This is a genomic window from Mesorhizobium sp. B3-1-7, from assembly GCF_006439385.1.
GTDB lineage: Bacteria > Pseudomonadota > Alphaproteobacteria > Rhizobiales > Rhizobiaceae > Mesorhizobium.
In genome coordinates, this window is record NZ_VFTL01000002.1 from 111,002 (window position 1) to 165,948 (window position 54,947).

The following is a 54,947-nucleotide window of genomic DNA, read 5'->3' on the forward strand; positions in this document are numbered from 1 at the left end:
CTCGACAAGACCCCATTGCCCGGCATCACCGACGGTACTCCGCCGGCACAACTCGCCGCGAAGGTCCGGCAAGCCATACCGGATTATCAGTCGCCCGCGCCGTCGACCCGGCTGGCTTACCTGAAATGGGCGACCGTCCATGCCGCGCACGACTACGCCACCTTTGTCGAAAAGGATCAGCCGAGCGGCTTTCCCTATTGGGCCTATGTCGGCCATTACTGGCAGGACTATGCAACGATTATCCGTGTGACGTCCGCTCGCGGCATCGACATCCTCGATTACGTCGCGCCAACGCTCATCGGCACCGGCCTGACGATCGACTACGCCATCCAGTGGGCCTACGAGAACACGGTCGGCCGCATCACCGAGGCAACCGCCGGCAAGCACGTCGCGGCCGACATCTACCAGGCCAGGGTCGCCGCCGATTACGCCGGCTTTCTCGACAGGGCGCCCTGGTACGCGTTTCCCTATGCCGAAGAGCGCGCCGGCCTGTTTGCGGTCGAGCCCGCCGCCGGCGACGACTCCATCCGCACCAGCGAACGCAAGCTCGCCTTCGGCCTGGCCGACACGGTCAAGCAATGGTGCGCCGATCTCAGCAAATCGGCGTTGGCCGCCGCCGGCGATCCGAGCCCGCCCGACATCCATGTCTGGGCCAAGGGCCCGGTCGGCGAGGCGGCGCGCAACGAGCCGGATACGCTTCTCGAGCGCGATCTCGGCGGCGACGGCACCATCTTCGTCACCAGCCGCTCGCAAGCCTTTACCGGGATGGTCCCGCGCCTGATCGACAAGGGAATCTCCTTCGTCGAGATCGGCGGCAAGGACGAGATCATGATCACGGCGACCTCGGGCGCGGAAATCACCGCCCCCGACGGCTCGCGAATCCTGTTCAGCCAGCCGATCCCTGTATCGCCCGACACGCGCCGCACGGCGCTGACCGTCGCCGTGCGCAAGCTGCATTTGGTCCTGGCCGCTCTGGCCAAGGCCGGTGCCGAATTGGAACATGTCTACGCCGACGACTGAGGCATTTCGGCCACAGTCGCCGACTGAGCAACCTTCGGAAACGCCCCGTCATCCACATTTCACAATGGCGGCCAAATCCCGCCTTGTTCGGCGCGGATTGATGCAAGCGGTTGGGGAGGCAATTTCGAAGGGACAAGACCGTGATCAAGACCGCCCTTGTCGCCATGACCATCGTCGGCTGCGACTGCGATGCCAAGCTGTGCGAATATATCGGCGAGACGCCGGCCAAATGGGCGACGATCGCCGACTGCGAGGCGGCGATGAAGAGCCAGATGCTGCACCAGCGCAATTTCAACTATCCGCTGGTTTCAGGCATCTGCCGCGTCAAGGGCTCGGCCTCTTCCTCCGAGCTTGCCGCGAAAGCCTCCAGGCCGGATCTGAAGCCCAGGAACCGCGTCGTCGAAACCATCGCCCCGCTGCCGCCCGAGCTCGACCATCGCCCGAGCGCCCCGGTCGGCGCAACGGTGACCGCCAGCGAAACGGAATCGGCAAAGCCCGTCGCCTTCGATAGGTCGGTCGATGGCGGCCGCGCCGTGCTTTACCGCACCAAGGCCGGCTATGCCGTGGTCAAGACCGATCTCAGCCGCGCCGCTGGCGCAACGGTGGACGCGGCGAAGCGCTCGGCGAACTGGCTGGCCGGCCTGACGGGTCTGTAAGCCAGTCCAAGGCGTGTGGAGATTCAGGGCGGGCCGGCCTCACCTGAATATCGGACACCTTACAGCTTGATCTTCAAGGTCTCCCAGAACTTGTCGATCAGCGGCTGCTCGGTCGCATTGTCCTGATCGCCGATGCGCGTGATGAAGAGCAGTCCCCGATCGGCGGTGCCGAAGCCGACGATCTCGAAATCCGCACTGTCTGTGCGCGTCTTGACGGTGGCCTTGAGGCCCGTCAACTCCTTGCCGTCGGCAAGCTTGCGGCTCGTCGGCTGCTGCGTCAGCTGCCCACCCGCCTGGACCGTTTCCTTGGTCATCTCCTGCAGCATCAGCTGGTTGAGGGAAACCGGGTTCATCCTGTCGTATTTCTGTACCACGACGAGGGTGCCGAGCGCCGAAGCCATGAGATACTGGGCGATGCCGTCGCCGAGATCGGTCTTGGTGACCGAATTGCTGCTCGAATGGACGAAGGAGAATGCGCCGCCGGAGAAGGTCGCGAAATCATTGTGATCGATCCGCACCTTGCTGGTCCTGCCGCCGGGCAAGGTCACGTCGACATCCTCGCCCGGATCGATGTCGATCGTCACGCCGTCGATGGTCAGCTTGAACGCCTTCGGGTCGTCGGCACGGGCAGGCCCGGCGCAAAGCACGATCGCCGCGAACGCCGCTGCCGCAAATCTCGGTCGCATATCCTGCCCTCTCCGCGCAGTTCCATTCAACGTATTCGATTTCTTCGGCAGCCGGGTCTTCCTGCTTATCATACCCAGCTGACGATCAGCGTGGGCCACTTAGCAAAACCACGGATGATTGTCGCAATGGCAGGCGTCCGCCGATGGCTTCAATAGCTTGGCGGCGAACCGCAGTTCGATTGATAATGCCGACATATTACAGGAAGATAGTGGCCTTGACTGGGGTTGGGGGGTGTCATGACAATTGCCAATCGTATCGCGCTATGCCTGCTGCTGGCGCTCGCTCCTTTGCATGCCTGGGCGGAAGGCGACGACAAGGCCATGATGATCGCCTCCGACGACGCCGAGATGGCGGCGGCGATCGCAAAGGCGCGATCCAGCCTGGATGAATTCCTGGCTTTGGCCGACGCTCCGCCGCCGGGAACCGACAGGTTCAAGCTGAAGGTGATGATCGTCGACGGAAATGCGACGGAGCATTTCTGGGTCATCCCCTTCAAGCGGACCGACGCCGGCTTCGTCGGCATATTGGCGAACGAGCCGGAAATCGTCCGCAACGTCGTCCTCGGCCAGAACATCGAATTCGCCAGGGACGACATCTCCGACTGGGGCTACACCAGGAACGGCCGCCAGGTCGGCAGCTTCACCGTCTGCGTGATGCTCAAGAAGATGTCGAAGGAAGAGGCGGATTACATGCGTTCTGCATACGGCTTCGATTGCTGAACCCTATCCGGCCGCTTCGTCCTTCGCGCCGATCTTGCGCACCAGCGACGCCGTCGCCAGCATTGCGCCGAGATCGGTGATCATCGGCGCGACATGAATGTTGTAGTCGATCGGCTGCGAGATATCCGGAAGCTCGAGGAAGTTCTTCGACCGCGGCATCAACAGAAAGCCGTCGCTGCCGCCGAGCGCCACCCGCGCCTGGTCGTAGGGCCATGTCTCGCGCAGCCAGGTCAGCGCCCGCGCCATCCGGCCGGTGACCAGCGGCCGCGCCGCCTCGACATTGTCGGTGCGGAATTCATAGGCGGCGTCGAGGTCTTCGACGCCGGAGGACAGCTCCTGCATCTTGGTGGCGAACATGCCGCGGAAGAAATGCGCCACCTTGCCGGCCTTGCGCGCGGCAACCAGTGTGCCCGGGAACGGCTCGATGGTCTCGAAGGCGACGATGACGCCCTTGAAGGCGATCGTCTCGCTTTTGCCGGAGCCTTCCCAGAGCTTGGCCTCGTAGAGCTCGAAGGGAAAATCCTCGTAGCGCCCGGAAATGACGTCGTCGAAGCTCTGGCGGTTGAAAGCGCCGACGGTTTCGCGCGGCATCCTGTCGAAGGAGTTCGGCCGCGTTCCGTGCTGGTAGCGCACGTCGCGCACGAAGCCGAAGATCATCGGCAGCAGCGTGTCGCGGAAGGATTGCTGCAGCCGGGTCGCCGGCCTCAGCGCCTGGAAATAGAGCACCACCGCCGCGGCCATGCCGCCAAGATAGAGAAAGACATGCGGCGTGGAGAGCCACTGTTCGTGAGGATCGGCGGCGGCGTTGAACAGCCAGGCAATGAGCGCGACGAAGACGACGGCCAGGCCGACGAACACGGGGATCCGCCAGCGGACCTGTTTCTGGGCTGACGCCCGTTTCGCCTCATAGTCCTCGATGCCGCGCCTGATGCCTGCGATCGCCGCTTCGCTCGGCATGAAATCCACTGCTTCCATGGTCACCCCCGGCCGCCGCTGAGATGCGGCCATGATAGCGGCTTTTGCGTGAAAGTCGCCAGCACCCGGCGGCAATCGACGGCCAGTTTTCCTAACTCGGAAAAATCGCGTTCAAACGCGCCGCGACCCATTCCCTCATCGCGCAGTCGAGCGCCTCCACCGGCACCAGCCGCTCATGGCTGCCTGCCCGCAGTCGCATGAAGAAGTGCATCTTGTAGGCAACGATGGCGCCGCGCGTGGCCGGATCGGCGCTAACATCGACAACGAATACCGAGCCGATGCGTGCCGGCCACGGCAGTCTGGTAAAGGCGGTTCCGAGAAAATCGCCGAGCCCATAGGCGACGAAGCTATCGCCGATGCGCTCGATGGGCTGCAAAACATGCGTGTGATGCCCGGCGATCAGCCGGACACCGTGATCCGCCAGCCGCCTCGCCAGCGCCCGGGTCGCAGGTCGTGGAAGATGCCGGAACTCCCAGTCCCAGTGCGGCACCGCGCAAAGCAAGTCGATGCCGGACGCGTCGCGCGGCCATTCGGCGGGATCGCTGCGCATCGAGATGCGTTCCTCGAACGGCGCGGCGTCCGTGTTGCGCCACAGCGTGAAGGCCGCAAAGCCGATCGTCAGCGATCCGGCCGCATGATGCTGGACCGGTCCGCCCGCAACCGTGCCGATGGTTCGGATCCCGAGCCGGCTCAGCGTCGCGCGTGTTTCCTCGAAGCCGGCAATCCCCTGGTCGAGCACATGATTGTTGGCGAAGGACAGCACGAGCCTGTCACGCGCGATGCCGGCAGTTGCAAGCGCATCGGCCAGGAAGCGCTCGCCCATCGCGTGATGCGTGCCGAGCCACGTGCCTATGATCGCGCGTGGGCGTTCGACGATCGGGCTTTCGCAATTGCCGACCACGAGGTCGGCGGATGAAAGCAGCGCGGCGATCGCCGGATCGCATTCCGGCGCATCGCGATTGGCGACGGCCGAAATGTCGCCGACGAACGCCAGCCGCACCTTCCGCGTTGGCTGCGGATCGATCAACGTCGCCGCCGGCGCCGCGAAACCGTCCCGGTCGCCGGCAAGCGACGGTCGCAGCAGGCGCGGCAGCCACGACAGTTTGTAGGAAAGCGGATAATTCGACACGGGCAGGTCCAGTTTCGCCCTGTGTAGACTGTCTGACGGGCCGGTTGAAGCCGGGCGCCATCGCGAAAACGGACCCGCTGATCTGCAGGACCGGAGAACGCCTCGAGCCAAATACGTGTATGCTCGCGGCATGAGTGGAGGGCAATGACGATGCGTAGAGCGATCCTTGCAGCAGCCTTGTCTGCATTCCTGCCGGCATCCTTCGCGTGGGCGGAGATGCCGGACGCGGCCAAGTCCATGTTTGAGGCGAAGAGCGTTGCCGACCGCAACGCGGCGCTGTCGACGCTGGAGGCGGCAGCGGCCAGGGACCCGGCAGCGGCCTATGCCGCGGGCGCCGGCGAATTCTTCACCGCCCTGGAACTCCTCGCCACCGGCCTGCATCGGCATGGGTTCGAGAGCCCGAAATCCTTCATGCTGCCGCTGATGCAATTGCCCGTGCCGGACAATCCCAACCCGCAACCGCTGACCTATGAAGAATTCCGCGCCATCCTTGTCGCCTTCCGTGACCGGCTGGAAAAATCCGCTGCAACGCTGGGCTCGGTGCCGGCCGATGCCGATATCGGCATGGTCGTCGACCTCACCCGCGTCGGCATCGACCTCAACGAGGATGGCAAGCTCGCGCCCGACGAAAGCATCGCCGCCATCATGGCCTCGCTCGCCCGTGGCAGCATCGACACCAGCGATGCAGCACCCTCGTTGACCTTCCGCTTCGACCGCGCCGACGGCTTTTGGCTGCAAGGCTACGCCGAATTCCTGATGGCGCAGGCCGATTTCTGGCTGGCGCATGACTTCAAGGGCATGTTCGACGGCTCCTTCCACATGCTGTTCCCGCGCGCGAAACTGCCCTTGCAGGATGCGCTGGTACCGCCGGATGGCGGCATGAGCGGCAACATCTTTGCCTCGGAATGGCGCTTCGCCGACTTCGTCTCGCTGGTGCACCTCGTCAACTGGCCGGTGGTCGAGCCGGAGCGCCGGCAGACCGCGCGCCGCCATTTGCTGGAGATGATCCGGCTGTCGCGCGAGGACTGGAAAGCGATCCTGGCCGAGACCGACAATGACCGCGAATGGCTGCCTGGACCGCAGCAGAAAGGCGTCAATCCGCTGACCGGCCTCGAGGTCGGCGAGCAGCAGGTGACCGCCTGGCTCGCCGCGCTGACCATGGCCGAGGACCTTCTCGAAGGCCGCGTGCTGCTGCCACATTTCCGCGTCACCGGCAGGGGCATCAACATGAAGCGCTTCTTCGACGAGCCGAAACCTTTCGACCTCGTGTTGTCGATCACCGGCCCCGGCATCGCGCCTTATCTCGAAAGCGGCAGGATCCTCGCCAGTGACGATTTCGACCAGATCCAGCGCGAGTTCGGCGGCGCCGGTTTCCTGACTTTCGCGCTGTGGTTCAATTGAGGACCTATTCCACAGGCTAAAGAATAGCCCCCTGGTAAAGCACCGCCTGTGCCTCTTGCGGCGCGAAGCGACGGGCCAGCGTGCGGAACGCGCTGTGGACGCCGTCACGGTCGAGGTTGCAGCTTCTGAGATGGCGGACCGCCAATGTCGGATCGAATTCGGTGCGCCCGTGCAGGACCCGCTGATTGTCGAAGACCAGCACCTCGCCTGGCTGCAGCTGGTGCCGGAACTGGTTCGCCGGATCGCAGATCAGCCGCGTCAGCTCGGCAAGCGCCTCGATCAGCCCATCGATCTCGTCGACGGCGCCGGCCTGCGGCGCCAGGCAGCGATCGTTGAAGCGCATGCCGGTGACGGCGCCGGTCGCGTCTAGGCTGATGACATGCGCCTCGGCGCTGAAGAACACGTCGCCGGCGTGCTCGCGATGGAATGTCACGCCATGCCGGGTCAGCAGGTCGAACAAATGAGGCGTGTTCGTGCGCATCTGTTCGGCGACCTGAAAACCGTCGACCATCAGCGATGTGCCGCCGCTGCCGGCGCCGGTCCTGATGGCATGGAAGAAGATGAAGCCCGGCGGCGAATAGCGGAACGGCTCGTCCGTGTGCGGGATCTGCGCCCGCGCCGTCTCTCCGGCCACCCGCGCGTCAGGTCGTGAGACAAGGTCGAAAACCTTGCCGTAGCTGGTCTCGCGCACGGGCCCGTAGCGGCCGGCGACACGCAGCGTCGCCTCGGGCTCGGCCGGAACGCCGGTCAGCATGGCGATGCCGTGGTCGCGTAAGGCGCGCAGCGAGCGGAAAAGCGCCTCGTCGTCCTCGACCACCGCATCGAAGGCAAAGCGACCGAGCCGCCTCGAGAGATCGCTGTTCCACAGTTCCGGATGGAAGCGTGGCGCACCGAAATCGCCGACCCGTCCGGCGTAGACGGCCAGAAAGCCCGCCGCGAAGCGGGAGGCATGGCCGTCCTGCCAGACCACATCCATTGTCCCGTCGGACGAGATTTCGACCGACGTCGCCCGGATATCGGCGGGAACGTCGGCGGGCGTCAGCCAGCGCTTTCCGGAAGCGGTGTCGCCGCATATCTCGCATTCGCAGGCAAGCCTCAGCCAGCGCATCGACAGCCGGCCGGCGCTACCGTCGTCGAATTCGACCGCGATGCGTGCTCCCTCGTTGCACGTCGATCGGAACGAGCAGGGCGGCGCAAAAGCCTGATTAATGGGAATGGACTGCGTTTGCATATCGAGCATGACCTGGCATCCTAAGTTGAGCTGGCTTCAACGCTAGGCCTGCGGTAGCCCACATAGCAAACGAGTTTGTTTTCGCAGGTTTTGAGGTAAGCTCAATCCATGACGTTTCTTCGCCACCTCCCTTTGTCGGCTTTGCGGGCGCTCGCCGCCGCCGCGCGCACCGGCAGTCTCACGCGCGCCGCCGACGAGCTCGGTGTCACGCCGGGCGCCGTCGGCCATCAGTTGCGGCAGTTGGAGGATCGGCTTGGCGTCAAGCTGGTCAGGCGCGAGGGCAACGGCATCGCGCTCACGCGCATCGCCGAAGCGGCGCTGCCCGACATCGACCGCGGCTTCGACGCACTGGCGTCCGGGCTGCGGCGGCTGCGTTTCGAGCGCCGCGCCGATATGTTCACCGTCGCGGCCGATCCGTCCTTCGCCTCGCTTTGGCTGGCGCCGCGCCTTGGCAATGTCCGCGCGGCTCTCGGCAGGCTGGATGTGCGCGTCGTCGTGTCGATCGCGTTGGATTCGATGCTGGAGGAAGGCATCGACCTCGCCATCAGCTACCGCAACAGCTCGGCGAAATATCTCGCTTCGGCCGAGCTCTTCACCGAAAGGGTAGTCCCGGCCTGCGCCCCGGCGTTGATCGGGAACCGCTCCGACCGGGACGGCGCCGGGATGCTCGACCGCCTGCCTCTGCTGCATATCGATCAGACCATGGGCGACGACGTCTATCCCACATGGGAGAACTGGTTCACCGCCGCCGGCCGACAGCGCAAGAACATCGACCACGGACCGCGGTTCCCCTTGACCGTACTGGCCGCGCAGGCCGCGATCTCCGGGATGGGCGCGCTGCTCGCCAGCGAACTGGTACTGAGACAGCATTTCCGCTCCGGGCAGCTCGTCGAGATTGCCAGCGAGATTCCGGCATTGACCATCAGGCGTCGTCTGGTCTGGCCGGTGGACGGACCGAAGGCCCGCCGCGCCGCCGCCGTCGCCGCGGCGCTTGCCTCGACCGCGACATCGGACGCCAGCGATCTCCGGCTCACTACGTCATGACGCCTCTCCTGACAGCCTTCTGTCAGCAGCGTCCGCGCGCGGCCGGCGCCGTTTCACTCGGCTCTTTCCATTTGAACCGAGTCCACCCATATTCCGGTCATGGCCAGACATCCTGACAAGAAGACGCCTTCGCCGGCGCAAGATGACGCGCCGAAGCGGCGCAGTCCGCTGACGGAATTCCTCGATGCCGCCGAGCCGCTGAAGCCCGGTGGTTTTGGCGAGGCGCCACAGGCCGACTTTTCCGGCGCGCCGCTGACCGGCTCGATCTCCGATTGGGCCGGGCAGATCGAGCGCGAGGCGGAAAAGCAGCCGAAGGCGAAGGCCCCGAAGAAGATCCCCGAGCGCTCGTCGGCGCCCGGGCGCACGGCGCGCGGCACCTCGATGGGGGGTGCTGCGTCGGCGCGCGAGCGCACCGCGGCCGGCCTCAATCCGATCGCCGGCCTCGACGTCTCGCTGGAAGAAGCCGAGACGATGACGTCCAGTGGCGTCACCGCCACGGTGGCAGCACTGTCGGCACTGATCGAATCCGGCAATCCCCTGCACAAGGACGGCGTGCTTTGGACGCCGCACCGCCCCGAGCGCCCGGAAAAGTCCGAAGGCGGCATCGCCATCAAGATGGTTTCGGATTTCGAGCCGGCCGGCGACCAGCCGACGGCGATCAAGGATCTCGTCGAAGGCGTCGGCAGCAACGACCGCACCCAGGTGCTTCTCGGGGTGACCGGCTCGGGCAAGACCTTCACCATGGCCAAGGTGATCGAGGAAACGCAGCGTCCTGCCCTGATCCTGGCGCCCAACAAGACGCTGGCCGCGCAGCTCTATGCCGAGTTCAAGAAATTCTTCCCCGAAAACGCGGTCGAGTATTTCGTCTCCTACTACGACTATTACCAGCCGGAGGCCTATGTGCCCCGGACCGACACCTTCATCGAAAAGGAATCCTCGATCAACGAGCAGATCGACCGCATGCGCCATTCGGCGACGCGTTCGCTGCTCGAGCGCGACGACGTCATCATCGTCGCCTCGGTGTCCTGCATCTACGGTATCGGCTCGGTCGAGACCTATACGGCGATGACCTTCCAGATGCAGGTCGGCGACCGGCTCGACCAGCGCGCCCTGCTCGCCGATCTCGTCGCCCAGCAGTACAAGCGCCAGGACATCAATTTCGTCCGTGGCTCCTTCCGCGTGCGCGGCGACACCATCGAGATCTTCCCGGCCCACCTGGAAGACCGCGCCTGGCGCATCTCGATGTTCGGCGACGAGATCGAGGCCATCACCGAGTTCGACCCGCTGACCGGCCAAAAGACCGGCGAGCTGAAAAGCGTCAAGATCTACGCCAATTCGCACTATGTGACGCCGCGCCCGACCTTGAATCAAGCCATCAAGTCTATCAAGGAAGAGCTCAAGCTTCGCTTGCAAGAGCTTGAAAAGGCTGGCCGCCTGCTGGAGGCGCAGCGGCTGGAGCAGCGCACCCGCTTCGACCTGGAGATGCTTGAGGCGACCGGTTCCTGCGCCGGCATCGAGAATTATTCGCGCTATCTCACCGGACGCCAGCCGGGCGATCCGCCGCCAACCTTGTTCGAATATATTCCCGACAACGCGCTGGTCTTCATTGACGAGAGCCATGTCACCGTGCCGCAGATCGGCGGCATGTATCGCGGCGACTTCCGCCGCAAGGCGACGCTGGCCGAGTACGGTTTCCGCCTGCCCTCCTGCATGGACAACCGGCCGCTTCGCTTCGAAGAATGGGACGCCATGCGCCCGCTGTCGGTGGCGGTTTCGGCGACGCCGGGCGGTTGGGAGCTCGACCAGTCCGGCGGCGTCTTCGCCGAGCAGGTCATCCGCCCGACCGGCCTGATCGACCCGCCGGTCGAGGTGCGTCCGGCCAAGAGCCAGGTCGACGACGTCGTCGGCGAGATCCGCGACACGACCCGGGCCGGCTACCGCACGCTGGTCACCGTGCTGACCAAGCGCATGGCCGAGGATCTCACCGAATACCTGCATGAGAACGGCATCCGCGTCCGCTACATGCATTCCGATATCGACACGCTGGAGCGTATCGAGATCCTGCGCGATCTGCGCCTCGGCGCCTTCGACGTGCTGGTCGGCATCAACCTGTTGCGCGAAGGCCTCGACATTCCCGAATGCGGCTTCGTCGCCATTCTCGATGCCGACAAGGAAGGTTTCCTGCGTTCGGAAACCTCGCTGATCCAGACCATCGGCCGCGCCGCCCGTAACGTCGATGGCAAGGTCATCCTCTACGCCGACCAGATCACCGGCTCGATGGAGCGGGCGATGGCGGAGACCAATCGCCGCCGCGAGAAGCAGATGGAGTGGAACCTCGCCAACGGCATCACGCCGGAATCGGTCAAGTCGCGCATCGCCGACATCCTCGACTCGGTCTACGAGAAGGACCATGTCCGCGCCGACATCTCGCAGTTCACCGACGATGCCGGGGCGATGATCGGCAACAACCTCAAGACCCATCTCGAGGCGTTGGACAAGCAGATGCGCGATGCCGCCGCCAATCTCGACTTCGAGAAGGCGGCGCGCGTCCGCGACGAGATCAAGCGGCTGCGCGAGATGGAGCTCGCCATCTCCGACGATCCGCTGGCGCGCGAGGTGGAAAGCCAAAGTCCTGCATCGGGCCGCGAAAAGGGCAAGCACAACAAGGGCGTGGCCAAACATCGTACGGTCGAGGAACAGGAGCGGTTCCGCAAGCTCGATGAAGCGCGTGCCGCCGAGGAAGCGGCCAAAGCCGCCCGGCCCAACCTGTTCCGCAAGCCGCATCTCGACGAGATGGGCGCCGACGGTGCCGTGCCGGTGAAGAAGCCGCTTTTCGCCAAGCCGTCGATCGACGACATGGGCCCCGGCACCGACATGACGACCCCGGCCGGCGCCGTCTCGCGTTCGCTGTTCAAGAAGCAGAGCGCGCAGGAAGCGCATGGTTCCGATTTCGGTATTCCCGGCGACCGCAGCAAACCGCTGTTCCGCAAGAACTCGCTTGACGAGATGACGGTGCGCCGCACCGAGAAGCCCGTCGAGGGCAAGAAGCCGGCTAAGCCGCAGCCGATCTCCCCCCCTGGGGGCGAGATGTCCGGCAGGACAGAGGGGGGCGCGAAGGAACGCGACGACAAACCCATCGTCCGCCAGCGCGCCGGCATCGGCTCCTACGAGGATCCAGCCGACGAGCGCCGCCAGAAACGCCGGCCGGGCAAGACTGGTCGGCCGGGGCAGTAGCGCCTTTTCCTTCTCCGCTTGTGGGAGACGGCCCACTTGCCCTCACCCTCGCCTTTGATGTAGTCGCTCAGCATACTCGAACATCTGGAAAGGAGGGCTGCGTGAATTACTATCACCATCGTCAGCGTGGCCCGATTTGTGCCCTGCGAGCTTGCTTGCAGGGCTGACCAGGACGGTCCGGGTTTTCCCGCTTCGATTTTTGGTCTGCCCTTCGTGATGCCGCTGAGCGTGGCCTGATGGCCCGCCGGCGCACCGTCAAAGTGCATTGAGCCGCTAGAGCATGATCCCGAAAATGGGAACCGTTTTTCGGGATCATGCTCCAACAAAGTGTCGGCAAGACCAGAGATATCGACATGGCCCTGATCAGCCTCAAATCCCTCGGCGTCACCATGAGTGCGCCGCTTTTTTCCAATCTCGACCTCATCATCGGCGCCGGCGACCGGCTCGGCATCGTCGCGGCCAATGGCCGTGGCAAATCCACCTTGCTCAAATGCCTGGCCGGCAAATTCGAAGCCACCACCGGCGACATCACCCGCTCGCGCGGCTTGCGCGTCGGCCATGTCGAGCAATCCGTCCCCGACGCGCTGCTCGACCGCAGCTTCCATGACGCCGTCGCCGATGCCTTGCCGCCCGAACAGCGCGACAGCGAGCTCTGGCGCGTTGACGTGGTGCTGGATTCGCTCGACGTGCCGGAGGACATGCGCGAGCGGAGAATGCGCGCCTTGAGCGGCGGCTGGCAGCGGCTGGCGCTGATCGCGCGCGTCTGGGTCACCGATCCGGACGTGCTCCTGCTCGACGAGCCAACCAATCATCTCGACCTTGCCAGGATCAGCCAACTCGAGACATGGCTCAACGCGTTGCCCCGCGAGGTGCCGGTGATCATCGCCAGCCACGACCGCGCCTTCCTCGACGCCACCACCAACCGCACACTGTTCCTGCGTCCGGAGGACTCACCGGTGTTCGCCTTGCCGTATTCGCGCGCCAGGCAGGCCCTCGACGACGTCGATGCGGCGACGGCGCGGAAGTTCGAGCGCGACATGAAAACTGCCCAGCAGCTGCGCAAGCAGGCCGCCAAGCTGAACAATATCGGCATCAATTCCGGCAGCGACCTTTTGACGGTGAAGACCAGGCAGCTCAAGGAGCGGGCGGAGAAGCTGGAAGATGCGGCGGTGGCGGCTCACCGCGAACGCTCGGCCGGCGCAATCCGGCTCGCCAACCGCGGCACCCACGCCAAGGTGCTGATCACGCTCGAGGACGCGGCGGTCGAAACCCCTGACGGCACGCTGCTGTTCAGGACCGGCAAGCGCCATATCTGCCAAGACGATCGCATCGTGCTGCTCGGCCGAAACGGCGTCGGTAAGACGCGCTTCATCGCGATGATCCGCGACGCCGTCGCCGAGCCAGGTTCGGTCGCGAACGTCAAGGTGACGCCCTCGACCGCGCTCGGCTACAGCGATCAGGCGTTGTCGGGCATCGATGGCGACGACACGCCGCTGGCGATGCTCTCGCGCCGCTTCGATGTCGGCGAGCAGCGCGCCCGTTCTCTGCTCGCCGGCGCCGGCATCGCCATCGAAATGCAGGAGCGGAAGATCGGCCTTCTGTCCGGCGGACAGAAGTCGAGACTGATGATGCTGGTACTGCGGCTCATCCATCCCAATTTCTATCTGCTCGACGAGCCGACCAACCACCTCGATATCGACGGTCAGGAAGCGTTGGAGGACGAATTGCTGAAGCATCAGGCGAGCTGCCTGCTTGCCTCGCATGACCGCTCCTTCATCCGCGCCGTCGGCAACCGCTTCTGGCTGATCGACAGGCGGCGGCTGACCGAAGTCGACGACCCGGAAGCGTTCTTCCGCTCCGTCGCCGAAACGCCGAACTGAGAGACGATACATCTGCCGGGCCGGCATTCGAAGCAACGCCGGCCCGGCAGGCTTTGCTGCCGGCCCGGCAATACTTTTCCATCTGCTAAAAAAGGAGCATCTTGAATTGCTCAGCCATGGAGGGAACGGGCCATGCGTGCAGTGGAAATCGTCAGCAATCTCTACAAAGCCTATGCGGACCGCGACATCGAGGGCGCCCTCGCCCATTGCGCCGAGGATGTCGTATTCCGCTGGATTGCCGATCCCCGGCAATCGCGTCATGCCGGCACCGCGCATGGCAAGCAGGAATTCCTCGCCAGGCTCCTGGCGCTCGACGATGACTTCGAATACCGGCACTTCGTCCCGGTCGAGATCATCGACGGCGGCGACAAGGTCGCCGCGCAGGTCGAGATCTACATGACACGCCGCGCCACCGGCGAGGAGTTCATCATGCGCACCGCCAATTTCTGGACGGTGCGCGACGGCGAGATCATCGAGATGGTGGAATATTACGACACCGCGCTGGCGGCGTCGGTGTTCTGAAAAGATTGAGGCGATCTGTCGGATCGCCTGTTGCCGCCTCGTCCTTGGGATGCCGACACGGTGATGCCGGCATCAACCAGGGAGACCCAACATGTCGGTACTGTCATCCATCGGCCGCCTCGCCAACCGGTATGCCGCGGCGCGTGCCCGTCATCGCAGCGAGCGCATCCTGCTTTCGCTGCCCGCCGAGTTGCGCAAGGACATCGGCTTTCCGGAGATTTTCGAAACGCGGGAAAGCCGCCGTGCCGCCACCTTCTCGGCGAAGGTCATATAAAGTGGCATATCCAATGCGATTGTTCTCCGGTCGCCCCGGCTGCCGGGAACCGGCCCTTTAAGAAATTTTCGAGAGGCATGTAGGATCGCCGCCGGTTCGTCCGTCCTTGGGTGGCCAGATCAACCCCGTGAAGAGGAACACGAGAATGAACGACCAGACCCCGCCCCGCGCCAAGGTCCTTGGCGGATTGACCCCCTACCTGCAGGTCGACGGCGCCATCAAGGCCGCCGAATTCTACAAGAAGGCTTTCGGCGCGGAGGAAGTGTTCGCCTATCCGCCGGACGACAAGGGCCGCACCATGCACATCCATCTCTACGTCAACGGCTCGACGCTGATGCTGGGCGATGCCTATCCCGAGCACGGCCATCCGCACCAGGCGGCGCAGGGCTACACGCTGCAGCTCCATCTCGGCGGCGACGATATCGATGCCTGGTGGAAGCGCGCGGTCGATGCCGGCTGCGAAGTCGTCACCCCGCTGCAGGTGATGTTCTGGGGCGACCGCTGGGGCCAGGTGAAAGACCCCTTCGGCGTCGCCTGGGCGATGAACGCGCCGGTGAAGTGATTTCCTGGCGAGCAGCGGCGCCCGCCAATGGCGGGCATGTCGCGCTCACTCGCGCCGGGTCGCACCCCCGCCGGCCCGGCGCCTGATTTCAGCAAAGAGGAGTCCACCATGTCCTATGTCGATGGCTTCGTGCTCGCCGTGCCGAAGGCAAATCTCGATGCGTACAAGAAAATGGCTGCGAACGCCGGCGCCGTCTGGAAGGAGCATGGCGCGCTCGCCTACGTCGAATGCGTCGGCGACGACGTGCCCTATGGCGAGCTGACCTCGTTCCCGCGCGCCGTGCAGGCGAAGGACGAGGAGATCGTCATCTTCGCCTGGGTCGTCTACGAGTCCAGACAGAGCCGCGACGCGGTCATGGCCAAGGTGATGGCCGACGAGCGCCTCAAGATGGACTGGTCTGCCATGCCGTTCGACGGCAAGCGCATGATCTTCGGCGGCTTCCAGCCGTTCGTGGAGCTTTGAGGAACTCGGCCCTTCGCTTCGTCATCCTATGACGAAGCCGAGAGGCTTCGCCCTGCTACGCTAGCTTATCCAGCAGCGGCTTCAGCCGGTCCCCATAACGCTTCCACAGATCGACCGAGCCCTGATACATCGGCTGGCGCACCTGCGCCGCCGATGCTGTACGCACCGGCCGGTCCGTCTCGTGGAACGACAGGACCTTGTCGTCCCAAGGCAGGCCGAGATACGCCATCAGCGCCCGCGTCTGCCCTTCCTGGTCGGCGACGAAATCCTCGTAGCGCACATCGTGCACGACGCCCGGCAGCACCTTGTGCCAGTGCGCCATGATGTCGGTGTAGAGGTTGTGGAAATCGGCGAGCTCGCCGAGATCATAGCCGTAGCGATGGCTGTCGCCGCGGAAATGCACCTTGAAGATCGACAGGCACGTGGCCGCGGCGTCGCGCGCGCAATGGACGATCTTGGCCTTCGGCAGCATCATGTGCAGGAAGCCGACCAGAAGGAAGTTGCCCGGCATCTTGTCGGTGACATGGCGGTACCCCGGATAGCGGGTATGCAGCATGTCGAGATAGGCCTGGCCGGCTTCGGCGAACGCCTTGCCGGGCATGTCGGCGATACCGGCCGGGAAGCCGCCCGGCATGTTCATCGGAAACTGCTTGCCGACGGCCGTCTTCAGGATGTTCAACTCGCCGGCGCCAAGGACCTGCGGGTGGCTGGCGATGATCTGCTCGACCAGCGTGGTGCCGGAACGCGGCATGCCGACGACGAAGATCGGCGTGTCGTCGGAAATGCCGCTTGGCTTGTGCTTCTCGAAGAAGACCGTGTCGAAGGCCGCCTTCATCGCCTCGAATTCGCCGCGCGTGCGCGCGGGGTCGTAGTCGATCGCCTTGCGGCGGATGGCATTGCCCTCGGCGAAATAGTCGAAAGCGCGGCCATAGTCCTTGAGGTCGTCGTTGACCTTGCCCAGGCCGAAGGAGAGCTGCATGCGCGCGAGGCTGCCCTGCGGCGCCTTGGCGTGCTCGGCCTCCATTCCGGAAAGCTCCTTGTCGCGCTCGGTCTGGCGCTTGACCTGCGTGAGCAGCAGCCAGGCCCTGGCCATGTTCGGGGCGATCGCCAGCGCCTGGCGGGCGAGATCGGTTGCCTCGTCGAGCTTGCCCTTCTCCATCATCGCGACGCCCAGCCCGTAGAGCAGCTCGGCGTCCTTGGGCCGGATCGACAGCGCCTCGCGGAACAGCTTGATCGCCTCGTCCAACCGCCCGGCTTCCTGCAGCGTTTCGGCGAGACCGACACGCGCGCGGACATGGAACGGATTGCGGCCGATTGTGCCGCGATAGATCTCCTCGGCGGCGTCGAACTGCCCGAGCTGCGTCAACGACGAACCGAGATTGTCGCGCGCGGCCAGTTGGTCGGGCCGGATATCGACCGCGCCGCGGAAGAAATCGATCGCGGCGGCGACGCGCCCGAGGTCACGCATGACCGTGCCCATATTGTTGAGGAAGTCGGCATTCTCGGGTTGCAGCGTCACCGACTGCTCGATGAGATCAAGCCCTTCCTCGCTCCTGCCGGTCTGGTGCAGCAGCAATCCGAGGAAATGCAGCGCGGCGGCATGGTTCGGCTGCTGCCCCAGGACCTGCCGGTAGAGCGCCTCGGCCTCCTGGCGGCGCCCCGCCTGATGCAGTTGCAGCGCCTTTTGCACATACGGGTCGAGCGGGCTGGCCGAGCCACTTGGCCTGCCGCCGGCGTTTGCCGCTCTTCTGTGATCTTTGCTAATGGGAAACCTGCCGTATTTGTTGGTCCGCCGGACCTAAGCCATGCGGGCAAGAGATTCAAGACAAAGCGTCAGCGCGCGTCGCGGTGTCCATTTGCGCGGATGGACACCGCGGTTTTCTCAGCACGGCCCGTCGCCGACGATGCGATAGTCCGCCGCGCGGGCCTCGCATGCGTTCGGGAAGGTGCGCACTTGCCCATGTCGCCTGGCGCAGACCGGCGCGTATTCGCGCGTGCAGAACGTCTGCTCCCCGCCGCCACCGCCTCCACCACCACCATCGCGGCAAGGACCGTCGCGCACGATGCGGTAGCCTTCCCTTTCGGCCAGGCAGGCATTGGCGAAGGTCTGGCGGTCGCCGCCGCGCCGCGCGCAGACCGGTTCGTATTGCATGGTGCAGAGCTGCGGATGTGGCCGGGGCGGCCGCGGGCGCGGCCCATCGTCGACGACGACGGTACAGGCTGCCAGCAGCGCGGACAGCATGAAAATGACGACGCCTTGCCGCCAGACCGCAAGAAACCGCATATGTCCCTCCTCCATCCCGACGCGTGATGCCGGCTCGCGATATCCTCGCATCCCGCGCGGTAAACGCAACCATCGTTTGTGGAGCGCACGACCCATGGTCGCCACCCTCATGCTGGCCCATGCTTGGCCCGTCTCTGGCCGATGACCGGTGATGAGGCCGGGTCTATCGAGGCCCCAGCGTTGGACGCGCCGCGGGCCGCCCGCGAGCGTCGTCTTGCAAGCATCACGTTTCCGTGTAATAAAAATCATGTTCGGGCATTTGCGACCCGGAGAGCGGAACGTTTTGGACGACCTTTCCCCGATAAGTGTGAATCTCTGACAACCCCGTTTTTCGGCGGGGGGTTTGACCATGCGCGAATGCATGACCGCCGAAGCAACCACCGGGATTTGCCCGAGGCGCGAGGCAGCGGGCGAACCACAAGACTGACACGGGTGAAGGAGTTTCCCCAATGGCCCAGACCGGTACCGTAAAGTTCTTCAATGCCACCAAAGGCTTCGGCTTCATCACGCCGGATGGTGGCGCCAAGGACGTGTTCGTCCACATTTCCGCGATCGAGGCCTCAGGCCTGCGCACGCTGGTCGACGGTCAGAAGGTCACCTTCGACGTCGAGCCGGACCGCATGGGCAAGGGCCCGAAGGCGGTCAACCTGCGCGCCGCCTGATCCCCGCAACAGCCTTATCCTTGCGGATGCAATGGTGCGGCAGGATCATGAACCGGCTTCTGCACAGGCCTGAAATTGCGAAGGCGCGACCGAGACGGTCGCGCCTTTTTTGCGCGCAAATGCTTGGATCGGCAGGCGAAAACTTTCTCTTGCCGATAGCGCTAAAATAAAGGACAAATTTCCTCTCGGGCAGTTTGCCGGCCCGAGACTTGACTTGATGGGATCAAAGGAGTTTCCCATGCCGCAGACCGGCACCGTCAAATTCTTCAACCATGCCAAGGGCTTCGGCTTCATCACGCCCGATGATGGCGCGAAGGATGTCTTCGTCCATATCTCGGCTGTGCAGGCGTCGGGCCTTCCCGGTCTTGAGGATGGGCAGAAAGTGACATTCGACACCGAGCCGGACAAGCGCGGCAAGGGTCCGAAGGCCGTCAATCTGTCGATCGGCTAAGCCGGCCCACGACGGATCCGACGGAGGCCTTTCAGGCGGGACCGCTCCCGCCCGGAATGGATCGTGCCCAGGCCCGGAAAGTCACCCCGGCTTCAAAAAAATCGCCCAGGCTCCAAAAGTCGCCCGGGCTTGAAAATCGGCAAGCCACGAAAAATCGTTTGCGCCGACTTCCGTTCAGCCTCCGTTCAGCCACGGTCTTCTATTAACCTTGCTAAAGCCGGTCCGTATCCCCCGAAAAAATGCGCGGGCCGGCGCGAAGGAGACCGAAAATGAATAGCTTTCTCAAGACCGCCATCCTGAGCGTTGGCATTGCCGCGACCACCTTGGCCACTTTCTCGGCGGCCAATGCCGACGACTGGCGCTGGCACCATCATCGCAGTCACGGCGGTGACGCCCTCGCCGCCGGCGTTGTCGGCCTCGCGGCGGGCGCCCTGATCGGCAGCGCGCTCAGCAACCCTGGGCCGCGCTATTACGATCCGGCCTATGATGATGGCTATTATGTCGACCGGCCGGTGCGTCGCTACTACGTGCAGCAGCCGCGTGTCGTCTATGCCGACCGCTACGCCGAACCGTGGACCCGCGGCTGGTACGAGTATTGCTCGGATCGCTACCGCAGCTTCAATTCGCGCACCGGCACCTTCACCGGCAATGATGGCGCCCAGCATTTCTGCGTTGCCAATTAAGAAAACCCAGGGTTCCCTGCCCGGGCAAAAGCGCCGCCTCCAGCGGCGCTTTTTCTTTGCCTGTGGGGTCAGGTCAGAAACGGATTGGTCCGCCGCTCGTCGCCAAAGCGGCTGCCCGGGCCATGGCCGCAGATGAAACCGATGTCATCGCCAAGCGGCAGAAGCTTGTCCTTGATCGAGGCGATCAGCGCGGCGTGATCGCCGCCGGGCAGATCGGTTCGCCCGATCGAGCCCCGGAACAGCACGTCGCCGACATGCGCGAACTTGGCCGCCCGGTTGTAGTAGACGACATGGCCCGGCGCATGCCCCGGGCAATGCAGCACCTCGAACCGATGGCCGCCGAAGGACACGACCTCGCCTTCGGTCAGAAAACGGTCCGGCACGCAATTGCGCACCGGGTCGGTGAGGCCGAAGCGCTTGGCCTGGTTCTCGAGATTGGCAAGCAGTGGCTTGTCGGCCTCGTGGGGGCCGATGATGTCGATGCCGAGCGCATCCTTCAGTTCCATCGCGCCGCCGGCGTGGTCGATATGGCCGTGCGTGATCCAGATCGCGCCGGCGGTGATGGCATTGTCCTTCAGCACCGACAGTATTTTGTCGACATCGCCGCCGGGATCGACGACGACGCCGTTCCTGTCGTCCATGTCGAACAGGATGGTGCAGTTCTGCTGGAAGGGCGTGACCGGCACGATGCTGGCATTGAGCTGACCCATGGCTTTCCTTCCCCACGGCTTTCCTTCGAAGTGTCGCCTGATGTAGACAGCCCGGCGAACCTCGTCCACCATTGTCCGAACTTCGGGAGGAAATGCGCGGCCGAGGCGGCCGCCGGCCATGCTCCAAAACGAATGGGCGGCCGAGGCCGCCGGCCATGTTCCCAAAAGGAATGGGCGGCCGAGGCCGCCGGCCATGTTCCCAAAAGGAATGGGCGGCCAAGGCCGCCCATGGCAAAGGTCCGAAAGAACCGGACCTATTTCTTCATCGCATTCATGACCGCGCCGATGATGCCGGTCAGGATCGCGCCACCACCAACACCGCCGAGGAGGTTCTTCAGATCGAGCGCGCTGCCGATGCCTCCCGCCGCCGCTGCCGCGTCAACGCCACCGCCGCCGAGCAAACTGCCGAGAATGGCCGCGCCGCCGACGCCGCCGATCGCACCGCCGAGGATTTTGGTGACTTGGCCCATCGCCGCCTGCTTCAACGCCGCGCCAACCGCCTGGCCACCGATAACGCCGGCAATTACCTGTACAACGATCTGAATAATCGTGTTGCTGTCCATGTAACTAGTCCCTCCATAGCCGCCAGCCTCCTCGGGCCGACGCCATCATGAGACGCCGAATTGTTTGAAAGTCAAATGCGCGTGCGCTTAAATAAAAGGGGCGGCTCGAAAACCGCCCCTATTGCACAAAAAAGCTGTGACTATCGCTATTCTGCAGCGATTGCGTGCTTCGGCTGCACCGCGGCGGAATAGTCATTCATCAACGTCTTGGCGATCTCGCCGACCTCGAATCGGTATGGACCGATCTCGGAAACCGGCGTGACCTCGGCGGCGGTGCCGGTGAGGAAGCACTGCTCGAAACCTTCGAGTTCCTCCGGCATGATGACGCGCTCGATCAATTCGAAATCGCGGTCCTTCGCCAGGCCGATCACCGTGCGGCGGGTTATGCCATCGAGGAAGCAGTCGGGCGTGGGCGTATGGATCTTGCCGTCCTTGACGAAGAAGATGTTGGCGCCGGTGGCTTCCGCCACCTGGCCGCGCCAATCGAGCATCATGGCGTCGGCGTAGCCCTTGGCCTCGGCGGCGTGCTTGGACAGCGTGCAGATCATGTAGAGGCCCGCGGCCTTCGACTTGGACGGCGCGGTGCGCGGATCCGGCCGGCGCCATTCGGCGACATCGAGGCGGATGCCCTTGAGCTTCTGCGCGGGGTCGAAATAGCTCGGCCACTGCCAGATGGCGATGGCGCAGTTGATACGGTTGTTCTGCGCCGAAACGCCCATCTGCTCGCTGCCGCGCCAGGCGATCGGGCGCACATAGGCGTCCTGGAAACCCTGTTTCTTCAACAGCGTGCGGCAGGCCTCGTCGATCTCGGCGACCGGATAGGGAATCTTGAAGCCGAGCAGGCGCGCCGATTCATGCAGGCGCTCATTGTGTTCGGTCAGCTTGAAGATCTGGCCGCCATAGGCGCGCTCGCCCTCGAAGACGGCGCTGGCATAGTGCAGGCCATGGGTCAGCACATGGATCTTGGCGTCGGCCCATTTGACGAACTCGCCGTTCATCCAGATGAAGCCGTCCAATTGATCGAAGGGAACGGATGCCATGGAAACCTCCCGCGGGCGAGTGCCCGCAAATCGTTGTATTTTAAAGCCTTTCGTACCGGCCCCGCCACAGGATCCGAAAGACTGGCCAATGCTTGAAAGCGTAGGCGGATATTCAATCCGTGGCAAACTCAGGAAGTTCCAGAAAAACGGCTTCCCCTTGCCTTTTCGTTCGCAATCCGCCGAAAAGCTTGTCAAAAATTATCATTGTTCGGAAATTACGTCAATAGTACTGACATAATTCCCCGCCTCGCATGGAGAAATGATGACGAGCCCCGCAGCCGGTAAACCGATCAGGACGGCGATCGCCGATGAGGACGGCATCGACTTCGCTATCATCGAACTGTTTTTCTTCGCCTATCGCGATTTCACCTCCGATCCGGACCAGATCCTGGCCGATTACGGCTTCGGCCGCGCCCATCATCGCGTGCTGCACTTCGTCAACCGCAGGCCGGGCCTCACCGTCGCCGAACTGCTCGACGTGCTGAAGATCACCAAGCAGAGCCTCGCGCGGGTTTTGAAGCAGTTGATCGACACCGACCATATCGTCCAGGTGCAGGGTCCGCGCGACCGCCGGCAGCGCGAGCTCTATCCGACCGCCAAGGGTCGCGCCTTGGCCTTGGCGCTGGCACGGCCACAGTCACGCCGCATCCGTGCGGCATTGGAGGATTCCGGAACCACCGAACGCGCCACGATCGAGCGTTTCCTGGAAGCGATGGTCAATCCGGAACTAAGAGCGCAGATCGACATTGTGCCTGCGCAAACATCGGGGAAGAACCATGGAGACCATTGAGAAGGTTGATCATCCGTCAGCGCCCGACGATGACGCGCCGCATCTCCTGGTCGTCGACGACGACACGCGTATCCGCAACCTGCTCAAGCAGTATCTGTCCGAGAACGGTTTTCGCGTCACCGTGGCCGGCAATTCCGGCGAGGCCAGGCGCAAGCTCGCCGGCCTCGACTTCGACCTTCTGGTGCTCGACGTGATGATGCCGGGCGAGACCGGCGTCGACCTCACCAAGGCGCTGCGGGCCGAGAAGAACGTGCCGATCCTGATGCTGACGGCGCTGTCCGAGACCGACAGCCGCATCACCGGGCTGGAAGCCGGCGCCGATGACTACTTGCCGAAACCGTTCGATCCGCGCGAGCTGATCCTGCGCATCAACAACATCCTGCGCCGTGGCGGCCCGGCGGCGACGCCGAAGGTGGAGCAGCTGGTGTTCGGGCCCTACACGTTCCAGATCGCCAAGCGCGAATTGAAGCGCGGCGGCGAGGCGCTTAAGCTGACCGACCGCGAGCAGGAGATCCTCGCGATCTTCGCTGCGCGGGCGGGCGAGACCATACCGCGCCATGAGCTGGTGGGCGATGAATCGGATGTCGGCGAGCGCACCATTGACGTGCAGATCAACCGGCTGCGCCGCAAGATCGAGCGCGATCCGTCCAATCCGGTGTGGCTGCAGACGGTGCGCGGTATTGGGTATCGGCTCAGCGTCGAATAAGCTACCGTCGAAGGCCCTTTGCTGAACGGCCATCGACGAGCGGAAGGCGAATGGCGACCACGCAACTGGACAAGCCGAAAGGAAGCGGTCTCGGCGATCTCGCATTGCGGACGCTGAGGGCGATGCCGCGCGCCTGGAACCGGTTCTGGCGCCTGGTCGCGCTCTATATGCCGAAGCGGCTTTACGCCCGCTCGCTGATCATCGTGATCGCGCCGATGATCCTGCTGCAGTCGGTTGTCGCCTTCGTCTTCATGGAGCGCCATTGGCAGACGGTCACGCAGCGCCTGTCGCAGGCGACTATCTCGGACATAGCGGCCGTCATCGACATGATGGAGACCTATCCGCACGACGCCGATTACGCCAACATCATCCGCATCGCCCAGGACCGCATGCAGTTGAAGGTGGATCTGCTGCCGCCAGATCCGCTGCCGCCGCCCGGCCCGAAACCGTTCTTCTCGATCCTCGACGAGGCCTTGTCGTCGGAGATCACGAAGCAGATCAACCGCCCGTTCTGGATCGACACGGTCGGAAACTCCAACGTCGTCGAGGTTCGCGTCCAGCTTGAAGGCAAGGTGCTGCGCGTCTTCGTGCGGCGCAGCCAGGCTTATGCCTCCAACACCCACATCTTCCTGATCTGGATGGTCGGCACCTCGCTGGTGCTGTTGATGATCGCCATCCCCTTCCTGCGCAATCAGATCAGGCCGATCCTGACGCTCGCCGAGGCCGCCGAGAGTTTCGGCAAGGGTCGGCCGATGCCGCGCGATTTCCGCCCGCGCGGCGCCGAGGAAGTCCGTCGCGCCGGCTTCGCCTTCATCCAGATGCGTGAGCGCATCGAGCGCCAGATCGAGCAGCGCACCGCGATGCTGACCGGCGTCAGCCACGACCTCAGGACCATCCTCACCCGCTTCAAGCTGCAACTGGCGCTGGCCGGCGGCAAATCCGAGACCAAGGCGGCGCTGAACCAGGACATCGACGACATGCAATCGATGCTGGAGGGTTATCTTTCCTTTGCCCGCGGCGAGGGGGCGGAGGACACCGGCCGTTTCGATCTCGAAACCTATTTCCAGAAACTCGGCGAGGAAGCCCAATTGCGCGGCTGCAAGCTCACGACGACGCTGACCGGCGATCCGACGGTGCATGTGCGGCCGAACGCCTTTGCCCGTTTGCTGTCGAACGTCATCGGCAATGCCTTCCGCTATGCCAAGACCGTCGAGGTCCACGCCAATCACGGCCGCGGCTCGCTCACCGTCACCATCGACGACAACGGCCCCGGCATCGCGCCCGACAAGCGCGAAGAGGTTTTCAAGCCTTTCCTGCGGCTCGACGAGGCGCGCAACCTAGACGCCAGCGGCACCGGACTTGGCCTGTCGATCGCCCGCGACATCGCCCGCAGCCACGGCGGCGACATCAGTCTCGAGGACAGCCCGCTCGGCGGCCTGCGCGCCGTCATCAAGGTTCCTGCCTAGCCCGAGCATGATCCCGAAAAGTGAAAGCCGGTTTTCGGATAAGATCATGCTCGATCAAAAAAGCAGCTTCATCCGCCCGTCATGAAATCATGGTCAAGAGCGCGCATGAAGCGCGCGACCTTCGTTGATTCGGCCCTGCCGCCCCGCTTCGATCCCGTGCCCGCCCGGGTGCGCTGGAGCGAGGCGCGAGCTGCTGCCTGGCTGCCGTTCCGGCACCACGCCGGCGCGACCAGGAACTATCGCGGCAAAGGACCGTCATGCGCATCGGGATCGCCATGCGGATCCTGATGGTCACCGACGCATGGCGGCCCCAGATCAATGGCGTGGTGCACACGCTGGAACGTCTCACCGAGGCGCTGAAACCTTTCGACGTCGAGCTCGATTTCCTGACGCCGAACCTCTTTCACACCTTGCCGATGCCGACCTATCCCGACATCCGGCTCGCATTGACGACGCCTGGCCATGTCGCGCGTATGATCGACGCCGCCAAGGCCGACCACATCCACATCGTCACCGAAGGTCCGCTCGGCATCATGGCGCGCCGCCATTGCCGAAGGATTGGCCGCCCCTTCACCACCAGCTACCACACACGCTTTCCCGAATATCTCAGCGCCCGCCTGCCGGTGCCGGAGAGCTGGGCCTACAATTGGCTGCGCGACTTCCACAATTCGGGACAGGGCACGCTCGTCGCGACGCAATCGCTGGCGGACGATCTCGCTGCGCGTGGCTTCAACAAGCTGAGGCCCTGGACACGCGGCGTCGACACAGACCATTTCCGGCCCGACAAGCGCAAGGAAACCGGCTTCCCCCGCCCGGTTTTCCTGTGCGTCGGCCGCGTCGCGATCGAAAAGAACCTGGCCGCCTTCCTCGATCTCGATTTGCCCGGCAGCAAGGTTATCGTCGGCGAAGGACCGGAGCTGGCAAAGCTCAAGGCGCGCTATCCCAAAGCGAATTTCCTCGGCCACCGCCCGAACGACGAGCTGGCCGAGATCTATGCGTCGGCCGACGTCTTCGTCTTCCCGAGCCGCACCGACACCTTCGGCAACGTCATCATCGAGGCGCTGGCCAGCGGAACGCCCGTCGCCGCCTATCCAGTGACCGGACCAATCGACATTGTCGGCGATGGCGTCGGGGGGGCCGTATCGAACGATCTGGGCGAGGCGGCGATGAAGGCGCTTCACGTCAATCGCGCCGAAGCACGCCAGCGCGCGATGCGCTACAGCTGGCAGGCCTGCGCCGAAATGTTCCTCGACGTGGTCAACGAAGCGCTGGGAATGCCAAGCAAGCGCGCCGATCAGGATCAGCTGGCTCCAGGTAGCCCCAGGCTCGTCCTAGAATAAGCGCCCGCCGTCCGGCACCTTGCGTTCGATGGCGCCGAGCACGACTGCGCCTTCTTCATCGGGAAAGCCGAGCGTCAGCACCTCCGACATGAACGGGCCGATCTGGCGCGGCGGGAAATTGACCACCGCGAAGACCTGGCGGCCGATCAGCGTTTCCGGTGCGTAGTATTTGGTGATTTGCGCCGACGACTTCTTCACCCCGATCGCCGGACCGAAATCGATCTTCAGCTTGATCGCCGGCTTGCGCGCCTCCGGAAACGGCTCGGCCTCGACGATCGTGCCGGCACGGATGTCGATACGGTCGAAATCGGCAAAGCTGATCTCGGACTTGCGCCCGCTGCTGGAATTCATCGGCGATATCGGCCTGGCTCAGGCGTTTCCATGGGTCTCGAAGAGCACGCTGGATAGCGCGTCCTTGGCCGATGTACCCGACCAGACGACGAACTGGAAGGCCTGGAAATAGCATTCGCATGCCTCTAACGCCGACGACAGAAGCACCTCGACCTGCTGGCTCGAGGGCTCGACCCCACCGGCAAGCAGCAGCGACTGCCGGAACATGATAGCGCCTTCCTGTTCCCACAGATCGAAATGACCGAACAGCATCTGTTCGTTGATCAGCGACAACAGCCGCATCACTTCCAGCGCGCGCGTTTCCGGCACCTTGATGTCGAAGGCGCAGGCCAGATGCAGCGCCTCGAAATCTTCCATCCAGGAAAAGGAGACGTGGTAGTCGGTCCAGCTGCCGGCCACCGAAATCGAAATCTCGTCGTCGCCGGCACGCTCGAAGGACCAGTCGTTGTTGTGGGCCACCTGTTCGATGACATCCACCGGGTGGATTTCGCGGGAGAATTCGAGTTCGAGGAGTTCCATGAATGCTTCCTGTGTTCAGGGGAGCGCCGCACGCTCCGCGGGGCACACACGACGAACAATCTTGTCTAGAACTCGGACGGCCAGGACTTTCCAACGCAAAGACCCAACCGGACCCCACCGCCCGGCGCATGACCCTGCTTCGAATCATGCAACAAATTCAGTCTATTGATCGGGAGTCGCGTGAACAGCCCAATTTTTCGCACTGCGTCATCCGCATGTGGAAAGGTGGCTGTCACGGAGATTCATGCAATGCCGGTAAGCGATTCACGGCAAAGCGATTTTTCCGATCGCGCTATGTGGAAAAGTTTAACGATTATTTTTTTGCGCGGGGCTTTGCGGCACCCGTAGGTGCGGCTTGTCCGGTCAGTTCGGCAAGCTTGGCCTCGAGCGCCTCGACGCGCGTCGCCAACTGGATGTTGTCTTCCCTCGCCTTGACCGCCATCTCGCGAACGGCCTCGAACTCTTCGCGCTGCACGATATCCATGGAGTTCAGCATGCGCTCGGCCTGAGCCCGGAACGCCGTCTCCACTTCGCGACGCACGCCCTGCGCGGCACCCGCGGCATCGGTCATGATCTTTGCGAATTCATCGAGAATGCGGTTCGGTCCGGTCGACATGGCAGATCCTCGCTTTGTCGCTTTGACGTAGTGGCGAGCGCCGCGGAATGCAAGAACGTTAAGGGTTGATGCGTCCTGTGCGTTGCTATGGCGCATGGCGGTGGATTGCCTTATGCAAAGCTCCGCAAGCGCCCCAGACTATACTTGAGGGCGCCCGATCGCCTAGTGTGTTGCGTATTGCTTCAGCGCTCTTCAGTCCAGGGTAACCAATGGCAACGCCCCCACGCCGACCGACAAATCCGATGGCCGCCGCGGAAGCCGCCTTCAAGCCAGTCAAAAAAACGGCGACCCCTATTGGCGAGCCCGCCACCGCGCCAAACGTCAGAGAGCTTGTTTCGATCAGGATCGATCGAGCTGTGCTGGATCACTTCCAGGAAGATGGTCCCGGCTGGCAGGACAGGATCAACGACGCTCTAAGGCAAATTGTCGTCGGCAAGCCACCGGTTTAAGACCGCCTCTGTGACAATCAAGGCAATACCACCTTGCCTTGACCCTGCCAAAACCCTGCCGCATGGTCCGCGCCCGACAGACGACCGCAACCGGGAGACCCCAGTTTGAGCGAATATTTCCTGCTGCCGCTGGCCTCCCTGCCCTTCCCCAACATCGATCCGGTCATCGTCAAAATCGGGCCGCTCGCGGTGCACTGGTACGGCGTCGGCTATATCGTCGGCATCCTGTTCGCCTGGTGGTACGCCAAGCGCCTCGTCACCAATTCTCGCCTCTGGCCGGACGGCCGCCTGCCTATGAAGCCCGAGGACCTCGACGACTTCATCGTCTGGGCGGCGATCGGCGTCGTGCTCGGCGGACGCACCGGGTACGTGCTCTTCTACGATCTGCCGCGCTACATCGCGCATCCGCTCGACATCTTTGCGGTCTGGCAGGGCGGCATGTCGTTTCATGGCGGCCTGCTTGGCGTTATCCTCGCCATGACGCTGTTCTCGCTCAGGCGCCGCATTCCCACCTGGACATTGTTCGATGTGGTGTCGGCCGGTGTGCCGGTTGGGCTGGGCCTGGTCCGTGTCGCGAACTTCATCAATTCGGAGCTTTGGGGCCGGCCGTCAGACGTGCCTTGGGCGATTGAATTCCCCAATGGCGGCCCGTTCACCCGCCACCCCAGCCAGCTCTACGAGGCGCTGCTCGAAGGGCTCGTGCTTTTCCTGGTGCTGCGCTTCCTCACCCATTCGCGCCTCAAGCTGAAAACGCCGCGCTTCGTCGGCGGCGCCTTTATCTGCGGCTACGGCCTGTCGCGCATCTTCGTCGAGTTCTTCCGCGAGCCCGACCAACAGCTCGGCTACCTGCTCGGCACCGGCTGGCTGACCATGGGCATGATCTTGTCCACGCCGATGGTGCTCGCCGGCATCTGGGCCATGGTCACCGCAAAGCCGACGACACAACCGCGGACGGCATGACCCGGCTGAAGGAGCGCATCAAAGACCTGATCGGCGCGACGGGGCCGATCCCGGTCAGCGAATATATGGCGCTCTGCCTGTTCGATCCCGACGCCGGTTACTACACGACGCGCGAACCCTTCGGCGCCGCCGGCGACTTCATCACCGCGCCCGAGATCAGCCAGATGTTCGGCGAGCTCGTCGCGGTCTGGCTCTACCAGGCCTGGCAAGGTGCCGGCCGGCCGTTGCCCGCGACCTTCGCCGAGATCGGTCCCGGCCGCGGCACCTTGATGAAGGACATGCTGCGCACCTGGTCGCGGCTCGACCCGGCACTTATAGGCAAGGCCTCGTTTGCCCTCATCGAGACCAGCCCGCGCCTTGTCGAAATCCAAAGAGAGACGCTTGCCGGCCAAGACGCAAAGCTGGACTGGCATCAGACCATCGACACGCTGCCGCGGCAGCCGCTGTTCATCGTCGGCAACGAACTCTTCGACGCAGTGCCGATCCGGCAGTTCGTGCATGTCGGCGAAAGCTGGCGCGAGCGCGTGGTCGGCTTCGACGACAATGACGAGCTGCGCTTCTTTGCCGGCGCGGGCTCGCTCGACTCCACGCTGTTGCCCGAAGATGCCTCCAACGCGCCCGAAGGCGCGATCGCCGAAGTGGCGCCGGCCCGTGTAGCACTGATGTCGGCGATCGCGGCGCGCATCGCTGCCCAGGGCGGCGCGGGCCTCTTTATCGACTACGGCCATTTGCAGCCTGGCATCGGCGACACCTTGCAGGCCTTGCGCCGGCATCGGCGTGAAGACGTGCTGGCCGGCCCCGGCGAGGCCGATCTCACATCGCATGTCGATTTCGCCGCCCTTGCGACAGCGGTCCATCCTTATGGGCTTCGTGTCGAGATGACGACACAGGGAGAATTCCTGCTTGGCATGGGTTTGATCGAGCGCGCCGGCGCGCTCGGTGCGAACGCTGATGAGCAAGCCCGTCAAGCCATCTCCGACGCGGTCGAACGCTTGGCCGGCCCCGAGGCGATGGGCGAGCTTTTCAAGGTTATGAAGATCCTGCCGGCGACGAGAGCGGCTTGAGCCGGCGAGCGCGTCCTACCGCCTGGTCCTGCTTGTCGTCCGAACTTCGCCTTGACGAAACCGCCTTGCACGGACGACAAACCCAACCATGCTGAATCAGACCAGACCAGATCCAGTACGCTCGCCGCTGCTTGAAAAGGCGCAAGGCATGCGCCACGGCTATTTCACCCGCATCGGCGGCGTCTCCGACGGCATCTATCGGGGGCTCAACATCGGCACGGGCTCCAGCGACGATCAGACACTGGTCGCCGAGAACCGGCGACGCGTTGCCGACTGGATGGGCGTGCCGGCCGATCACCTGTTGACAGCGCACCAGGTCCACTCGCCGGATGTCATTGTGGCCAGGGAACCCTTCGCGGGCCCTCGCCCGAAGGCCGATGCCATCGTCACCGACCGTCCGGGCATCGCCATCGGCGCCTCGACCGCCGATTGCGGGCCGGTTCTCTTCGCCGATACCGACGCGCGCATCATCGGTGCCGCCCATGCGGGTTGGAAGGGCGCCTTCACCGGCGTGCTCGAGAACACCATCCTTGCCATGGAATATCTCGGCGCCCGCCGCGAGCGCATCGTCGCCGTGCTCGGTCCTTCCATCGGCCCCGACAATTACGAAGTCGGTCCGGAATTCGTCGCCCGCTTCGTCGAGGCTGATGCCGACAACCACCGCTATTTCGGGCCATCGAAGACCGCCGGCCACTCGATGTTCGACCTCAACCAATATACGGTCGACCGGCTGCGCAAGGCCGGCGTGACCGCCGAGGGCCTTGGCCGCTGCACTTACGCGGAAGAAGACCTTTTCTATTCCTACCGACGCACCACCCACCGCAAGGAAGCGGATTACGGGCGGCAGGTCTCGGCAATCGTTTTGGAGAAAGAGTAATGGCGCTGCATTTCGAACGATCGGAATTCGACGCGCGGCGCGACCGGCTGCTGATCGAGATGGCCGAAAAGAAGCTCGACGCCGTGCTGTTGTTCGCACAGGAGAGCATGTACTGGCTGACCGGCTACGACACGTTCGGCTTCTGCTTCTTCCAGTGCCTGGTGGTGAAGGCCGACGGTTCGATGGTGCTGCTCACCCGTTCGGCCGATCTCAGGCAGGCGCGCCATACCTCGACCATCGAGAACATCGTGCTGTGGACCGATCGTCAGGGCGCCAATCCGGCGATCGACCTGCGCAACCTGCTCAACGACCTCGATCTGCTCGGTGCCCGCATCGGCGTCGAATACGACACCCACGGCCTGACCGCCTACAACGGCCGCCGCCTCGACGAGCAATTGCAGACCTTCGGCCAGATCGCCGATGCTTCCGGCATCGTCGGCCGCCTGCGCCTGTTCAAGAGCCCGGCCGAAATCGCCAAGGCGGAAAAGGCGGCCAATCTTTCCGACGACGCGCTGGACGCCGCCCTGCCCCTGATCAAGCAAGGCGGCGACGAAGGGCTCATCCTTGCCGCCATGCAGGGCGCGGTCTTTGCCGGCGGCGGCGACTATCCCGCCAACGAGTACATCATCGGCTCCGGCGCCGATGCCTTGCTCTGCCGCTACAAGGCCGGTCGCCGCAAGCTTACCAAGAACGACCAGCTGACGCTCGAATGGGCCGGCGTCTTCCACCACTATCATGCCCCCATGATGCGCACCGTGCTGACCGGCAAGGTGTCGAAACGTCACCAGGAATTGTTCGACGCTTCCCGTGCCGCCCTGCTCGCGGTCGAAAAAGCGATGACGCCGGGCAACACGTTCGGCGATGTCTTCGACGCGCATGCCCGCACGCTCGAAGCGCACAATCTGACCAAGCATCGGCTGAATGCCTGCGGCTATTCGGTCGGCGCCCGCTTCACGCCGTCCTGGATGGACATGCCGATGTTCTACCAGGGCAACACGGAACCGATCGCGCCCAATATGACGCTGTTCGCGCATATGATCATCATGGACTCCGAGACCGAGAGCGCAATGACGCTTGGCCGCACTTACCTCACCACGGAATCGGCGCCGAAGCCGCTGTCGCGCCATGATCTCGACTTGATCGTGCAGTGAATCCATAATGGTTGGTTCACGCGGGGGCGTTCGCCAGTAGGGAGCTTTCAGGCAAATGAGACGATCGCGGGTGACGACCGTGTCATTGCTTGCGGCGCTGGCGCTTGGCGCCTGCACCAACGCCAAGGACGTATTGGAGCCTTCGGCCATCACCCCGCAGGCGAGTTCGGCCCAGTCTTTGCCTGCCCCGCAGGGCTCATCGACAACGGCCACGTCTCCGACCACGACCGCACCCGCCCCTTCGCCCGCGCCTTCCACCGCAGTGTCACCCGCGACACGCGCAACGCCAGCACAAACCGCCGCCCTCGCCAGGACGCGGCTGCAGGTGGCGCCGATCGTCGGCGCATCGGTAGAGGCCGCGGCGCCCTTGACGGCGGAACTGCAGGCCCGTGCCCGGCAGCGCGGCCTGACGCTTGTCGGCAGCACGGACCAGACGGCCACGCATGTGCTGAAAGGCTATTTTTCGACGATGTCCGAGGGCAAGGACACGACCGTCATCTATGTCTGGGACATTTACGACCCCTCGGGCAATCGCCTGCACCGCATCAATGGCCAGCAGAAGGCCCCTGCGGCCGGCAGCGGCGAAGGCTGGCCCACGGTGGCGCCCGCGACCATGCAGGCCATCGCCGACCAGACAATCGACCAGTTCGCCGCCTGGCTCGGCGGCGGCGGCGCCGGTTGACCGAACTGTTGCCGGCCAAACTGTTGCCGGCTTGCGATGTTTTCCGTGTTTGTTGCAGTCGCCGGAAGGATTCCCGACAACGAGGCTTGCAATACCGGCCCGGCCCGCTAAAAGCCCGCATAAAAGGCTCATGAGAGTCTCTCCGGCCTCTCCATCCTTCACCAGGAACGGTGCATGAAGCTTTTCGCGGGCAATTCCAACCGGGTGCTGGCCGAAGCGGTCGCTCGCTATCTCAACATCCCGCTTGGGAAGGCCAGCGTCAGGCGCTTCGCCGATCAGGAAATCTTCGTCGAGATCCAGGAAAACGTGCGCGGCGAGGATGTCTTCATCCTGCAGTCGACCTCTTATCCGACCAACGACCATCTGATGGAACTGCTCATCATGATGGACGCCTTCATGCGCTCCTCGGCACGACGCATCACGGCGGTCATCCCCTATTTCGGCTATGCGCGGCAGGACCGCCGCGCCTCCGGCCGCACGCCGATCTCGGCCAAGCTGGTCGCCAACATGATCACCCGCGCCGGCGCCGACCGCGTGCTGACGCTCGATTTGCATGCCGGCCAGATCCAGGGTTTCTTCGATATCCCGACCGACAATCTATTCTCGGTGCCGGTGATGGCCCGCGACGTGAAAGCTAAGTACAAACAGCTCGGCAACGTCGTCGTCGTGTCGCCCGACATCGGCGGCGTGGTGCGGGCGCGCGCGCTGGCCAAGCGTTTCGACGCGCAGCTCGCCATCGTCGACAAACGCCGCGAGCGCCCTGGCGAATCGGAAGTCATGAACATCATCGGCGCCGTCGCCGGCAAGGACTGCCTGCTGATCGACGACATCGTCGATTCCGGCGGCACGCTTTGCAACGCGGCCGACGCGCTGCTCGCCAATGGCGCGACCTCCGTCACCGCCTACATCACCCATGGCGTGCTCTCCGGCGGCGCCGTTGCCCGCATCGCCGGATCGAAGCTGCAGGAATTGGTGATCACCGATTCCATCCAGCCGACGCAGGGCGTGCTCGACGCGCCGAACATCCGTGTCATTTCGATCGCCGACCTGATGGGCGAAGCGATCTCGCGCACGGCCACGGAAGAATCGGTGTCGAGCCTGTTCGATTAATCAGAACTGGTCGCCGCGGGCGCATAGCGCAGCAGCGTCACCCCTTGCGCAAGGCGCTCCGTGCCGAGCGGCTTCAACGCCAGCGACAGGCCGGACCGGAAATATGGCTTGCCGCCGCCCAGCACGACCGGATGCACGTAAAGCCGGTACTCGTCGATCAGGCCGGCACGCGCAAAATACCCGGCAAGCTCGGCGCCAGCGACGGAAATCTCGCCATCCGTATCCGCCTTGAGGGTCCTTGCCACCACCTCCGCATCACCCTTTACCAGACGGGCATTCGGTCCGACCTCCTGAAGCGTGGTCGAAAACACGACCTTCGGCGTCTCTCGCCAGGCGCGGGCAAAATCCCGCTCGACGTCTTCAGCGGCGATCTCGCGCTCCGGGCTGTCCCAGAAACGCATGGTTTCATACATCCTGCGCCCGCAAAGCGCGATGGATGTCCGTCGCATCTCGTCGTTGAAATGCCGATGCAATTCTTCCTTGGGAACCGGCAGGTCGATGTCTCCGCTCGGCCCGGCGATGTAGCCATCCAGCGATGTCAGCATGGCATAGACGATCGTCGCCACTAGGCTTCCTCCGATTTTTGCCTCCAGCAAAAAGAGCACAACTGATTGCAATTCGCAATCAGTATTTGGAAAATAGAACCTGTGCTGAGAACGGGCGAACCGGCTCAATACCGCCGGCGCTGCTTTCACGCGGCGATCGGACCGCCTGTTCGGCGCGGGTTTTCACCGGCATCGCGCGCGCCGCGCATATAGCCGCGCGGCGAAGCGCCGAGCATGCGCTTGAACATGGTGATGAAGGCCGGCACGCTGTCATAGCCGAGATCGAGCGCCACTCTGGTGATCGGCTCGCCGTCGGCAAGCCTCGGCAGCGCCGCGAACAGGCAGGCCTGCTGGCGCCAGGTCGACAGCGACAGCCCGGTCTGGCGATGGAAGGCGCGGGTGAAGGAGCGCCGGCTCATGCCCGCGGCATCCGCCCATTCGTCGATAGTCGCATGCGGCGAAGGGGCTGCCACGAAGCGCCGGCAAAGCGCCGCGAGCTTCGGATCGGACGGGAAAGGCAGGCCGAGCGGCCGTTCCGGCAGGCTCGGGATCTCGTGCAGCAGAAGTCCCATGACGAGCGCGGCGCGCCCTTCGAGCTCGCCGCCCTGGGGCAGCTTCTCCGATTCGACGATCAGGCTGTGCATCAGCTCGGTGATGCCGACCACGCGCAAGCCTTCCGGCAGGCCGGCAATGGCGTCCGGCATCACATAGACCGAGCGCATCGAGACGTCGCCCAGCATCTCGACGGAATGCTCGGTGCCGGCCGGTATCCACATCGCATGGTCGGGCGGCACCATCCAGCGTCCGTGCCTGGTCGTCACCAGGACCACGCCAACCAGCGCGTGCAGCAGCTGGCTGCGGCTGTGGCGGTGCTGCGGCACGCGATAGCCGTCCGGATATTCCGTCGGCAGCGCGACCGCCGGCCCGACGGCCTGTTCCAGCCATTGCCAGCGGCTTTCATGCAGCCGGCCGAGCTCGGCGGCGTCGCCTCTGAATATCTCCCGGCTATTCGGCATCGGATGTGGCCCACTTGCGAAACTATTGGACCAAACCACGAAAGAAGTCGCTTGGCAACAGGCCTATAAGGCCGCCTGCGGTTCGCCGCCTAGAGCATGATCCCGAAAAGTGGGAACCGGTTTTCGGACAAGATCATGCTCCAACAAGACTACGGAGCATTGCCTTGACTGATACGACCGCCACCTCCGTCGCCGCACCGGCGCCGGCAAGCAACATCTCGGCGCAGGCGACGGCCTTCACCGTCATTCTTGCGGTGAGCTTCTGCCACTGCGTCAACGACATCATGCAGTCGCTGCTTTCGGCGATCTATCCGCTGCTCAAGGACAATTACGGTCTCGATTTCTGGCAGATTGGCCTTCTGACCTTCACCTTCCAGGTGACGGCCTCGCTGCTGCAGCCGGTCATCGGCATGATCACCGACAAGAAGCCGATGCCCTACTCCTTGCCCTGGGGCATGGCCTCTTCGCTGGTCGGCCTGGTGGTGCTCGCCCATGCCGGCCATTACTGGCTGCTCCTGATCGGCGCCTCGCTGATCGGCATCGGCTCGGCGATCTTCCATCCGGAATCCTCGCGCATCGCCCGCTTTGCATCTGGCGGCCGCTTCGGTCTTGCGCAATCGCTGTTCCAGGTGGGCGGCAATTTCGGCCAGGCCATGGGCCCGCTGCTCGCCGCCTTCATCGTCGTGCCGTTCGGGCAGACCAGCATCTCCTGGTTCGCCGTCGGCTCGCTGATCGGCATCGTCGTCTTGTGGCAGGTCGGCGGCTGGTACAGCCGTCTGCGCGCCTCGCTGGCCACCCGCAAGCAGGCCGCCCATGTCTCGCCCTTCGCGCGCAAGAAGGTGATGTGGGCGCTGGCCGTGCTGACGCTGCTGGTGCTGACCAAGAACGCCTATATCGCCTCGCTCTCCAGCTACTACACCTTCTACGCCATGCATAAGTTCGGCGTTTCGGTGCAGATGAGCCAAGTGATGCTGTTCCTGTTCCTCGGCGCCTCGGCGCTGGGCATCCTGCTCGGCGGTCCGTTCGGCGACCGCTATGGACAGAAGGCGATGATCTGGTTCTCGATCGTCGGCGTGCTGCCCTTCACGCTGGCGCTGCCCTACGCCAATCTGGAATGGACGATGGTGCTCACCGTGCTGATCGGCCTGATCCTGTCGTCGGCCTTCTCCAACATCGTCGTTTTCGCGCAGGAACTAGTCCCGGGGCGCGTCGGCATGATCGCCGGCATCTTCTTCGGCTTCGCCTTCGGCATGGGCGGCATCGCCGCCGCGGTGCTCGGCGTCGTCGCCGACATGAAGGGCATCGACTTCGTCTACCAGATCTGCTCGTACCTGCCCTTCCTCGGCCTGCTGACCGTGTTTCTGCCCGACATGAAGGAAGCGCGGAAGGCCTGAGCCGGCGAGATCGGCGGCCAAGCCGCCGTTCAGCCTATAATCGCCGCCGGGTTTGAGACCTTGAAGGTCCCGGATCCGGCGGCATCTCATGGCGCAGCGCTTGCATTGCCCAAAACGCAGGTTCTTTTCTCGGCGCCCTTGCGCACGAGATCAGCTCTTTCCGATCAAACCCAGGCGTTGCAGAAGGCCGCGAAGAAAGCGGCCTCGGCCATTGGCCGGGTTCGCCGTCGCCTGGCGTTGCCGCCTCGGCAGCGCTGCGAACTGCTCGGGAAGCCTCCGAAGCGTCGAAGTCCAAAGCAGCGTATCGAGCTGCGCGATATCCGCCGATTTCAGCTCCTCCGGTTCGCTTCTGAGCGCCTGCGCCAGCAGATCCCGGAAGTCATCCGGCCTGTCGGCCAGCCGGACATTCCGCCAATGCTTGAATTGCTCGTAGCCGCGCAACGCGAAAGTCGTCGCCACGACGGGCTTGCGATTGTACAGCGCTTCCGCGGTCTTGATGTTCGTGCCGCCGCCCTCAAGGATCGGAAGCATCACGACATCGGCAAGCTCGATCAGCGCGCTGAGGGCCGTGCCGTCCTGCACGCCGAGCAGCTCGATCCGTGCATTGTCGGCGCCACCGTGCCGCGGGAATCCGGGATCGTTGCGTATCTGGTCGGCAACGCCGCCGACCACCACGATCCGCTCCGAGGCTGAGAGGAAACCGAGGTCCGGACCCGTCATCTGGAGAAAACCGCGGGCGTTGGGCGGATGGCCCGAGCCGACGAACAGCGCCGTGCGCAGGCCGGCGAACCGCGACGCCCAACGATCGAGGCCGATAGGCATTTCCCGCGGCCAAATGCCGTTGGCGGCGACCACCACGCTTGGATTGAGCTTGCGGAAATAGGTTGCATCCTGCTCGCTGACGGCGACGATCAGGTCTGCCTTTGCGGCAAGATCGGGCTCGATGTCCGCCGCGCGTTGAGCACTCCAGCGGTCCATTTCCGCGCCGGCGATCATGGCCTCTTGCGCCAGCATTTCCTGTTCGACGTTGTGCGAACTGTACACGATTGAAAAGCGTGCCTCGGGCGAGCACGTTTCAACATACTCGCGCAAGGCCGGCCAAAGCCAGCACTGCTCCAGGGCGATGACATCCGGTCTGAAGCCGTCGAGAAATCTTGCGATTTCGCGGCGATAGGACTTGCTGCCTGCGATGAATTCAGCCACGGCGACATCGGAACGCCATTTGCGCCGGGCCATCTTCTTGCGAAAGCTGCGCGGCATCTCGATGAAAAGATCGCCGGCCTCCATTTCCAGCCTGGCGCCGCGGTTGGGAGTGACCACGACATGGCGTGTTTCCCATCCGCAATCCCGCAAGACCCTGTGGATGGCATTCGCCCTCAACTGACCGCCATGGACCGGCCGCCGGATCGGAAACGTTCCAAGCGAAACATACCTCATCGGATCGACGTGATGACCAAGCCGCCGGCATGAAGTGGCCGTCTCAACGTCGCAATCATTCTCTGGCCCCCAATTTAAGCGGGACACTACCATTGGACGCCCAGTCTGGACATTATGTTGGTGGATGGATGCCAGGTGCGCCCAAGATACACCTTGGCGATTGCAAAGGTGAGAGCATCAGCTCGGTCTGAAGGGGAAAGAAGCATTTGACGTCGAGCAACGGTCGAGATCCCTCCAAGTTGCGAATCCTGACGCTTCTGGCGCGCCATGGCACCGCCAGATATCCCACCGCGCTGCAGGATTTGAAGGCGATGTTTGCCGCGCAAATGCCAGACGTGGCGCACCACACGCTTGTGATCGACAATTGCCTGCCGGAAGGTCGGAGCGTCCACCTTGATCGCGAAGTCGAATTGATCGGGGGCTCCAACTCCAGCTGGGAATTCTCCGCCTGGGACAGCGGCATTGCCCACATCGGCAAACGGGTGAATGACTATGACCTGGTCCATCTCGCCACGTCTGCATTCGCCGAATACACGCCGGACCATCTCAAGCTGATCGACCAGGACGTCGTGCGACATCTGTCCGGCTTGAATGCGGTGCTCGGCCATATCGATTTCTTCAATGAGCCCGTGTCGATGTTTGGAATTCCCTCGCAGGCTTGGCTCCGCAGCTCGTTCATCCTGATGCGGCCCTGGCATTTGCAGGCGCTTGGATCGATGGTCGGCGTGACCGATGGCGCGCCGATTTTCAGCCGGAATCCGCTTTCGCCCTTCCGGGAAGACGCACCGGTCTCGCGCCCCTATAGACAGCTGTTGATTGGATGGCTTACCGGAGCCGGTACCGGGCAAGGGCCTGGATGGCACTCCCGGTTCGATCTCACGGACGAAACGCTGCCTCTTTTCGAGAGCAAGGCAAGGGCGATCCTCAACGAGCAGATGCTGACGAACCGATTGCTCGCAATCGGCAGCGCAATCGTCGATGTCACCTGGCTCGCGCGAAAGGCCAAGGCTGCAGACAGCATATCCTTGGGCGACATCCCCGATTGGCGAGCGCAACTGCGGCCGAGAGTGGGGCGCAAATTCGCGCGCCTCCTCGGTAAATCCAGTCGGGGACGACAGCCCTAGAGCATGATCCCGAAAAGTGGGAACCGGTTTTCGGAGAAAGATCATGCTCCAACAAAGAGTTAGATCGAGACGGCGATTCAGCGAAACGCCATCACGATCTAGCAGAAAGCAGCAGGCACGATTTCGAGCTTCATCCTCCCTGCAGCACCCGCCAGAGGGCGGGTGCTTTCGTGTTTCCGGCAAGCAGGCTTAGGCCTTGAAGAACGCCAGCAGGTCGGCGTTGATGACATCCGCATGGGTCGTTGCCATGCCGTGCGGGAAACCCTTGTAGACCTTGAGCTCGCCCTTCTTGAGCTGCTTGACCGAAAGCAGCGCGGAGTCCGCGATCGGGACGATCTGGTCGTCGTCTCCATGCATGACAAGCACCGGCACGTCGATCTTCTTCAGGTCCTCGGTGAAGTCGGTCTCCGAGAACGCCTTGATGCAGTCGTAATGCGCCTTGGCGCCACCCATCATGCCCTGGCGCCACCAATTGTCGACGACGCCTTCGGAAACCTGTGCGCCGGGACGGTTGAAGCCGTAGAACGGGCCGGCCGGCACGTCGTGGAAGAACTGGGCGCGGTTGGCCGCCAGCGCAGCGCGGAAACCGTCGAACACCTCGATCGGCAGGCCGCCGGGATTGGCCGGCGTCTTCAGCATGATCGGCGGCACCGCACCGATCAGCACGGCCTTGGCGACGCGTCCTCCGCCGCCATATTGCGCGACATAGCGCGCCACCTCGCCACCGCCCGTCGAATGACCGACATGGATGGCGTCCTTGAGGCCGAGATGCGCGGTGAGCGCGGCCACGTCGGCGGCATAGGTGTCCATCTCGTTGCCGGCATCGGTCTGGCTCGAACGGCCATGGCCGCGTCGATCATGGGCGACGACGCGGTAACCCTGTGCCAGGAAGAACAGCATCTGGGCGTCCCAGTCGTCGCTGCTCAACGGCCAGCCATGGTGGAAGACGACAGGCTGGCCAGTCCCCCAATCCTTGTAGAAGATCTGCGTTCCGTCCTTGGTGGTGATCGTGCCGCTGCCCGAACCCGACTTGGTCTGCGAGGTCATCTCAATCTCCTTCTATCGATGTCACGATAAACAATATCGCGATAACTATCTCGTAACGGAGGTCGGGAGCCTTGTCCATGAAATTATTTATCGCGATATCATTTTTCGTGGTATGCAATAGATGCTCAGTCGGCAAAAGGAATGCGCCGTGCCTCTCCCTTTGGACAATCAGCTCTGCTTCACGCTCTACGCCACCAGCTTGGCGATCAACCGCACCTACAAGCCCATGCTGGACGAGATGGGGATCACCTATCCGCAATATCTCGTGCTCAATGCGCTGGGAGAGACAGACGGCATGTCGGTGGGCAGCATCGCGCATCGGCTCGCCCTCGAATCGAGCACCATCACGCCGCTGGTGAAGCGAATGGAGCAGGCTGGGCTTGTCACCCGCCAGCGCAGCCAGACGGACGAGCGCCAGGTGCAGGTCGACCTGACTCCCGGCGGTCGAGCCCTGCTCGTCCAATGCAATTGCCTGAACGAGACGCTGATCGAGCGGTCAGGCATGAAACTGGCTGAACTCGATGCCTTGAACCGGCAAATCCAGGCGTTGCGCGACGCGCTGAACGGCGGCTTGGCGGTCGACGCCGTCTGAGATGTGCTGAAAAAGAGAGCGGGCGCGACCGGACAAGCTTGCGTCCCGGGCGCCTTGGACGGGCTCAGGGGATGCCGGTCACGCCTCTATCTTGACCGGCGGCAGTTGCGGCGCCTCCAGCCCCTGGAATGGGTCGCGCCAGGCGTCGATCGCCTCCAGCCGGCCGTACCAGCGCCGGATCGCCGGGTAGTCGGCGAGCGGCAATCCGGCGACGTCGTTGAAAGGCAGGAACGTCGCCATGCGGAAGTCGGCATAGGAGATTGAATTGCCGACCAGCCACTCGCGTCCCGAAACCTCGGGCTCAAGGATCGCCGCGGCTCCATGGAACTGCCTCAGCCCTTCCTCGACCAGCGCCTGGTCGATAGGACCGAGCCCATAGCGCTGCTTGGTCCCGCGCTCGAAATGCACCATATCGCAGGCGAAAGCGAACCGTTCCTTGCCCCAGCTGATCTAGCGGATCATATCCGGCTCGTCATCCCCGCCGCGCCAGAAATCCGAGCGAACCTCGCGCGAAAGCCGGCAGGCGATGGCGTCGGCCTCCCACAGGCTCCATCCCGATCCCACCAGTATGGGCAATGTCAGATTGGGGTTGAGCACGCGATGGCGTTCGGCCTGCCCCGGCGCCATGGGCGATGCGAACTCGAACGCGATCTCCGCCTTGAGATGGCGCGCCGTCGCGACCGCGAGGCGAGGATTGGGATTGCGGCTGAACAGCAGTTTCATAGTTGGTCCCCTTGGGATGGTTACATGCCGCAGGACGACTGAGATCCGCCCGATCCTACATTCGCGCAAATCGGATTTCCGGCTTATGCCTTCGGTGCTGGAACCCGCCCCGCAAGCCTTCCAGCGCAACCGCTTGCGCCTCTCGCCGCCTTCCGCTATAGAGCCGCCACCCGCGTAGACACCCTTGGAGGCAACGCGGAGGAAGGCCGGCCAGGCCTCGCATGATCCCCAGACGCATTTGGATCGCCAAACGCATCGGACAGATCGTGCAAGGCCGCGACGGCTTTCGACGTTTACGGGCGGATTTGCCGGCCGTGGACGCTCCACAACATGCGAAAGGAAGTGCCATGAGCCACGATGCTTATGAGCTGAAAGCCGAAGCGCGCGAACAGGTCGGTAAGGGGTCCGCCCGTGCAGTTCGTCGCAACGGTAAAGTGCCTGCAGTGATTTACGGCGACAAGCAGCCTCCCCTGGCGATTGCGCTGAACTACAAGGACCTCTTCTACAAGATCCACGGCGGCGGGTTCCTGACCACGATCGCCACGATCGATGTCGACGGCAAGAAGATCCAGGTCCTGCCGAAGGATTTCCAGCTCGACCCGGTCAAGGATTTTCCTGTCCATGTCGACTTCCTGCGCATCGGCAAGGACACCGAGGTCAATGTCGACGTGCCTGTCCACTTCATCAATGAAGACAAGTCGCCCGGCATCAAGCGCGGCGGCGTGCTCAACATCGTTCGTCACGAAGTCGAGTTCCACTGCCCGGCCAATGCGATCCCGGAATTCATCACCGTCGATCTCACCGGCACCGACATCGGCGATTCGATCCACATCTCGGCGGTCAAGCTGCCGGCCGGCGTCAAGCCGGTCATCTCCGATCGCGACTTCACCGTCGCGACCATTGCCGGCTCGTCGGCGATGAAGCCGGAGACGGAAGCGACCACCGAGGCGGCTGCGGAAGAGACGGTGGCTCCGGCGGCCGAAGAGAAGTAATTCTCCAGGCCGGATGATTTCATCCGGCTCTAGATCAAAGAAATAGAGCATGATGTTTTCCGAAAACCGCTTCACACTTTTCGGCATCATGCTCTAGTCCGGAGGCGGCGATGCTTGTCTTTGCAGGCCTCGGCAATCCGGGCGCGAAATACGAAAACAACCGGCACAATGTCGGCTTCATGGCGGCGGACGCGATTGCCCGCCGCCATTCCTTTTCGCCCTGGTCGCGAAAATTCCAGGGCCTGATCTGCGAAGGCACGCTCGGCGGCGAGAAGGTGCTGCTGATCAAGCCGCAGACCTTCATGAACCTCTCCGGACAGTCGGTCGGCGAAGCGATGCGCTTCTACAAGCTCGAACCGGCCGCCCTCACCGTCTTCTACGACGAGATCGACCTTGCCGCCGGCAAGCTCCGGGTCAAGGTCGGCGGCGGCTCCGGCGGCCACAACGGCATTCGTTCGCTCGACCAGCATGTCGGCAACGCCTATCGCCGGGTGCGCATCGGCGTCGGCCATCCCGGCGTCAAGGAAATGGTGCACGGCCATGTGCTCGGCGATTTCGCCAAGGCCGATCGCGAATGGCTCGACGTCCTGCTCGACGCCATCGCCGACGACGCCGGTCTGCTGGCCAAGGGCGACGACAGCTCGTTCATGAACCGCGTCACGCTGGCGCTCCGCGACAAGCTTGTGCCGACCGGCGATGACGACCGCCCGCCGCCCAAGCCGCCGAAGCAGCAAAGCCATGTCCGCCAGGCGCGCCCGCAGCAGCCGGCGGCAAAACTTCCCGAAAGCGGCCCGATGGCCGCCATGCTGAAGAAGCTGTTCGGAAAAGACTAAAGCGCGTCGCGTCGAAACGGGTTCACGCGACGCGCTGTAGGTCGTTGCTTGATGCATGTCGTTGTCGCACTTCTGCGCGACATGCATTAAATCATCGGGCCGCTCCCGATCGGATCGGCAGGAGCCGCCGATCGCGGAGACGCCTCGAACTACATGGCGCCGACGGCCATGCCCTTGGTCGTCTCGTCGATCGCATCCCTGACCAGCGCGATGGCCTTGAGACGATGACCGCCCTTGTCGGGAATGGCGACCTGAAGCTGGTTGAGCGCCGTTTCCAGGGCTGCAAGCGCCCGGCTCATATGCGGCTGGCCGGCGGCTTCGGCTTCAGTGGCGGCAAGCGCTGTCGCGCCAACGGCGACTGCGGCGCCCGCAACTCCAAGCGCCACGATGTTGCGTAGACTGTCACGACGGGACAGATTGAAATCGGCCATGTCAGAATTTCCTTTGCTCGAGACTTTGTCGTCCATGCGACCGGGCCAAGCTAGCGTCAAATTGCGACGCCCTCGCTAAACGAACCCCTGATCAAGCCGCTTGCAAACCTCGCCCAGGCACTGGCGACGCCGGCTGCCGTCTTCGAAGGGCTTGACGTTCGTCACCCCTATCGCCCATAGCCCTCACCAAAATCGAATTCCGACAGGACTGGACGAACATGGGTTTCAAATGTGGCATCGTTGGCTTGCCCAACGTCGGCAAGTCGACGCTGTTCAATGCGCTGACCAGGACGGCCGCCGCGCAGGCCGCCAACTATCCTTTCTGCACCATTGAGCCGAATACCGGCGAGGTGGCGGTGCCTGACCCGCGCTTGCAGAAGATCGCGGCGATCGGCAAGTCGAAGGAGATCATCCCGACCCGCATCTCCTTCGTCGACATCGCTGGCCTGGTGCGCGGCGCCTCGAAGGGCGAAGGGCTGGGCAACCAGTTCCTCGCCAACATTCGCGAGGTCGACGCGATCGTGCATGTGCTGCGCTGCTTCGAGGATGACGACATCACCCATGTCGAAGGCCGCATCGACCCTGTCGCCGACGCAGAGACGGTCGAGACCGAGCTGATGCTCGCGGACCTCGAAAGCCTCGAGCGCCGCATCGCCCAGATCCGCAAGCGCGCCGCAGGCAAGGACAAGGAAGCCATGGCCGTCCTGCCGATGATGGAGGCCGCGCTCGAATTGCTGCAGGCCGGCAAGCCGACGCGCGTCCTGCTCAACGGCATCGCGGCGGAGGACCTGCGCATCCTGCAGGGGCTGAACCTGCTCACCTCGCATCCCGTTCTCTATGTCTGCAACGTCTCCGAGGCGGACGCCGCCACCGGCAACGAGCACACCAGGGCGGTGGAGAAGATGGCGGCCGCGCAAGGCGCCGGCACGGTGGTGATCTCGGCGGCGATCGAGGCGGAAGTCGCCCAGCTTTCCGACGAGGAGGAAATGGAGTTCCTTGCCTCGATCGGCCTCGACGAGCCCGGCCTCAACAAGGTGATCCGCGCCGGCTACGAGCTCCTGCATCTGATCACCTATTTCACCGTCGGACCGAAGGAGACGCGCGCCTGGACGATCCACAAGGGCGATAAGGCGCCGCAGGCGGCCGGCGTCATCCACACCGACTTCGAACGCGGCTTCATCCGCGCCCAGACGATCGCCTACAACGACTTCGTCACGCTGGGCGGCGAAGTAGCCGCCAAGGAAGCCGGCAAGGCGCGCGACGAAGGCAAGGAATATGTCGTCCAGGACGGCGACATCATGCTGTTCAAGTTCAACACCTGACCTCCAGGGAGACCCGGCGATGATAAAAACCTTCGTCGTCGACAATGATCGCCTGCGCCTCACCGAGGATCTTGCGGCCGATGGCGACAGGGTCGTCTGGGCCGATCTCTTCAACCCGACCAAGGAGGAAGAGGCGCGCATCGAGAGCTGGCTGGGCATTGCCATTCCGACCCGCGAGGAGATGGAAGAGATCGAGATTTCGAGCCGCCTCTATATCGAGGATGGCGGCTACTTCATGACCGCCGTGCTGCCGGCGCAGACCGAGGCGGACGATCCTTTGATGTCGCCGGTAACCTTCGCGCTCGCCGGCAAGAGGCTGATCACCGTCCGCTACCATGAGCCCAAGGCCTTCAAGACTTTCCCGCAGCGCGCCGAAAAGGTGGCGACCGGCTGCACCAGCGGCGACACCATCCTGATCGGGCTTCTCGAGGCGATCGTCGATCGCCTGGCCGACATCCTCGAGCGCGCCGGCCGCGAGGTCGAAACAATCTCGCGCGACATTTTCGAGGCGCGCTCGACCAAGGCCTCAAAACGCAACCGCGATTTCCAGGAGCTCCTGAAAGGCATCGGCCGCAAGGAGGACATCGCCTCCTCGGTCCGCGACAGCCTGATCTCGCTGCAGCGCCTTGCCGGCTTTCTCGCTCATGTCGCTGACCAGACCAAGATGAGCAAGGATGTGCGCGCCCGCATCAAGACGCTGTCGCGCGACGTGCTCTCGCTCGCCGACCACGCGACTTTCCTGTCGCAGAAGATCTCCTTCCTGCTCGATGCCACGCTCGGCATGATCTCGATCGAGCAGAACGCCATCATCAAGATCTTCTCGGTCGCCGCCGTCATCTTCCTGCCGCCGACGCTGGTCGCCTCGATCTACGGCATGAACTTCGACATCATCCCCGAGCTCAAATGGGAGTTCGGCTACCCCTTTGCCATCGCCCTGATGGTGGTCTCGGCCATCCTGCCCTTCTGGTATTTCCGCCGCCGCGGCTGGCTCTGACGGGGTTGGCCGGCGACGGCTGGCTTACCAGAAATCACTTGACCAAATTGACTAGGACCTTCATCCGGGAAGGCCCGACTTTGGGGACCACGCGTTGTCAACCGGATTGTCAGCATGACCGGAAAGACCTGGGCCTATGAGGACTTCGTCGAGGGCGCCTCGCTCGACCTCGGCAGCAAGGACGTGAGCGCGGCCGAAATCATCGAATTCGCCAGCGAGTTCGACCCGCAGCCAATGCATCTCGACGAGGAAGCCGGCAAGGCGAGCATCCTCGGCGGGCTTTCGGCTTCGGGCTGGCATACCTGCGCGATGTTCATGCGTATGCTGTGCGACGCTTTCCTGCTCGATTCGACCTCTCAAGGCTCGCCCGGCATCGAGCATGTGAAATGGAAGAAGCCGGTGCTGGCCGGCGACAGGCTTACCGGCACGCTCACCATACTTTCCAAGCGCCAGTCGAAATCGAGGCCGCAGCTCGGCTTGATCACCATGCGCAGCGAGCTCGTCAACCAGCGCGGCGAAAGCGTCTTCGAGCTGGAGAACACTGGTATGTTCCTCGCGCGTGATGCCGCGAGGGACCTGTCATGACTTTGGACGAGTATTTCCTGATCGGCCAGACCGTCACGCTCGGCGCGCATAAATTCGAAGCCGACGAGATCAAGGCGTTTGCCAAAAAATACGATCCGCAGATCTTCCACGTCGATGAAGAGGCGGCGAAGAAGAGCGTGCTTGGCGGGCTCTGCGCCTCGGGCTGGCACACCGCCGCCACCTGGATGAAATACAACCTGGAAAAACGCATGGAGACCGAGGGCGTGCGCTGGACCGGCCCCGGCCCGCAGCCCGAATTCGGCCCCTCGCCCGGCTTCCGTAACCTGAAATGGCTGAAGCCGGTCTACGCCGGCGAGACCGTGACTTTCACGCGCATCGCGCAGGCGCACCGTCCGCTCGCCGGACGCCCGGGCTGGAACCTGCTGACGCTGCGTTCGGAAGGTTTCGATTCGACCGGCGACAAGGTGATCGAATTCGACAGCGCCGTGCTGGTGAAGGTGGGATAGTGAGTAGTGAGTAGTGAGTAGTCACTATTCACTATTCACTATTCACTACTTCCTAATGCCCCTCGAACCCGATCAACGTCCTCACCGGCACGCCGAGCGCTTCCAGCTTCTCGCGCCCGCCGAGGTCCGGCAGGTCGATGACGAAGCAGGCCGCGACGATGTCGGCGCCGATTTGCCTGAGCAGCTTCACCGCGGCTTCCGCCGTGCCGCCGGTGGCGATCAGGTCGTCGACGATTATCACCTTCTCTCCTGGCGAGACGCCGTCCTTGTGCATCTCCATCTCGTCCAGCCCGTATTCGAGACTGTAGGCCACGCGCACCGTCTCATAAGGCAGCTTGCCTTTCTTGCGGATGGGCACGAAGCCCGCCGAAAGCTGGTGCGCCACCGCGCCGCCCAGGATGAAGCCGCGCGCCTCGATGCCGGCGATCTTGTCGATCTTCAGCCCGGCATAGGGATGGACCAGCTCGTCGATGGCGCGGCGGAAGGCCCGCGCGTCACCCAGCAGCGTGGTGATGTCGCGAAACAGAATGCCGGGCCTGGGATAATCCGGAATGGTGCGGATGGCCGCAAGCAGCGTGTCTTCGAGGGAGGATTTCATGGGCGGTTGATCCGTTGCCGCACAGTTTTGCCGACAAGCGGCCGAAAAGAAAAGGGCGCCATTCGGCGCCCTTGCATTTTTCTGGAAGCAAGGCGCCTCAGTGCGCCACGTCGGCCCACACCCTGCGCTTGGTCATATAGACCAATGCGCCGAAGAGCAGCAGGAAGATCATGACACGGAAACCGGTCTTCTTGCGGTCCTCCAGATGCGGCTCGGCGGCAAACATCAGGAAGGCCGAGACGTCGCGGGCATACTGGTCGACCGTCTGCGGCGAGCCGTCGTCATAGGTCACCTGACCGTCCGAGAGCGGCTTCGGCATCTTCAGCGACAAGCCGGACAGGAAGTACGGATTGTAGTGCGTGCCTTCCGGGATCACCATGCCGGCCGGCGGCGTCTGATCGTAGCCGGTGAGCAGCGAGTGGATGTAGTCCGGGCCGCCCTGCGCGTACTGCGTGAAGATGTCGAAGATGAAGCGCGGGAAGCCGCGCTCGACGCCGCGCGCCTTGGCGAGCAGCGACATGTCCGGCGGGGCGGCGCCGCCATTGGCGGAGGCCGCGGCCTGCTCGTTCGGGAACGGCGCCGGGAAGTGGTCCGACGGCTTGCCGGGACGGTCGAACATGTCGCCGGCGTCGTTCGGGCCGTCATGGATGGTGTATTCGGCGGCCAGCGTCTTGATCTGCGCTTCCGAATAGCCGAGCCCTTCCAGCGTGCGGAAGGCCACCAGGTTCATCGAGTGGCAGGCCGAGCAGACTTCCTTGTAGACCTTCAGGCCGCGCTGCAGCTGCGCCTTGTCGTAGGTGCCGAACGGACCGGCGAAGCTCCAGCTCATTTCCTTCGGTTCGTTGATCGGGAAATGCGTCGGAGCGGCCGCGTTGTGTTCCTCTTCGGCGGCGATGGCAGCGGTGCCCGCGACCACCAGGCCAAGCAGCGCCAGCGAGGTGAGAATCTTCTTCATACCCAAAATCCCCTCAGATTCTCAGCCCGTGGTTTCCGGCGCGACGGTAGCACGTGCCGGATGTCCGCTGCCGCCCTTTTTCTTTTCAAGCACGGCCTCGGTGATCGAGTTCGGCAGCCTGCGCGGTGTCTCGATCAGGCCGAGCACCGGCATGATGACCAGGAAGAAGGCGAAGTAGAACAGCGTCGCCATCTGCGCCATGAACACATAGCTGCCTTCCGCCGGCTGCGAGCCCAGCCATCCGAGCAGGACGGCGTCGGCGACGAACACCCAGAAGAACAGCTTGTACCATGGACGGTAGACCGCCGAGCGCACCTTGGAGGTGTCGAGCCACGGCACCAGGAACAGCATGGCGATGGCGCCGAACATGCACAGCACGCCGCCGAGCTTGGAGTTGATCGGCCCGATGTTGAAGGTGATGGCGCGCAGGATCGCGTAGAACGGCAGGAAGTACCATTCCGGAACGATGTGGGCCGGCGTCTTCAGCGGGTTGGCGACCGTGTAGTTGTCCGGGTGGCCGAGAAAGTTCGGCAGGTAGAAGACGAAATAGGCGAAGACGAACAGGAACACGATCATGCCGAACGCGTCCTTGATGGTGGCGTAGGGCGTGAAGGCGACAGTGTCGGTCTTCGACTTGACCTCGATGCCGGTCGGGTTCGACTGGCCCACGACATGCAGCGCCCAGATGTGCAGCACGACGACGCCGGCGATCATGAACGGCAACAGGTAATGCAGCGCAAAGAAGCGGTTCAGCGTCGGATTGTCGACGGCGAAGCCGCCGAGGAGCAGTTCCTGGATCCAGTTCCCGACCAGCGGAATGGCGCTGAAGAAGCCGGTAATGACGGTAGCGCCCCAGAAGCTCATCTGGCCCCAAGGCAGCACGTAGCCCATGAAGCCGGTGGCCATCATCAGGAGGTAGATGATGCAGCCGAGGATCCACAGGAGCTCGCGCGGCGCCTTGTAGGAGCCGTAGAACAGGCCGCGGAAGATGTGGATGTAGACGGCCACGAAGAAGAACGAGGCGCCGTTGGAATGGAGATAGCGCAAGAGCCATCCCGAATTCACGTCGCGCATGATCTTCTCGACCGAATCGAAGGCGAGATTGGTGTCGGAGGTGTAGTGCATCGCCAGCACGATGCCGGTCAGGATCTGCGCGACCAGCATGATCGACAGGATGCCGCCGAAGGTCCACATATAGTTGAGGTTGCGCGGTACCGGATAGGCGACGAAGCTGTCATAGACCAGCCGCGGCAGCGGCATGCGGGCGTCGAACCAGCGCTCGATACCGGTCTTGGGCGTATAGGTCGAGTGTCCCTCGCTCATCGAAATATCCCCTGCCTCAACCGATAAGGATCTTGGTATCGGAAATGAACTTGAATACCGGGATCGCCATGTTCTCCGGCGCCGGGCCTTTGCGGATGCGGCCAGCGGTGTCGTACTGCGAACCGTGGCACGGGCAGAACCAGCCGCCGAAATCGCCTTCCTGGCCGAGCGGGATGCAGCCGAGATGGGTGCAGACCTGCACCATCACCATCCAGGCTTCCTTGCCGGGCGTGGTACGGTTGGCATCGGTCGCCGGCGCGTCGGAGGGCAGGTTGGCGTTGCGCGCGATCGGGTCCTTCAGATCGGCGAGGTTGACGGCCTCGCCGTCCTTCATTTCCTTTTCGGTGCGGTTTCGCACCACCACCGGCTTGCCGCGCCACTTGACGATCAGCGAAGAACCGGGCTGCAGCGAGGCGACGTCGACCTCCACCGAGGCCAGCGCCAGCGTCGAGGCGTCGGGGCGCATCTGGTCGATGAACGGCCACGCGACGGCTCCCGCGCCGACAACGGCGGCCATGCCGGTGGCTACGTAGAGAAAATCGCGACGGTTGGGATCGTGGATGTCGGTTGCGCTCACGGGTGCCTGATCCTTTCGCCTCTTCCTAACCGGAGGCCGAGCCTTGTCCCCGCTCAATCGCACCTGCCCGACAGCGCATGGCGAACAGGCTAGCGAATTCCTCCGGCATTTGGATTTCGGTTTATGCGTGCAGCCCGTTTTTGTCCAGCGGGGTGAAGGCACAAGGGCAGATTGTCGCGGGGACGCACAGCGGCCTTGGCCGACACCTCCCGGCCAGGCCGTCGGACAGCGTGAAACAGCGAGAAATCCGGGGTGAATCGGGCCGGTGTTCGCCTCGACATCGGCTCCTGGCCCGGTCTATTGTCCGGCCATGGCGCATGTCATCGAACGCGACAGTTGGGCCGAAGCCCCCGACCGCTGGATAGGCGAGCTGCAATGCGGCCAATTCGGCGCCAATTCCTGCCTGATCTTCAACTACCAGCCGTCGATCGGCGGCGGCCCGCGCCTGCACAAGCACCCCTATGCGGAAATCTTCGTCATCCGCTCCGGCACCGGCCTGTTCACGATCGGCGACCGGGAAATCGAGGCCACGGCCGGCCAGATCCTGATCGTGCCGCCCGACACGCCGCACAAATTCACCAATCTCGGCCCCGGCCCGCTCGAAAGCACCGACATCCACGAGAACGGCCACTTCATCACCGAGTGGCTGGAATGATTCTGATTGGGCCTGTCCGAAGCCTGACCGCAACCTAGTTCCATCCATCTGGCAACGATGGAGATCGACGCATGCAAACACGCGCCATCGAGGTCGAGGGGATGGCTATCGCGATCCGGGAAGCAGGACCGTTCGATGCGCCCGGCCTTCTGCTGCTGCATGGCTGGCCGCAAAGTTCATATGCATTCGAGGCAGTCATCGACCGGCTGGCCGAGAACCAGCACGTGGTCGCGCCAGACCTGCCGGGCATCGGCGGCTCGTACGACGCGCCCGGGACTGGCGAGAAGAGATATCTGGCAAGATTGATAAGGGGTCTGATTGGCGCTTGCGGCCTGCGGCAGGTCATCGTCGCCGGTCATGATATCGGCGGCCAGATCGTCTTCGCGCTGTTGCGCGACTTGCCCGAGGAATTATCCGGCGCGGTGATCATGAACGTCGTCGTCCCCGGCGTGGCGCCGTGGGAAAATGTCATCCGCAATCCGCATATCTGGCATTTTGCCTTTCATGCGATCCCGGCTTTGCCGGAGATGCTGGTAGGCGGCCAAGAGCGCGCCTATTTCGATTTCTTCTTCGATATCCTTTCCAAGGAAAAGACCGCTATCCCCGCGGAAGCCAGGGACATCTATACAAAGGCCTATTCGCGGCCGGAAAGCCTCAAGGCCGGCTTCGACTGGTACCGCGCCTTTGCCGAGGACGCCAAGGTCAATTCCCGCCCATCCGCGATGCCGATCACCACGCCGGTTCTTTATCTCAGGGGTTCGGCCGAATCCGGCGACATCGCCGATTATCTCGACGGCTTGAGGTCCGCCGGTCTGTCGCGGGTCGAAGGCGACATCATCGCGGATAGCGGGCACTTCGCCGCTGATGAGAACCCCACGGCACTCGCTGCAAGATTGGTACGCTTCCGTGAAGAAATCAGTGCCTAACTGGCACCAAGTCTAACCAGCACCGCCCGCGGGATGTCGTATTCGCGGATCACGGCATCATGCTTGCGCAGGCCGCAAAGCTCGCGCTGGATGAAGTAGGCGTGGACGGCCGCGGCGGCTTCCTTGAGCAACCGGTTGCGATGCTCGCCCTCGCCGCTCTCGCGCAACTTGGCAAGGGTTTCCTCGACACGCTGGCCGGCGCGGCCGAGCGCCGCGGCCTTTTCGGCGAGGATTTCGTGGCCGAGCAGGTCGAGCGCGCTCTCCTGCGCGCCTGACCGTCCGAAATTGGTGGGCATGCGTACCGACATGACGCCGTTCTACTCCGCAGGGCGCGTCTCTTCCAGCGCGCTTTCCTCATTGAACAGGAAGCCGCCGGACTGCCGTTTCCAGAGCCGCGCATAGAGCCCATCGAGCGCCACCAGTTCGTCATGCGTACCCTGTTCGACGATGCGGCCGCCGTCGAGCACCACCAGCCGGTCGAGCGCCGCGATCGTCGACAGCCGGTGCGCGATGGCGATCACGGTCTTGCTTTCCATCAGCCTGGTCAGATTCTCCTGGATCGCCGCCTCGATGTCCGAATCGAGTGCCGAGGTCGCCTCGTCGAGGATCAGGATCGGCGCATCCTTGAGGAAGACGCGCGCGATCGCCACGCGCTGCCGCTGCCCGCCGGACAGCTTCACGCCGCGCTCGCCGACATAGGCCTCGTAGCCGGCGCGGCCGCGGTTGTCGCGCAGTCCGAGGATGAAGTCATGCGCCTCGGCTTTCCTGGCCGCGGCGATAACCTGCGCGTCGGTGGCATTCGGCATGCCGAGCTTGATGTTGTCGCGCAGCGAGCGGTGGAACAGCGCGGTATCCTGGCTGACGACGCCGATATTGCCGCGCAGCGAGTTCTGCGTGACCCCGGCGATGTCCTGGCCGTCGATCAGGATCTGGCCACCCTCCAGGTCGTAGAGGCGCAGGATCAGGTTGGCCAAGGTCGTCTTGCCGGCGCCCGACGGGCCGACCAGCCCGACCTTCTCGCCCGGACGCACGACGAGATCGATGCCGTCGAGCACGCCTTGCCCCTTGCCGTAATGGAAGGTGACGTTCCTGACCTCGATGCGGCCGCCGGTGACGACCAGTTCCTTGGCGTCCGGCGCGTCGGTCAGGCCCAACGGCTGCGAAATCAGCGCCTTGGAGTTCTCCAGCACGCCGAGGTTTCGCAAGATGCCGTTGAGCTGCATCATCAGCCTTCCAAGCAGCATGTTGAGCCTGAGCACCAGCGACAGTGTGAAGGCAACGGCGCCGACCGTGATCGAGCCTTCGACCCAGAGATAGATGGCAAAGGCTGCGATCGCCGTGATCATGATGCCGGAGAGCATGGTCAGCGCCATGCGCACGCCGGTCAGCCGGCGCGTGAACGGCCGTAGCGCGTCGAGATAGATGTCGAAGCCGCTGCGAATATAGCGGTCGTCGCCATCGGCTGAAAACAGTTTCAGCGTCTGCACGTTGGAATAGGAATCGACGATACGGCCGGTGATCATCGAGCCGGCCTCGGCGGTCGCCTCTGCATGCTTGCGGATCGCCGGCAGATAGAGTTTCGCCAGCCAGCCGAAGGCGGCGATCCAGATCACCACCAGCACTGCCAGCCGCAGATCGAGACCGGCGACCAGCGCCAGCGTGGTGACCGTATAGACGATCATGAACCACACGACCTCGATGAAGCTTTCCATCAGGTCGCCCGTCGCTTGCCCCGCCTGCCAAACCTTGGTGGCAATGCGGCCGGCGAAATCATTCTGGAAGAAGGCGTAGGACTGGCGCGAGACATGCCGATGCGCCTGCCAGCGCACCAGATTGTAGAAGCCGGGCGTGATCGTCTGTTCGTCGACAAGCGCCGACAGGCCGACCACGGCGGTGCGGATGACGAGCACTACCGCGCCCATGAACAAGAGCTCGGGACCGGCCGCGGCCCAAAGCGCGTGCCAGTTGCGTTCGCCGGGCAGCTGGTCGAGGATATCGACCAGCCTTCCGACGAAATAGAACAGGCCGGCCTCGACCAGCGGCGCGATGCCGCCGATGATCAGCATGGCGAAGAAGGCGAGCTTCGCCTGGCCGACATAGTGCCAGAGAAAGCCGCCGACGCTGACGGGCGGCCGCAGATT

59 protein-coding genes and 1 pseudogene (2 of these 60 running past the window's edge) are annotated in these 54,947 nt (G+C 63.6%); 36 read left to right on the forward strand and 24 right to left on the reverse strand.

Annotated features, from left to right (window positions below):
- On the forward strand, positions 1–1,020 hold the 3' portion of the coding sequence (locus FJ417_RS02360) for a hypothetical protein (protein ID WP_140782339.1). The gene continues 114 nt to the left of window position 1, outside the view; only the last 1,020 of its 1,134 coding nucleotides appear in the window; its start codon lies off the left edge, out of view; its stop codon occupies positions 1,018–1,020.
- 140 nt (positions 1,021–1,160) lie between these two features.
- Entirely contained in the window at positions 1,161–1,676 is a 516-nt protein-coding gene (locus FJ417_RS02365; RefSeq protein ID WP_140782340.1) for a hypothetical protein, read from the forward strand.
- 59 nt (positions 1,677–1,735) lie between these two features.
- Here the strand turns inward: FJ417_RS02365 and FJ417_RS02370 are convergent, their stop codons facing one another.
- Positions 1,736–2,362 (reverse strand): hypothetical protein, encoded by a 627-nt coding sequence (locus FJ417_RS02370; protein ID WP_140782341.1) that lies wholly within the window; start codon positions 2,360–2,362, stop codon positions 1,736–1,738.
- A 237-nt stretch (positions 2,363–2,599) separates the two neighbouring features.
- Here FJ417_RS02370 and FJ417_RS02375 point away from each other — a divergent pair, with 237 nt between their 5' ends.
- The gene (locus tag FJ417_RS02375; protein WP_140782342.1) at positions 2,600–3,082 is read left to right on the forward strand and encodes a DUF2314 domain-containing protein; all 483 of its coding nucleotides are present in this window, start codon (positions 2,600–2,602) and stop codon (positions 3,080–3,082) included.
- A 3-nt stretch (positions 3,083–3,085) separates the two neighbouring features.
- Here the strand turns inward: FJ417_RS02375 and FJ417_RS02380 are convergent, their stop codons facing one another.
- Together FJ417_RS02380 and FJ417_RS02385 are read right to left on the reverse strand one after the other, a co-directional pair.
- Positions 3,086–4,057, reverse strand: coding sequence for a DUF3137 domain-containing protein (locus FJ417_RS02380; protein WP_140782343.1), 972 nt, complete (start codon positions 4,055–4,057; stop codon positions 3,086–3,088).
- Between the two features lie 91 nt (positions 4,058–4,148).
- On the reverse strand, positions 4,149–5,186 hold the full coding sequence (locus FJ417_RS02385; RefSeq protein ID WP_140782344.1) for a CapA family protein: 1,038 nt from the start codon (positions 5,184–5,186) through the stop codon (positions 4,149–4,151).
- A 144-nt stretch (positions 5,187–5,330) separates the two neighbouring features.
- On the opposite strand from FJ417_RS02385, the gene FJ417_RS02390 reads away from it, so the two are divergent.
- On the forward strand, positions 5,331–6,587 hold the full coding sequence (locus FJ417_RS02390) for a hypothetical protein (RefSeq protein ID WP_140782345.1): 1,257 nt from the start codon (positions 5,331–5,333) through the stop codon (positions 6,585–6,587).
- Positions 6,588–6,603: 16 nt separating this feature from the next.
- On the opposite strand, the gene FJ417_RS02395 is transcribed toward FJ417_RS02390, so the two are convergent.
- On the reverse strand, positions 6,604–7,827 hold the full coding sequence (locus tag FJ417_RS02395; protein WP_140782346.1) for a TauD/TfdA family dioxygenase: 1,224 nt from the start codon (positions 7,825–7,827) through the stop codon (positions 6,604–6,606).
- 99 nt (positions 7,828–7,926) lie between these two features.
- Here FJ417_RS02395 and FJ417_RS02400 point away from each other — a divergent pair, with 99 nt between their 5' ends.
- From FJ417_RS02400 to FJ417_RS02430, 7 genes are all read left to right on the forward strand, one after another.
- Positions 7,927–8,862, forward strand: coding sequence for a LysR substrate-binding domain-containing protein (locus FJ417_RS02400; RefSeq protein ID WP_140782347.1), 936 nt, complete (start codon positions 7,927–7,929; stop codon positions 8,860–8,862).
- A 99-nt stretch (positions 8,863–8,961) separates the two neighbouring features.
- The gene (gene uvrB, locus FJ417_RS02405; protein ID WP_140782348.1) at positions 8,962–12,096 is read left to right on the forward strand and encodes an excinuclease ABC subunit UvrB; all 3,135 of its coding nucleotides are present in this window, start codon (positions 8,962–8,964) and stop codon (positions 12,094–12,096) included.
- Positions 12,097–12,449: 353 nt separating this feature from the next.
- Positions 12,450–13,976, forward strand: a complete 1,527-nt coding sequence (locus FJ417_RS02410) for an ABC-F family ATP-binding cassette domain-containing protein (RefSeq protein WP_140782431.1) — start codon at positions 12,450–12,452, stop codon at positions 13,974–13,976.
- A gap of 132 nt (positions 13,977–14,108) precedes the next feature.
- Positions 14,109–14,498 carry a nuclear transport factor 2 family protein gene (locus FJ417_RS02415; RefSeq protein ID WP_140647545.1) on the forward strand — a complete coding sequence of 130 codons (390 nt, stop codon included), beginning with the start codon at positions 14,109–14,111 and terminating at the stop codon, positions 14,496–14,498.
- Positions 14,499–14,589: 91 nt separating this feature from the next.
- Positions 14,590–14,772, forward strand: a complete 183-nt coding sequence (locus FJ417_RS02420; RefSeq protein ID WP_041012788.1) for a hypothetical protein — start codon at positions 14,590–14,592, stop codon at positions 14,770–14,772.
- Positions 14,773–14,917: 145 nt separating this feature from the next.
- A complete protein-coding gene (locus tag FJ417_RS02425) occupies positions 14,918–15,334 on the forward strand; it encodes a glyoxalase/bleomycin resistance/extradiol dioxygenase family protein (protein ID WP_140647546.1) in 417 nt (138 codons plus the stop codon).
- Positions 15,335–15,442: 108 nt separating this feature from the next.
- Positions 15,443–15,796: a DUF1428 family protein gene (locus FJ417_RS02430; protein WP_140782349.1), complete on the forward strand. Its 354-nt coding sequence runs from the start codon at positions 15,443–15,445 to the stop codon at positions 15,794–15,796.
- 55 nt (positions 15,797–15,851) lie between these two features.
- Here the strand turns inward: FJ417_RS02430 and FJ417_RS02435 are convergent, their stop codons facing one another.
- Positions 15,852–17,486: a tetratricopeptide repeat-containing sulfotransferase family protein gene (locus tag FJ417_RS02435; RefSeq protein ID WP_140782350.1), complete on the reverse strand. Its 1,635-nt coding sequence runs from the start codon at positions 17,484–17,486 to the stop codon at positions 15,852–15,854.
- Positions 17,487–17,678: 192 nt separating this feature from the next.
- Positions 17,679–18,080: a Kazal-type serine protease inhibitor domain-containing protein gene (locus tag FJ417_RS02440; protein WP_140703884.1), complete on the reverse strand. Its 402-nt coding sequence runs from the start codon at positions 18,078–18,080 to the stop codon at positions 17,679–17,681.
- A 449-nt stretch (positions 18,081–18,529) separates the two neighbouring features.
- Here FJ417_RS02440 and FJ417_RS02445 point away from each other — a divergent pair, with 449 nt between their 5' ends.
- The 3 genes from FJ417_RS02445 (at position 18,530) to FJ417_RS02455 (ending at position 19,876) form a co-directional block, all read left to right on the forward strand.
- Positions 18,530–18,742 carry a cold-shock protein gene (locus FJ417_RS02445; RefSeq protein ID WP_006202520.1) on the forward strand — a complete coding sequence of 71 codons (213 nt, stop codon included), beginning with the start codon at positions 18,530–18,532 and terminating at the stop codon, positions 18,740–18,742.
- A 238-nt stretch (positions 18,743–18,980) separates the two neighbouring features.
- Positions 18,981–19,193, forward strand: a complete 213-nt coding sequence (locus tag FJ417_RS02450) for a cold-shock protein (RefSeq protein WP_006202521.1) — start codon at positions 18,981–18,983, stop codon at positions 19,191–19,193.
- Between the two features lie 269 nt (positions 19,194–19,462).
- Positions 19,463–19,876, forward strand: coding sequence for a BA14K family protein (locus FJ417_RS02455; RefSeq protein ID WP_140647550.1), 414 nt, complete (start codon positions 19,463–19,465; stop codon positions 19,874–19,876).
- Positions 19,877–19,944: 68 nt separating this feature from the next.
- Here the strand turns inward: FJ417_RS02455 and FJ417_RS02460 are convergent, their stop codons facing one another.
- From FJ417_RS02460 to FJ417_RS02470, 3 genes are all read right to left on the reverse strand, one after another.
- Complete coding sequence (locus FJ417_RS02460) at positions 19,945–20,586, reverse strand: MBL fold metallo-hydrolase (RefSeq protein ID WP_140782351.1); 642 nt, start codon at positions 20,584–20,586, stop codon at positions 19,945–19,947.
- Positions 20,587–20,840: 254 nt separating this feature from the next.
- A complete protein-coding gene (locus tag FJ417_RS02465) occupies positions 20,841–21,149 on the reverse strand; it encodes a hypothetical protein (protein WP_140647552.1) in 309 nt (102 codons plus the stop codon).
- 146 nt (positions 21,150–21,295) lie between these two features.
- The gene (locus FJ417_RS02470; RefSeq protein ID WP_140782352.1) at positions 21,296–22,189 is read right to left on the reverse strand and encodes a branched-chain amino acid aminotransferase; all 894 of its coding nucleotides are present in this window, start codon (positions 22,187–22,189) and stop codon (positions 21,296–21,298) included.
- Positions 22,190–22,451: 262 nt separating this feature from the next.
- Between FJ417_RS02470 and FJ417_RS02475 the strand changes: the two genes are divergently transcribed.
- From FJ417_RS02475 to FJ417_RS02490, 4 genes are all read left to right on the forward strand, one after another.
- Positions 22,452–22,979: a MarR family transcriptional regulator gene (locus FJ417_RS02475; protein ID WP_140647554.1), complete on the forward strand. Its 528-nt coding sequence runs from the start codon at positions 22,452–22,454 to the stop codon at positions 22,977–22,979.
- Positions 22,966–23,685: a response regulator transcription factor gene (locus FJ417_RS02480; protein WP_095766537.1), complete on the forward strand. Its 720-nt coding sequence runs from the start codon at positions 22,966–22,968 to the stop codon at positions 23,683–23,685. The genes FJ417_RS02475 and FJ417_RS02480 overlap by 14 nt, the downstream gene beginning before the upstream one ends.
- A gap of 50 nt (positions 23,686–23,735) precedes the next feature.
- Positions 23,736–25,151, forward strand: coding sequence for an ATP-binding protein (locus FJ417_RS02485; RefSeq protein ID WP_140782353.1), 1,416 nt, complete (start codon positions 23,736–23,738; stop codon positions 25,149–25,151).
- Positions 25,152–25,426: 275 nt separating this feature from the next.
- Positions 25,427–26,491 carry a glycosyltransferase family 1 protein gene (locus tag FJ417_RS02490; protein WP_140704316.1) on the forward strand — a complete coding sequence of 355 codons (1,065 nt, stop codon included), beginning with the start codon at positions 25,427–25,429 and terminating at the stop codon, positions 26,489–26,491.
- On the opposite strand, the gene FJ417_RS02495 is transcribed toward FJ417_RS02490, so the two are convergent.
- The 3 genes from FJ417_RS02495 to FJ417_RS02505 all read right to left on the reverse strand — a co-directional run bounded on the left by FJ417_RS02495 (position 26,483) and on the right by FJ417_RS02505 (position 27,977).
- Complete coding sequence (locus tag FJ417_RS02495; protein WP_140782354.1) at positions 26,483–26,842, reverse strand: tRNA-binding protein; 360 nt, start codon at positions 26,840–26,842, stop codon at positions 26,483–26,485. The two genes, FJ417_RS02490 and FJ417_RS02495, sit on opposite strands and share 9 nt — an antisense overlap.
- A gap of 18 nt (positions 26,843–26,860) precedes the next feature.
- The gene (locus tag FJ417_RS02500; RefSeq protein ID WP_040989643.1) at positions 26,861–27,361 is read right to left on the reverse strand and encodes a YbjN domain-containing protein; all 501 of its coding nucleotides are present in this window, start codon (positions 27,359–27,361) and stop codon (positions 26,861–26,863) included.
- A gap of 313 nt (positions 27,362–27,674) precedes the next feature.
- Complete coding sequence (locus FJ417_RS02505) at positions 27,675–27,977, reverse strand: accessory factor UbiK family protein (protein ID WP_140647557.1); 303 nt, start codon at positions 27,975–27,977, stop codon at positions 27,675–27,677.
- Positions 27,978–28,186: 209 nt separating this feature from the next.
- Between FJ417_RS02505 and FJ417_RS02510 the strand changes: the two genes are divergently transcribed.
- The 7 genes from FJ417_RS02510 (at position 28,187) to FJ417_RS02540 (ending at position 34,270) form a co-directional block, all read left to right on the forward strand.
- The gene (locus FJ417_RS02510) at positions 28,187–28,426 is read left to right on the forward strand and encodes a BrnA antitoxin family protein (protein WP_140782355.1); all 240 of its coding nucleotides are present in this window, start codon (positions 28,187–28,189) and stop codon (positions 28,424–28,426) included.
- 105 nt (positions 28,427–28,531) lie between these two features.
- Entirely contained in the window at positions 28,532–29,386 is an 855-nt protein-coding gene (gene lgt / locus FJ417_RS02515) for a prolipoprotein diacylglyceryl transferase (protein ID WP_140782356.1), read from the forward strand.
- Positions 29,383–30,450: a class I SAM-dependent methyltransferase gene (locus FJ417_RS02520; protein ID WP_140782357.1), complete on the forward strand. Its 1,068-nt coding sequence runs from the start codon at positions 29,383–29,385 to the stop codon at positions 30,448–30,450. The genes lgt and FJ417_RS02520 overlap by 4 nt, the downstream gene beginning before the upstream one ends.
- Positions 30,451–30,538: 88 nt before the next feature.
- Positions 30,539–31,327, forward strand: coding sequence for a peptidoglycan editing factor PgeF (gene pgeF / locus FJ417_RS02525; RefSeq protein WP_140782358.1), 789 nt, complete (start codon positions 30,539–30,541; stop codon positions 31,325–31,327).
- Entirely contained in the window at positions 31,327–32,478 is a 1,152-nt protein-coding gene (locus tag FJ417_RS02530) for a Xaa-Pro peptidase family protein (RefSeq protein ID WP_140653371.1), read from the forward strand. Before pgeF ends, FJ417_RS02530 begins: the two co-directional genes overlap by 1 nt.
- A gap of 55 nt (positions 32,479–32,533) precedes the next feature.
- Positions 32,534–33,160 (forward strand): hypothetical protein, encoded by a 627-nt coding sequence (locus FJ417_RS02535; protein ID WP_140782359.1) that lies wholly within the window; start codon positions 32,534–32,536, stop codon positions 33,158–33,160.
- Positions 33,161–33,334: 174 nt separating this feature from the next.
- Complete coding sequence (locus FJ417_RS02540) at positions 33,335–34,270, forward strand: ribose-phosphate pyrophosphokinase (protein ID WP_126059768.1); 936 nt, start codon at positions 33,335–33,337, stop codon at positions 34,268–34,270.
- Here the strand turns inward: FJ417_RS02540 and FJ417_RS02545 are convergent.
- Positions 34,267–34,836 (reverse strand): dihydrofolate reductase family protein, encoded by a 570-nt coding sequence (locus FJ417_RS02545; protein ID WP_140782432.1) that lies wholly within the window; start codon positions 34,834–34,836, stop codon positions 34,267–34,269. The genes FJ417_RS02540 and FJ417_RS02545 overlap by 4 nt on opposite strands.
- 125 nt (positions 34,837–34,961) lie before the next feature.
- On the reverse strand, positions 34,962–35,831 hold the full coding sequence (locus FJ417_RS02550; protein WP_140782360.1) for a helix-turn-helix transcriptional regulator: 870 nt from the start codon (positions 35,829–35,831) through the stop codon (positions 34,962–34,964).
- 164 nt (positions 35,832–35,995) lie between these two features.
- On the opposite strand from FJ417_RS02550, the gene FJ417_RS02555 reads away from it, so the two are divergent.
- Positions 35,996–37,225 carry an MFS transporter gene (locus FJ417_RS02555; RefSeq protein WP_181166801.1) on the forward strand — a complete coding sequence of 410 codons (1,230 nt, stop codon included), beginning with the start codon at positions 35,996–35,998 and terminating at the stop codon, positions 37,223–37,225.
- Between the two features lie 150 nt (positions 37,226–37,375).
- Here the strand turns inward: FJ417_RS02555 and FJ417_RS02560 are convergent, their stop codons facing one another.
- Entirely contained in the window at positions 37,376–38,755 is a 1,380-nt protein-coding gene (locus tag FJ417_RS02560; protein WP_140782361.1) for a glycosyltransferase, read from the reverse strand.
- A 113-nt stretch (positions 38,756–38,868) separates the two neighbouring features.
- On the opposite strand from FJ417_RS02560, the gene FJ417_RS02565 reads away from it, so the two are divergent.
- Positions 38,869–39,786 (forward strand): hypothetical protein, encoded by a 918-nt coding sequence (locus FJ417_RS02565; RefSeq protein WP_246687384.1) that lies wholly within the window; start codon positions 38,869–38,871, stop codon positions 39,784–39,786.
- Positions 39,787–39,975: 189 nt separating this feature from the next.
- Here the strand turns inward: FJ417_RS02565 and FJ417_RS02570 are convergent, their stop codons facing one another.
- Entirely contained in the window at positions 39,976–40,833 is an 858-nt protein-coding gene (locus tag FJ417_RS02570) for an alpha/beta hydrolase (RefSeq protein WP_140782362.1), read from the reverse strand.
- 148 nt (positions 40,834–40,981) lie between these two features.
- On the opposite strand from FJ417_RS02570, the gene FJ417_RS02575 reads away from it, so the two are divergent.
- Positions 40,982–41,425, forward strand: a complete 444-nt coding sequence (locus FJ417_RS02575; RefSeq protein ID WP_140645769.1) for a MarR family transcriptional regulator — start codon at positions 40,982–40,984, stop codon at positions 41,423–41,425.
- A gap of 78 nt (positions 41,426–41,503) precedes the next feature.
- Here the strand turns inward: FJ417_RS02575 and FJ417_RS02580 are convergent.
- Positions 41,504–42,148, reverse strand: a pseudogene (locus tag FJ417_RS02580) (glutathione S-transferase family protein).
- Positions 42,149–42,495: 347 nt separating this feature from the next.
- Between FJ417_RS02580 and FJ417_RS02585 the strand changes: the two are divergent.
- Both FJ417_RS02585 and pth read left to right on the forward strand, forming a co-directional pair.
- Positions 42,496–43,140, forward strand: a complete 645-nt coding sequence (locus FJ417_RS02585) for a 50S ribosomal protein L25/general stress protein Ctc (RefSeq protein WP_140782363.1) — start codon at positions 42,496–42,498, stop codon at positions 43,138–43,140.
- A gap of 110 nt (positions 43,141–43,250) precedes the next feature.
- The gene (pth, locus tag FJ417_RS02590) at positions 43,251–43,973 is read left to right on the forward strand and encodes an aminoacyl-tRNA hydrolase (protein WP_140645766.1); all 723 of its coding nucleotides are present in this window, start codon (positions 43,251–43,253) and stop codon (positions 43,971–43,973) included.
- A 149-nt stretch (positions 43,974–44,122) separates the two neighbouring features.
- Here the strand turns inward: pth and FJ417_RS02595 are convergent, their stop codons facing one another.
- The gene (locus FJ417_RS02595) at positions 44,123–44,404 is read right to left on the reverse strand and encodes a hypothetical protein (RefSeq protein ID WP_140645765.1); all 282 of its coding nucleotides are present in this window, start codon (positions 44,402–44,404) and stop codon (positions 44,123–44,125) included.
- Between the two features lie 218 nt (positions 44,405–44,622).
- On the opposite strand from FJ417_RS02595, the gene ychF reads away from it, so the two are divergent.
- From ychF to FJ417_RS02615, 4 genes are all read left to right on the forward strand, one after another.
- Positions 44,623–45,726, forward strand: coding sequence for a redox-regulated ATPase YchF (ychF, locus tag FJ417_RS02600; RefSeq protein ID WP_140653357.1), 1,104 nt, complete (start codon positions 44,623–44,625; stop codon positions 45,724–45,726).
- A 19-nt stretch (positions 45,727–45,745) separates the two neighbouring features.
- Entirely contained in the window at positions 45,746–46,720 is a 975-nt protein-coding gene (corA, locus tag FJ417_RS02605; RefSeq protein ID WP_140653356.1) for a magnesium/cobalt transporter CorA, read from the forward strand.
- Positions 46,721–46,834: 114 nt separating this feature from the next.
- Complete coding sequence (locus FJ417_RS02610; RefSeq protein WP_140653354.1) at positions 46,835–47,305, forward strand: MaoC family dehydratase; 471 nt, start codon at positions 46,835–46,837, stop codon at positions 47,303–47,305.
- A complete protein-coding gene (locus tag FJ417_RS02615) occupies positions 47,302–47,772 on the forward strand; it encodes a MaoC family dehydratase (RefSeq protein WP_140782364.1) in 471 nt (156 codons plus the stop codon). The genes FJ417_RS02610 and FJ417_RS02615 overlap by 4 nt, the downstream gene beginning before the upstream one ends.
- A 52-nt stretch (positions 47,773–47,824) precedes the next feature.
- Here FJ417_RS02615 and FJ417_RS02620 read toward each other — a convergent pair whose 3' ends face one another.
- The 4 genes from FJ417_RS02620 to petA all read right to left on the reverse strand — a co-directional run bounded on the left by FJ417_RS02620 (position 47,825) and on the right by petA (position 51,225).
- The gene (locus tag FJ417_RS02620; RefSeq protein ID WP_140653350.1) at positions 47,825–48,370 is read right to left on the reverse strand and encodes an adenine phosphoribosyltransferase; all 546 of its coding nucleotides are present in this window, start codon (positions 48,368–48,370) and stop codon (positions 47,825–47,827) included.
- A 97-nt stretch (positions 48,371–48,467) separates the two neighbouring features.
- Positions 48,468–49,325, reverse strand: a complete 858-nt coding sequence (locus FJ417_RS02625; RefSeq protein WP_140645759.1) for a cytochrome c1 — start codon at positions 49,323–49,325, stop codon at positions 48,468–48,470.
- 21 nt (positions 49,326–49,346) lie between these two features.
- Positions 49,347–50,648 carry a cytochrome b N-terminal domain-containing protein gene (locus FJ417_RS02630; protein ID WP_140645758.1) on the reverse strand — a complete coding sequence of 434 codons (1,302 nt, stop codon included), beginning with the start codon at positions 50,646–50,648 and terminating at the stop codon, positions 49,347–49,349.
- Positions 50,649–50,664: 16 nt separating this feature from the next.
- Entirely contained in the window at positions 50,665–51,225 is a 561-nt protein-coding gene (gene petA / locus FJ417_RS02635; protein WP_112099424.1) for a ubiquinol-cytochrome c reductase iron-sulfur subunit, read from the reverse strand.
- Positions 51,226–51,535: 310 nt separating this feature from the next.
- Between petA and FJ417_RS02640 the strand changes: the two genes are divergently transcribed.
- Together FJ417_RS02640 and FJ417_RS02645 are read left to right on the forward strand one after the other, a co-directional pair.
- Entirely contained in the window at positions 51,536–51,880 is a 345-nt protein-coding gene (locus FJ417_RS02640; RefSeq protein ID WP_140782434.1) for a cupin domain-containing protein, read from the forward strand.
- 71 nt (positions 51,881–51,951) lie between these two features.
- Complete coding sequence (locus FJ417_RS02645) at positions 51,952–52,806, forward strand: alpha/beta hydrolase (RefSeq protein WP_140782365.1); 855 nt, start codon at positions 51,952–51,954, stop codon at positions 52,804–52,806.
- Here FJ417_RS02645 and FJ417_RS02650 read toward each other — a convergent pair.
- Positions 52,803–53,114, reverse strand: coding sequence for a DUF6665 family protein (locus FJ417_RS02650; protein ID WP_140645756.1), 312 nt, complete (start codon positions 53,112–53,114; stop codon positions 52,803–52,805). The genes FJ417_RS02645 and FJ417_RS02650 overlap by 4 nt on opposite strands.
- A 9-nt stretch (positions 53,115–53,123) precedes the next feature.
- A protein-coding gene (locus FJ417_RS02655; RefSeq protein ID WP_140645755.1) for an ABC transporter ATP-binding protein crosses the window boundary here: on the reverse strand, positions 53,124–54,947 show its 3' portion. 60 nt of this gene lie beyond the right edge of the window; only the last 1,824 of its 1,884 coding nucleotides appear in the window; its start codon lies beyond the right edge, outside the window; its stop codon occupies positions 53,124–53,126.

What these genes read in the sequence shown, in the direction of transcription:
- FJ417_RS02370 (WP_140782341.1), bottom strand. Translation starts at nt 2,362, where the DNA reads ATGCGACCGAGATTTGCGGCAGCGGCGTTCGCGGCGATCGTGCTTTGC.
- FJ417_RS02375 (WP_140782342.1), top strand. Translation starts at nt 2,600, where the DNA reads ATGACAATTGCCAATCGTATCGCGCTATGCCTGCTGCTGGCGCTCGCT.
- FJ417_RS02380 (WP_140782343.1), bottom strand. Translation starts at nt 4,057, where the DNA reads ATGGAAGCAGTGGATTTCATGCCGAGCGAAGCGGCGATCGCAGGCATC.
- FJ417_RS02390 (WP_140782345.1), top strand. Translation starts at nt 5,331, where the DNA reads ATGACGATGCGTAGAGCGATCCTTGCAGCAGCCTTGTCTGCATTCCTG.
- FJ417_RS02395 (WP_140782346.1), bottom strand. Translation starts at nt 7,827, where the DNA reads ATGCTCGATATGCAAACGCAGTCCATTCCCATTAATCAGGCTTTTGCG.
- FJ417_RS02400 (WP_140782347.1), top strand. Translation starts at nt 7,927, where the DNA reads ATGACGTTTCTTCGCCACCTCCCTTTGTCGGCTTTGCGGGCGCTCGCC.
- uvrB (WP_140782348.1), top strand. Translation starts at nt 8,962, where the DNA reads ATGGCCAGACATCCTGACAAGAAGACGCCTTCGCCGGCGCAAGATGAC.
- FJ417_RS02410 (WP_140782431.1), top strand. Translation starts at nt 12,450, where the DNA reads ATGGCCCTGATCAGCCTCAAATCCCTCGGCGTCACCATGAGTGCGCCG.
- FJ417_RS02415 (WP_140647545.1), top strand. Translation starts at nt 14,109, where the DNA reads ATGCGTGCAGTGGAAATCGTCAGCAATCTCTACAAAGCCTATGCGGAC.
- FJ417_RS02420 (WP_041012788.1), top strand. Translation starts at nt 14,590, where the DNA reads ATGTCGGTACTGTCATCCATCGGCCGCCTCGCCAACCGGTATGCCGCG.
- FJ417_RS02425 (WP_140647546.1), top strand. Translation starts at nt 14,918, where the DNA reads ATGAACGACCAGACCCCGCCCCGCGCCAAGGTCCTTGGCGGATTGACC.
- FJ417_RS02430 (WP_140782349.1), top strand. Translation starts at nt 15,443, where the DNA reads ATGTCCTATGTCGATGGCTTCGTGCTCGCCGTGCCGAAGGCAAATCTC.
- FJ417_RS02440 (WP_140703884.1), bottom strand. Translation starts at nt 18,080, where the DNA reads ATGCGGTTTCTTGCGGTCTGGCGGCAAGGCGTCGTCATTTTCATGCTG.
- FJ417_RS02445 (WP_006202520.1), top strand. Translation starts at nt 18,530, where the DNA reads ATGGCCCAGACCGGTACCGTAAAGTTCTTCAATGCCACCAAAGGCTTC.
- FJ417_RS02450 (WP_006202521.1), top strand. Translation starts at nt 18,981, where the DNA reads ATGCCGCAGACCGGCACCGTCAAATTCTTCAACCATGCCAAGGGCTTC.
- FJ417_RS02455 (WP_140647550.1), top strand. Translation starts at nt 19,463, where the DNA reads ATGAATAGCTTTCTCAAGACCGCCATCCTGAGCGTTGGCATTGCCGCG.
- FJ417_RS02460 (WP_140782351.1), bottom strand. Translation starts at nt 20,586, where the DNA reads ATGGGTCAGCTCAATGCCAGCATCGTGCCGGTCACGCCCTTCCAGCAG.
- FJ417_RS02465 (WP_140647552.1), bottom strand. Translation starts at nt 21,149, where the DNA reads ATGGACAGCAACACGATTATTCAGATCGTTGTACAGGTAATTGCCGGC.
- FJ417_RS02470 (WP_140782352.1), bottom strand. Translation starts at nt 22,189, where the DNA reads ATGGCATCCGTTCCCTTCGATCAATTGGACGGCTTCATCTGGATGAAC.
- FJ417_RS02475 (WP_140647554.1), top strand. Translation starts at nt 22,452, where the DNA reads ATGACGAGCCCCGCAGCCGGTAAACCGATCAGGACGGCGATCGCCGAT.
- FJ417_RS02480 (WP_095766537.1), top strand. Translation starts at nt 22,966, where the DNA reads ATGGAGACCATTGAGAAGGTTGATCATCCGTCAGCGCCCGACGATGAC.
- FJ417_RS02485 (WP_140782353.1), top strand. Translation starts at nt 23,736, where the DNA reads ATGGCGACCACGCAACTGGACAAGCCGAAAGGAAGCGGTCTCGGCGAT.
- FJ417_RS02490 (WP_140704316.1), top strand. Translation starts at nt 25,427, where the DNA reads ATGCGGATCCTGATGGTCACCGACGCATGGCGGCCCCAGATCAATGGC.
- FJ417_RS02495 (WP_140782354.1), bottom strand. Translation starts at nt 26,842, where the DNA reads ATGAATTCCAGCAGCGGGCGCAAGTCCGAGATCAGCTTTGCCGATTTC.
- FJ417_RS02500 (WP_040989643.1), bottom strand. Translation starts at nt 27,361, where the DNA reads ATGGAACTCCTCGAACTCGAATTCTCCCGCGAAATCCACCCGGTGGAT.
- FJ417_RS02505 (WP_140647557.1), bottom strand. Translation starts at nt 27,977, where the DNA reads ATGTCGACCGGACCGAACCGCATTCTCGATGAATTCGCAAAGATCATG.
- FJ417_RS02510 (WP_140782355.1), top strand. Translation starts at nt 28,187, where the DNA reads ATGGCAACGCCCCCACGCCGACCGACAAATCCGATGGCCGCCGCGGAA.
- FJ417_RS02520 (WP_140782357.1), top strand. Translation starts at nt 29,383, where the DNA reads ATGACCCGGCTGAAGGAGCGCATCAAAGACCTGATCGGCGCGACGGGG.
- pgeF (WP_140782358.1), top strand. Translation starts at nt 30,539, where the DNA reads ATGCTGAATCAGACCAGACCAGATCCAGTACGCTCGCCGCTGCTTGAA.
- FJ417_RS02530 (WP_140653371.1), top strand. Translation starts at nt 31,327, where the DNA reads ATGGCGCTGCATTTCGAACGATCGGAATTCGACGCGCGGCGCGACCGG.
- FJ417_RS02535 (WP_140782359.1), top strand. Translation starts at nt 32,534, where the DNA reads ATGAGACGATCGCGGGTGACGACCGTGTCATTGCTTGCGGCGCTGGCG.
- FJ417_RS02540 (WP_126059768.1), top strand. Translation starts at nt 33,335, where the DNA reads ATGAAGCTTTTCGCGGGCAATTCCAACCGGGTGCTGGCCGAAGCGGTC.
- FJ417_RS02550 (WP_140782360.1), bottom strand. Translation starts at nt 35,831, where the DNA reads ATGCCGAATAGCCGGGAGATATTCAGAGGCGACGCCGCCGAGCTCGGC.
- FJ417_RS02560 (WP_140782361.1), bottom strand. Translation starts at nt 38,755, where the DNA reads ATGGTAGTGTCCCGCTTAAATTGGGGGCCAGAGAATGATTGCGACGTT.
- FJ417_RS02570 (WP_140782362.1), bottom strand. Translation starts at nt 40,833, where the DNA reads ATGACCTCGCAGACCAAGTCGGGTTCGGGCAGCGGCACGATCACCACC.
- FJ417_RS02585 (WP_140782363.1), top strand. Translation starts at nt 42,496, where the DNA reads ATGAGCCACGATGCTTATGAGCTGAAAGCCGAAGCGCGCGAACAGGTC.
- pth (WP_140645766.1), top strand. Translation starts at nt 43,251, where the DNA reads ATGCTTGTCTTTGCAGGCCTCGGCAATCCGGGCGCGAAATACGAAAAC.
- FJ417_RS02595 (WP_140645765.1), bottom strand. Translation starts at nt 44,404, where the DNA reads ATGGCCGATTTCAATCTGTCCCGTCGTGACAGTCTACGCAACATCGTG.
- ychF (WP_140653357.1), top strand. Translation starts at nt 44,623, where the DNA reads ATGGGTTTCAAATGTGGCATCGTTGGCTTGCCCAACGTCGGCAAGTCG.
- corA (WP_140653356.1), top strand. Translation starts at nt 45,746, where the DNA reads ATGATAAAAACCTTCGTCGTCGACAATGATCGCCTGCGCCTCACCGAG.
- FJ417_RS02610 (WP_140653354.1), top strand. Translation starts at nt 46,835, where the DNA reads ATGACCGGAAAGACCTGGGCCTATGAGGACTTCGTCGAGGGCGCCTCG.
- FJ417_RS02615 (WP_140782364.1), top strand. Translation starts at nt 47,302, where the DNA reads ATGACTTTGGACGAGTATTTCCTGATCGGCCAGACCGTCACGCTCGGC.
- FJ417_RS02620 (WP_140653350.1), bottom strand. Translation starts at nt 48,370, where the DNA reads ATGAAATCCTCCCTCGAAGACACGCTGCTTGCGGCCATCCGCACCATT.
- FJ417_RS02625 (WP_140645759.1), bottom strand. Translation starts at nt 49,325, where the DNA reads ATGAAGAAGATTCTCACCTCGCTGGCGCTGCTTGGCCTGGTGGTCGCG.
- FJ417_RS02630 (WP_140645758.1), bottom strand. Translation starts at nt 50,648, where the DNA reads ATGAGCGAGGGACACTCGACCTATACGCCCAAGACCGGTATCGAGCGC.
- FJ417_RS02640 (WP_140782434.1), top strand. Translation starts at nt 51,536, where the DNA reads ATGGCGCATGTCATCGAACGCGACAGTTGGGCCGAAGCCCCCGACCGC.
- FJ417_RS02645 (WP_140782365.1), top strand. Translation starts at nt 51,952, where the DNA reads ATGCAAACACGCGCCATCGAGGTCGAGGGGATGGCTATCGCGATCCGG.
- FJ417_RS02650 (WP_140645756.1), bottom strand. Translation starts at nt 53,114, where the DNA reads ATGTCGGTACGCATGCCCACCAATTTCGGACGGTCAGGCGCGCAGGAG.